At 35.8% G+C, this 57,671-nt stretch carries 52 protein-coding genes (2 of these 52 cut by a window edge); 40 read left to right on the forward strand and 12 right to left on the reverse strand.

Features of this window, described 5'->3' with window-relative positions; translation table 11 throughout:
- From LC457_RS15350 to LC457_RS15360, 3 genes are all read left to right on the forward strand, one after another.
- Positions 1 to 990: the 3' portion of a TonB-dependent receptor gene (locus LC457_RS15350; RefSeq protein ID WP_223600669.1), read on the forward strand. 417 nt of this gene lie to the left of the window's left edge; 990 of the gene's 1,407 nt are visible here — the last part of the coding sequence; its start codon lies off the left edge, out of view; the stop codon is at positions 988 to 990.
- A 135-nt stretch (positions 991 to 1,125) separates the two neighbouring features.
- On the forward strand, positions 1,126 to 2,460 hold the full coding sequence (locus LC457_RS15355) for a TonB-dependent receptor domain-containing protein (RefSeq protein ID WP_223600987.1): 1,335 nt from the start codon (positions 1,126 to 1,128) through the stop codon (positions 2,458 to 2,460).
- 5 nt (positions 2,461 to 2,465) lie between these two features.
- Positions 2,466 to 3,983 carry a TSUP family transporter gene (locus LC457_RS15360; RefSeq protein ID WP_223600670.1) on the forward strand — a complete coding sequence of 506 codons (1,518 nt, stop codon included), beginning with the start codon at positions 2,466 to 2,468 and terminating at the stop codon, positions 3,981 to 3,983.
- 437 nt (positions 3,984 to 4,420) lie between these two features.
- Here the strand turns inward: LC457_RS15360 and LC457_RS15365 are convergent, their stop codons facing one another.
- The 5 genes from LC457_RS15365 to LC457_RS15385 form a co-directional block, all read right to left on the reverse strand.
- Complete coding sequence (locus tag LC457_RS15365) at positions 4,421 to 5,110, reverse strand: type 1 glutamine amidotransferase domain-containing protein (RefSeq protein ID WP_223600671.1); 690 nt, start codon at positions 5,108 to 5,110, stop codon at positions 4,421 to 4,423.
- Positions 5,111 to 5,117: 7 nt separating this feature from the next.
- Complete coding sequence (locus LC457_RS15370; protein WP_223600672.1) at positions 5,118 to 6,026, reverse strand: AraC family transcriptional regulator; 909 nt, start codon at positions 6,024 to 6,026, stop codon at positions 5,118 to 5,120.
- Between the two features lie 134 nt (positions 6,027 to 6,160).
- Positions 6,161 to 7,084, reverse strand: coding sequence for an NAD-dependent epimerase/dehydratase family protein (locus LC457_RS15375; protein ID WP_223600673.1), 924 nt, complete (start codon positions 7,082 to 7,084; stop codon positions 6,161 to 6,163).
- A gap of 245 nt (positions 7,085 to 7,329) precedes the next feature.
- Positions 7,330 to 7,716: a DoxX family membrane protein gene (locus tag LC457_RS15380; protein ID WP_223600674.1), complete on the reverse strand. Its 387-nt coding sequence runs from the start codon at positions 7,714 to 7,716 to the stop codon at positions 7,330 to 7,332.
- Between the two features lie 139 nt (positions 7,717 to 7,855).
- Positions 7,856 to 8,836: a polysaccharide deacetylase family protein gene (locus LC457_RS15385; protein WP_223600675.1), complete on the reverse strand. Its 981-nt coding sequence runs from the start codon at positions 8,834 to 8,836 to the stop codon at positions 7,856 to 7,858.
- 90 nt (positions 8,837 to 8,926) lie between these two features.
- Here LC457_RS15385 and LC457_RS15390 point away from each other — a divergent pair, with 90 nt between their 5' ends.
- The 3 genes from LC457_RS15390 to LC457_RS15400 are packed head-to-tail and all read left to right on the forward strand — an operon-like array spanning position 8,927 to position 10,540.
- Positions 8,927 to 9,781 carry an AraC family transcriptional regulator gene (locus LC457_RS15390; protein WP_223600676.1) on the forward strand — a complete coding sequence of 285 codons (855 nt, stop codon included), beginning with the start codon at positions 8,927 to 8,929 and terminating at the stop codon, positions 9,779 to 9,781.
- Between the two features lie 51 nt (positions 9,782 to 9,832).
- Positions 9,833 to 10,294: an NUDIX domain-containing protein gene (locus tag LC457_RS15395; protein WP_223600677.1), complete on the forward strand. Its 462-nt coding sequence runs from the start codon at positions 9,833 to 9,835 to the stop codon at positions 10,292 to 10,294.
- 18 nt (positions 10,295 to 10,312) lie between these two features.
- Positions 10,313 to 10,540 (forward strand): hypothetical protein, encoded by a 228-nt coding sequence (locus tag LC457_RS15400; protein ID WP_047423096.1) that lies wholly within the window; start codon positions 10,313 to 10,315, stop codon positions 10,538 to 10,540.
- 57 nt (positions 10,541 to 10,597) lie between these two features.
- On the opposite strand, the gene LC457_RS15405 is transcribed toward LC457_RS15400, so the two are convergent.
- Positions 10,598 to 11,089, reverse strand: a complete 492-nt coding sequence (locus LC457_RS15405) for a hypothetical protein (protein ID WP_223600678.1) — start codon at positions 11,087 to 11,089, stop codon at positions 10,598 to 10,600.
- Positions 11,090 to 11,304: 215 nt separating this feature from the next.
- On the opposite strand from LC457_RS15405, the gene LC457_RS15410 reads away from it, so the two are divergent.
- The 3 genes from LC457_RS15410 (at position 11,305) to LC457_RS15420 (ending at position 13,481) form a co-directional block, all read left to right on the forward strand.
- Positions 11,305 to 12,513, forward strand: a complete 1,209-nt coding sequence (locus LC457_RS15410) for a hypothetical protein (RefSeq protein WP_223600679.1) — start codon at positions 11,305 to 11,307, stop codon at positions 12,511 to 12,513.
- Between the two features lie 40 nt (positions 12,514 to 12,553).
- A complete protein-coding gene (locus tag LC457_RS15415) occupies positions 12,554 to 12,898 on the forward strand; it encodes a hypothetical protein (protein WP_223600680.1) in 345 nt (114 codons plus the stop codon).
- Between the two features lie 97 nt (positions 12,899 to 12,995).
- A complete protein-coding gene (locus tag LC457_RS15420; RefSeq protein WP_223600681.1) occupies positions 12,996 to 13,481 on the forward strand; it encodes a hypothetical protein in 486 nt (161 codons plus the stop codon).
- Between the two features lie 72 nt (positions 13,482 to 13,553).
- Here LC457_RS15420 and LC457_RS15425 read toward each other — a convergent pair whose 3' ends face one another.
- Positions 13,554 to 13,943: a Fur family transcriptional regulator gene (locus tag LC457_RS15425; RefSeq protein ID WP_223600682.1), complete on the reverse strand. Its 390-nt coding sequence runs from the start codon at positions 13,941 to 13,943 to the stop codon at positions 13,554 to 13,556.
- Between the two features lie 86 nt (positions 13,944 to 14,029).
- Here LC457_RS15425 and LC457_RS15430 point away from each other — a divergent pair, with 86 nt between their 5' ends.
- From LC457_RS15430 to LC457_RS15440, 3 genes are all read left to right on the forward strand, one after another.
- Entirely contained in the window at positions 14,030 to 14,368 is a 339-nt protein-coding gene (locus tag LC457_RS15430; protein WP_223600683.1) for a MerC domain-containing protein, read from the forward strand.
- A 4-nt stretch (positions 14,369 to 14,372) separates the two neighbouring features.
- Positions 14,373 to 15,575, forward strand: a complete 1,203-nt coding sequence (locus LC457_RS15435; protein ID WP_223600684.1) for a GTP-binding protein — start codon at positions 14,373 to 14,375, stop codon at positions 15,573 to 15,575.
- A gap of 77 nt (positions 15,576 to 15,652) precedes the next feature.
- Complete coding sequence (locus LC457_RS15440) at positions 15,653 to 17,050, forward strand: alkaline phosphatase (RefSeq protein ID WP_223600685.1); 1,398 nt, start codon at positions 15,653 to 15,655, stop codon at positions 17,048 to 17,050.
- An 82-nt stretch (positions 17,051 to 17,132) separates the two neighbouring features.
- Here LC457_RS15440 and LC457_RS15445 read toward each other — a convergent pair whose 3' ends face one another.
- Positions 17,133 to 18,551 carry a PLP-dependent aminotransferase family protein gene (locus LC457_RS15445; RefSeq protein WP_223600686.1) on the reverse strand — a complete coding sequence of 473 codons (1,419 nt, stop codon included), beginning with the start codon at positions 18,549 to 18,551 and terminating at the stop codon, positions 17,133 to 17,135.
- An 85-nt stretch (positions 18,552 to 18,636) separates the two neighbouring features.
- On the opposite strand from LC457_RS15445, the gene LC457_RS15450 reads away from it, so the two are divergent.
- From LC457_RS15450 to LC457_RS23460, 12 genes are all read left to right on the forward strand, one after another.
- A complete protein-coding gene (locus tag LC457_RS15450) occupies positions 18,637 to 19,353 on the forward strand; it encodes an aspartate/glutamate racemase family protein (protein ID WP_223600687.1) in 717 nt (238 codons plus the stop codon).
- A 375-nt stretch (positions 19,354 to 19,728) separates the two neighbouring features.
- Positions 19,729 to 21,360: a T9SS type A sorting domain-containing protein gene (locus LC457_RS15455; RefSeq protein ID WP_223600688.1), complete on the forward strand. Its 1,632-nt coding sequence runs from the start codon at positions 19,729 to 19,731 to the stop codon at positions 21,358 to 21,360.
- 10 nt (positions 21,361 to 21,370) lie between these two features.
- The gene (locus LC457_RS15460) at positions 21,371 to 24,214 is read left to right on the forward strand and encodes a hypothetical protein (protein WP_223600689.1); all 2,844 of its coding nucleotides are present in this window, start codon (positions 21,371 to 21,373) and stop codon (positions 24,212 to 24,214) included.
- A 5-nt stretch (positions 24,215 to 24,219) separates the two neighbouring features.
- Positions 24,220 to 28,434: a DUF6443 domain-containing protein gene (locus LC457_RS15465; RefSeq protein WP_223600690.1), complete on the forward strand. Its 4,215-nt coding sequence runs from the start codon at positions 24,220 to 24,222 to the stop codon at positions 28,432 to 28,434.
- A gap of 3 nt (positions 28,435 to 28,437) precedes the next feature.
- Positions 28,438 to 28,905 carry a CPCC family cysteine-rich protein gene (locus LC457_RS15470; RefSeq protein ID WP_223600691.1) on the forward strand — a complete coding sequence of 156 codons (468 nt, stop codon included), beginning with the start codon at positions 28,438 to 28,440 and terminating at the stop codon, positions 28,903 to 28,905.
- Between the two features lie 129 nt (positions 28,906 to 29,034).
- Positions 29,035 to 29,358: a hypothetical protein gene (locus LC457_RS15475; RefSeq protein WP_223600692.1), complete on the forward strand. Its 324-nt coding sequence runs from the start codon at positions 29,035 to 29,037 to the stop codon at positions 29,356 to 29,358.
- Positions 29,359 to 29,402: 44 nt separating this feature from the next.
- Positions 29,403 to 29,957: a hypothetical protein gene (locus tag LC457_RS15480; RefSeq protein ID WP_223600693.1), complete on the forward strand. Its 555-nt coding sequence runs from the start codon at positions 29,403 to 29,405 to the stop codon at positions 29,955 to 29,957.
- Positions 29,958 to 30,166: 209 nt separating this feature from the next.
- On the forward strand, positions 30,167 to 30,562 hold the full coding sequence (locus tag LC457_RS15485; RefSeq protein ID WP_223600694.1) for a hypothetical protein: 396 nt from the start codon (positions 30,167 to 30,169) through the stop codon (positions 30,560 to 30,562).
- 391 nt (positions 30,563 to 30,953) lie between these two features.
- Positions 30,954 to 34,862 carry a response regulator gene (locus LC457_RS15490; protein WP_223600695.1) on the forward strand — a complete coding sequence of 1,303 codons (3,909 nt, stop codon included), beginning with the start codon at positions 30,954 to 30,956 and terminating at the stop codon, positions 34,860 to 34,862.
- A 13-nt stretch (positions 34,863 to 34,875) separates the two neighbouring features.
- Complete coding sequence (locus LC457_RS15495; RefSeq protein WP_223600696.1) at positions 34,876 to 35,229, forward strand: response regulator transcription factor; 354 nt, start codon at positions 34,876 to 34,878, stop codon at positions 35,227 to 35,229.
- A gap of 9 nt (positions 35,230 to 35,238) precedes the next feature.
- Positions 35,239 to 36,303 (forward strand): HEAT repeat domain-containing protein, encoded by a 1,065-nt coding sequence (locus LC457_RS15500; RefSeq protein WP_223600697.1) that lies wholly within the window; start codon positions 35,239 to 35,241, stop codon positions 36,301 to 36,303.
- Positions 36,297 to 39,734 carry a sulfatase-like hydrolase/transferase gene (locus tag LC457_RS23460; protein ID WP_308116417.1) on the forward strand — a complete coding sequence of 1,146 codons (3,438 nt, stop codon included), beginning with the start codon at positions 36,297 to 36,299 and terminating at the stop codon, positions 39,732 to 39,734. The genes LC457_RS15500 and LC457_RS23460 overlap by 7 nt, the downstream gene beginning before the upstream one ends.
- On the opposite strand, the gene LC457_RS15515 is transcribed toward LC457_RS23460, so the two are convergent.
- Positions 39,731 to 40,963, reverse strand: a complete 1,233-nt coding sequence (locus LC457_RS15515) for a YaiO family outer membrane beta-barrel protein (RefSeq protein WP_223600698.1) — start codon at positions 40,961 to 40,963, stop codon at positions 39,731 to 39,733. The genes LC457_RS23460 and LC457_RS15515 overlap by 4 nt on opposite strands.
- Before the next feature lie 189 nt (positions 40,964 to 41,152).
- On the opposite strand from LC457_RS15515, the gene xth reads away from it, so the two are divergent.
- The gene (gene xth / locus LC457_RS15520) at positions 41,153 to 41,926 is read left to right on the forward strand and encodes an exodeoxyribonuclease III (protein WP_223600699.1); all 774 of its coding nucleotides are present in this window, start codon (positions 41,153 to 41,155) and stop codon (positions 41,924 to 41,926) included.
- Between the two features lie 87 nt (positions 41,927 to 42,013).
- Here the strand turns inward: xth and LC457_RS15525 are convergent, their stop codons facing one another.
- Positions 42,014 to 42,802: a LexA family transcriptional regulator gene (locus LC457_RS15525; protein WP_223600700.1), complete on the reverse strand. Its 789-nt coding sequence runs from the start codon at positions 42,800 to 42,802 to the stop codon at positions 42,014 to 42,016.
- A gap of 449 nt (positions 42,803 to 43,251) precedes the next feature.
- Between LC457_RS15525 and LC457_RS15530 the strand changes: the two genes are divergently transcribed.
- The 8 genes from LC457_RS15530 to LC457_RS15565 all read left to right on the forward strand — a co-directional run bounded on the left by LC457_RS15530 (position 43,252) and on the right by LC457_RS15565 (position 50,310).
- Positions 43,252 to 43,536, forward strand: a complete 285-nt coding sequence (locus tag LC457_RS15530) for a hypothetical protein (protein ID WP_002979306.1) — start codon at positions 43,252 to 43,254, stop codon at positions 43,534 to 43,536.
- A gap of 706 nt (positions 43,537 to 44,242) precedes the next feature.
- The gene (locus LC457_RS15535; protein ID WP_223600701.1) at positions 44,243 to 44,437 is read left to right on the forward strand and encodes a hypothetical protein; all 195 of its coding nucleotides are present in this window, start codon (positions 44,243 to 44,245) and stop codon (positions 44,435 to 44,437) included.
- A gap of 145 nt (positions 44,438 to 44,582) precedes the next feature.
- Complete coding sequence (gwsG, locus tag LC457_RS15540) at positions 44,583 to 45,548, forward strand: grasp-with-spasm system ATP-grasp peptide maturase (protein ID WP_223600702.1); 966 nt, start codon at positions 44,583 to 44,585, stop codon at positions 45,546 to 45,548.
- Positions 45,549 to 45,716: 168 nt separating this feature from the next.
- Positions 45,717 to 46,715 (forward strand): hypothetical protein, encoded by a 999-nt coding sequence (locus LC457_RS15545; RefSeq protein ID WP_223600703.1) that lies wholly within the window; start codon positions 45,717 to 45,719, stop codon positions 46,713 to 46,715.
- A gap of 20 nt (positions 46,716 to 46,735) precedes the next feature.
- The gene (locus LC457_RS15550; protein ID WP_223600704.1) at positions 46,736 to 47,542 is read left to right on the forward strand and encodes a GLPGLI family protein; all 807 of its coding nucleotides are present in this window, start codon (positions 46,736 to 46,738) and stop codon (positions 47,540 to 47,542) included.
- Between the two features lie 376 nt (positions 47,543 to 47,918).
- Positions 47,919 to 48,689 carry a hypothetical protein gene (locus LC457_RS15555; RefSeq protein ID WP_223600705.1) on the forward strand — a complete coding sequence of 257 codons (771 nt, stop codon included), beginning with the start codon at positions 47,919 to 47,921 and terminating at the stop codon, positions 48,687 to 48,689.
- Between the two features lie 2 nt (positions 48,690 to 48,691).
- Positions 48,692 to 49,489 (forward strand): hypothetical protein, encoded by a 798-nt coding sequence (locus LC457_RS15560; RefSeq protein WP_223600706.1) that lies wholly within the window; start codon positions 48,692 to 48,694, stop codon positions 49,487 to 49,489.
- Positions 49,490 to 49,515: 26 nt separating this feature from the next.
- The gene (locus LC457_RS15565; RefSeq protein WP_223600707.1) at positions 49,516 to 50,310 is read left to right on the forward strand and encodes a hypothetical protein; all 795 of its coding nucleotides are present in this window, start codon (positions 49,516 to 49,518) and stop codon (positions 50,308 to 50,310) included.
- A 282-nt stretch (positions 50,311 to 50,592) separates the two neighbouring features.
- Here the strand turns inward: LC457_RS15565 and LC457_RS15570 are convergent, their stop codons facing one another.
- On the reverse strand, positions 50,593 to 51,180 hold the full coding sequence (locus tag LC457_RS15570) for a hypothetical protein (protein ID WP_223600708.1): 588 nt from the start codon (positions 51,178 to 51,180) through the stop codon (positions 50,593 to 50,595).
- Positions 51,181 to 51,326: 146 nt separating this feature from the next.
- Here LC457_RS15570 and LC457_RS15575 point away from each other — a divergent pair, with 146 nt between their 5' ends.
- Positions 51,327 to 51,722: a VOC family protein gene (locus LC457_RS15575; protein ID WP_223600709.1), complete on the forward strand. Its 396-nt coding sequence runs from the start codon at positions 51,327 to 51,329 to the stop codon at positions 51,720 to 51,722.
- A 197-nt stretch (positions 51,723 to 51,919) separates the two neighbouring features.
- Positions 51,920 to 52,789 carry a DMT family transporter gene (locus tag LC457_RS15580; RefSeq protein ID WP_223600710.1) on the forward strand — a complete coding sequence of 290 codons (870 nt, stop codon included), beginning with the start codon at positions 51,920 to 51,922 and terminating at the stop codon, positions 52,787 to 52,789.
- 93 nt (positions 52,790 to 52,882) lie between these two features.
- On the opposite strand, the gene LC457_RS15585 is transcribed toward LC457_RS15580, so the two are convergent.
- A complete protein-coding gene (locus LC457_RS15585; protein ID WP_223600711.1) occupies positions 52,883 to 53,665 on the reverse strand; it encodes a YdcF family protein in 783 nt (260 codons plus the stop codon).
- An 823-nt stretch (positions 53,666 to 54,488) separates the two neighbouring features.
- Between LC457_RS15585 and LC457_RS15590 the strand changes: the two genes are divergently transcribed.
- From LC457_RS15590 to LC457_RS15610, 5 genes are all read left to right on the forward strand, one after another.
- Positions 54,489 to 55,253: an O-methyltransferase gene (locus LC457_RS15590; protein WP_223600712.1), complete on the forward strand. Its 765-nt coding sequence runs from the start codon at positions 54,489 to 54,491 to the stop codon at positions 55,251 to 55,253.
- A 459-nt stretch (positions 55,254 to 55,712) separates the two neighbouring features.
- Positions 55,713 to 56,048: a helix-turn-helix transcriptional regulator gene (locus LC457_RS15595; protein ID WP_223600713.1), complete on the forward strand. Its 336-nt coding sequence runs from the start codon at positions 55,713 to 55,715 to the stop codon at positions 56,046 to 56,048.
- A gap of 211 nt (positions 56,049 to 56,259) precedes the next feature.
- Complete coding sequence (locus LC457_RS15600) at positions 56,260 to 56,730, forward strand: SRPBCC domain-containing protein (protein ID WP_223600714.1); 471 nt, start codon at positions 56,260 to 56,262, stop codon at positions 56,728 to 56,730.
- A 258-nt stretch (positions 56,731 to 56,988) separates the two neighbouring features.
- Positions 56,989 to 57,573, forward strand: a complete 585-nt coding sequence (locus tag LC457_RS15605; RefSeq protein WP_223600715.1) for a YdeI family protein — start codon at positions 56,989 to 56,991, stop codon at positions 57,571 to 57,573.
- A gap of 12 nt (positions 57,574 to 57,585) precedes the next feature.
- Positions 57,586 to 57,671: the start of a DoxX family protein gene (locus LC457_RS15610; RefSeq protein WP_223600716.1), read on the forward strand. It continues 313 nt past the right edge of the window; only the first 86 of its 399 coding nucleotides appear in the window; it begins with the start codon at positions 57,586 to 57,588; its stop codon lies beyond the right edge, outside the window.

Below are 57,671 nucleotides of genomic sequence, written 5' to 3' on the forward strand. Positions count from 1 at the left end.
ATCAAAACGATCAGGGAAAGTCCGGCAGCATCATTTTATGAAACGCTGGAAAACGTAAAAGGGTTACAGCTTTTAACCTCCAGTCTTACCTTAAAAATTCCTAATTCAAGAGGATTTAACTCGCCTAATAATTTTCGTTTTATGCAGTTGGTAGATGGTGTAGATGTACAGTCTGCAACGCTGGGAGTTCCTTTGGGAAACGCAATAGGGCCTACGGAACTGGATATCCAGTCGATGGAAGTAACCCCGGGAGCCGCTTCAGCACTGTACGGAATGAATGCCATTAACGGACTGGCAAGTTTACAGACGAAAGATCCGTTTACTTCTGAAGGAATAAGTGTTTATTTCCGTGGCGGAGTGAATCATGTGGACAATGTCAATCATAAAATAAGTTCTCTGGGAGAAAGTGCCATCCGCTTTGCAAAAGTGTTCAATAAAAACTTTGCAGTAAAGGTGAATGCTTCGTATTTCAGCGGAACAGACTGGATTTCCAACAATCTTAACGATCAGAATTCCGGTTCATCGGTAACAGCCAATCCTAATTTTTCGCTGGCCAATAATCCGGCTGAAGACCTTTGGAATAAATACGGGGATGAAAGAAACAACCGTGTTGCCGTAAAAGTGGATTACAACGGTAAACCTACTACATTCAACGTTTCCAGAACAGGATATCTTGAGAAGGATCTTGTGAGTCCTGATGTGAAGAATATCAAATTCGATGCAGGATTATATTACCGTTTCGGAGACCAGTGGAGAACTTCTTACGTTTATCGATATGGCTTGCTGGATGGAACTTTCCAGAGAGGAAATAAAATCCGCTTGCAGAACGCTACGGTTCAGAACCATAAAGTAGAACTGACAGGAAGAGAATTAACCTTCAGAGCTTATGTATCTATTGAAAATACAGGAGATTCTTATAACCTGAAGCCTTTGGCAGACAATCTGGATCTTACGAATCTTTCCAATACCAAATGGAAAAATATATTTTAGACTGCTCTTCAGAACAATTTAAATGGAGGAGTAAATCTTAATGATGCATTTATTCTCGCCCGTCAGGAAGCCGATAAAAACAGGGCAGTCCCCGGAACCGCAGCCTTTGAACAGTTAAAAAATACCATTATCGGAATCAATAACTGGGATTCAGCCAATGCAGGAGTTGCAGGAGCTCCGGCAACAGGAGGGGCAAAGCTTGAACAGAAATCCAGGTTTTATCAGGGTGAACTTACCTATGACTTCAGCAGATTTGTGAAAATTTTCAGCCTTCTGGCTGGTGTAGATTATCGCCTCTACAGTATTACTCCGGATGGAAATAACTTTGTTGATTTCAACCGTCCTGTGAGTGAAAGAAATATTCCTTTAGCCAACGGTACATTCGGGAAAGATGTTATCTATCAGAAATATGGAGCTTTTGCACAGATTACCAAGCTTTTCTTTGATGATAAATTAAAAATCAATGCCGCATTACGTATCGACAGAAACCCGGAGTTTGAAGCAAAGCTGAATCCAAGAATTAGTGTGGTGTATTCTCCTGTTAAAGAGCATAACTTCAGGGCGTCTTTTCAAAACGGATATCGTTTCCCTTCGTTATTTGAAGCACTTTCTTTCGTGAATAACGGGAATGTAAGAAGAGTAGGAGGTCTTTCAAAAGTAAATGACGGATTAGGCTATCTGGAAAACTCCTATACACTGGCTTCTATTGACCGGTTCACCTCAGCGGTAAACGCAGATATAGATGCAGGAAAAACCCAAAGCCAGGCTGCTCAGGATAATAAACAGCTTCTAACAGTAGCCAACTTACAAAAACTGCAGCCGGAAAAAATCAACTCATTTGAAGTAGGATATAAGTCTGTGTTTTTCAATAATAAACTGGTGCTGGACTGGGATTTCTATTACAATATTTACGAAGGATTCCTGGGGCAGGTAGAAGTGGCCGTTCCAAAAAACAGCCAGGTGGGAAGCAATGCAGCCGTACTTGCAATGCTCGACAGAAGTAAGCAGGACAGATACAGAGTTTATACCAATAGTAACAGCACTTACAAAAGCTATGGGACCTCTTTAGGAATCCGTTATAATATTACCGGAAACTATAATGTGAACACCAATGTTTCCTATAATGATCTTGCTTCCAATAATAATTCAGACCTGTTTATCACAGCTTTCAACACTCCAAAATGGATGGTGAATGTAAGTGTAGGAAACAGAGAGATTGTCAAAAACATAGGGTTTACTCTTGTGGCAAGATGGCAGAGCGGTTTTATGTGGGAAAGTCCTTTAGCATCAGGATCAATTCCGGCTTATTATACGATTGATGCACAGGCAACATGGAAACTCCCTGAAATTCATGCAAATATTAAAATTGGAGCCACCAATTTGCTTAACCGCCGTTATTTCCAGTATGCAGCGGGCCCAGAAATCGGAGGACTATATTATCTCGCTTTTACTTATGACTTAAAACTGTAATCAGGATGAGCAATTCATTATATCCCATATTTTTAAAACTTGAAAACCTGTCACTGCTGATCATCGGCGGTGGCAAGGTTGCCCTTGAAAAACTGGAGTCGGTACTTGGAAACTCTCCGGATACTTCCATCAAACTGGTGGCGAAAGAAATTATTCCTGAAGTCAGAACCCTGCAACATGAATTTTCTAATCTAACCCTGCATGAAAGAGGCTATGATGATTATGATTTTAATGATGCAGATCTTGCGATTATTGCAGTAAATGATATTGAACTGGCAGGAGAAATCAGAGAAAAAGCCCAGCAAAAAAATGTATTGGTGAATATTGCTGACAAGCCTGATCTATGTGACTTTTATTTAGGTTCCATTGTCAAAAAAGGAAGCCTCAAAATTGCTATTTCTACCAACGGAAAATCTCCGACCATTGCCAAGAGATTAAGGGAAACCTTTACCGAAGTCATTCCTGACGAAATGGATCATGTGTTGGATAATATGCAGCATATCCGAAACAAACTGACGGGAGATTTCAATTATAAAGTGAAAGAACTCAACAAAATCACTACAGAATACCTGTCCGATGGAAAAGCTTCTTCAAAACCAGATATGGAAATTGAAAAACTGATTAATATTACCAAAACAGCTCAGAGAAAAGCTAATATTTATCTTGCGATTATTGGTGTTTTGCTTCTTTTCGGATTATTTGGGCTTGTAGTGTATCAGTTTAGTCTTGCAGGTGATATCCAGTATTTTCTGAATAAGGATGGACATATTTTTTACTGGATGTTGTTTGCTGGTTTTATGGCGGAAATTGTCGCCGGATCCATGGGAATGGGCTATGGGGTGATTTGTACCACCATTCTTTTACTGCTGAATGTTCCACCTCCTGTTGTGAGCGCAAGCATCCACTCTGCAGAATCGTTTACCACAGCAGCAGGAAGTTTCAGCCATTACAAACTGGGAAATGTCAATAAGAAAATGGTGTGGGTGTTATTCCCGCTGGCTATTATAGGTTCTGTTATCGGTGCATTGACGCTGTCTCACTATGGGGAACATTATGCTCATATTGTAAAACCTGTTATTGCCTGCTACACATTATACCTTGGGATTAATATCTTAAGAAATGCATTTAAAGATAAAAAATCAGGGCAAACAAAAACCAAACGCAGAACCAATCTCAGAATATTAGGATTGGCAGGAGGTTTTATTGATTCATTTGCAGGAGGCGGATGGGGCCCTTTGGTAACCGGAACGCTGATCAAAGAGGGTAGGATTCCCCGTTATGTCGTGGGAAGCTCTACCGTAGCCAAGTTTCTATTGACTGTAACAAGTGCGATAACATTTATTTTCACTATTGAAATTCATCACTGGAATATTGTTTTGGGACTTTTACTGGGTGGTGTTTTTACAGCTCCGTTTTCTGCGATGCTTACTGCAAAACTTCCAACAAAGAAAATGTTTGTTGTGGTTGGAATTGTGGTTATTCTGATGAGTCTTGTTACAATAACAAAGTCTTTTTTGTCATAAAAAAATTAAACGCAGAGATTTTAATGTTTTACTTTATTTTGAGGCATCAGGGGGGGAAATTAATGATGCAGTGTATTGACATTATCATTACTCATTTTTAGTAAAAATCTGAAACCATTAAAACTTTGCGTTTTTTTATTTTTTTAAACTATATATAAAATGTTTTTGGAAACGCAAAGGCGCAACATGATTAAAAAAGGCTGCTATAAGGCGCAAGTATTTTATCTTCGATAAAATTAAATACAGGGTATCTTAGTCTCTCATCAATTATTTAGATTTAGCAATTGATTCTTTTAAGTGGTGTATAGTTCAAAGCTTCATCAACGACACAGTCGTAATCTTTACTCACTTTATTAAAAAGCTTACATCTTTAAACTTTGCGTTTTGCTTTTGCATATTCTAAAGAATTTTAAATACATTATATCATTTGCCCGTTTTTATTTTTTAAGTTCACGAATGACTACTTTAGCCATTTCCTTGGAGCTAAACGGATTTTGTCCCGTGATCAAATTACCATCCACCATAACCTTGGAAGTCATCGGAATAAAAGCTTTTTTATAATATACACCCCGTTCTTTAAGAGCTGCTTCAAGATTAAAAGGAACTTCATTTTTCCTTCTTGCCAAAGTTTCTTCAAACCAGTCAAATCCAGTAATATTTTTACCTTTGATCATGTATTCTCCATCAGAAAGCTTTACGTTCAATAATCCTCCAACTCCATGACAGATCGCTGCGACCAGTTTATTATTTTCATATTGGTTTCTTAGTATAATCTGTAGAGTTGTATTATCAGGAAAGTCATACATTGTTCCATGCCCTCCAGCCAAATAAATACAGTCGAAAGATTCATCCTTTACTTCATTGAGACTTTTTGTATGTGTTAGTTCATTCATAAACCTTGGATTTTCATAATATTTTTTTGAAATTCCATCAAGGACCAGAGGTTTAAGGCTTTCCGGATCAACAGGAGTATTTCCGCCTTTAGGAGAAGCTATGGTAATCTGCCATCCTTTTTCCCTTGCTACATGATAAATATGGGTAAGCTCACTCAGCCATAAACCGGTTTTAAAGTTACCGCTGGCATATTGATCTACATTCGTTACGATTAGTAATATTTTTTTAATCATGCTACTATTAATTAAAAGATTTTCTGAATTCTAAAGGTGAAACAGTGGTTTGGTTTTTAAATAAACGGTGAAAAGACTGCGGGTGTTCAAATCCTAAATTATAAGCAATCTCAGAAACAGACAGTGTGGTGGTGGATAGCAGTTCTTTTGCCTTTTCTATTACTCTGTTCTGGATATGCTGCTGGGTAGTCTGTCCTGTATGAACTCTTAACATATCACTCAAATAATTGGGACTGATATTCATCTGCGCCGCCACAAACTGTACAGTAGGAATGCCATTAATCAATAAGTTTTCATCTTTAAAATAATCATTGAGAAGATTTTCCAGCTGGCTTAAAAGATCATGGTTCACTTTTTTTCGGGTTAAAAACTGGCGGTTGTAGAATCTGTCGCAGTATTTTAACAGCAAATCTATATTGGAGACCAATAAATCCTGGGTAAAACCATCCATATTAGCTTCTATCTCCCTGCTGATATTGTCCATGATATCCGTTACGGATTTTTCTTCCTTTTCAGAGAGATACAAAGCTTCATTTGCAGTATAGGAGAAGTAGCCATAATCTTTTATTACGGAAGCTAACGGATATCCCTGCAGAAAGTCAGGGTGAATAACCAGCACGCTTCCTCTTACTTCAGAAAGCAGAATATCTTCAAACTGTAATACCTGGTGGGGAGCAATGAAATACATAATTCCATCTTCGAAATCATAATAATGTTGTCCGTATTTACATCTGCCTGCACAATCTTTTTTAATGGAAACTACATAAAAATCCGTAGTCACCGAACTTAAAATAGTTTCAGGATCAATATTCACTTCATTAAAATCAAAGACACTGATCAAAGGGTTGGAAGGCCTTTTCAGATTCAGATATCTGTGTAATGCGGTGATGGATGTTATTTTTTCAGGAGCTTTCATTTTATTTCTTTTTTACCACCCCGTCAAAAATTCTTTGAATTTTCGCCACCCCTCCGAATGAGGGGAATATTTTGCCCTTCGGTTGTGGTATTGGTGTTTCTAAGTTACTTATTTTAACGAAATTATTTTGCTGATTACTGTTCTTTTTTGATCTGCTCAATTCCTTGTCTGTAGGTCGTTACCGCAAATTCCGGGAATCTCTTTCTGAATTTTGAGTCATCAAAAAGGTTGTCATATTGGTATCTCGGAAGCAGTTCCAGTAATTCTTTTGCATTTTTGTTGAATAAAGATCCTATTGTAAAAAACAGTTTCGGAATTACGGAATACCTGAATTCTTTTCCATAGATCTGAGAAGCCAAAGCAATAAATTCTTTATAATTCAGCTTATGATCATCTACCGGTAAATGCCATGTCTGTCCGTAGGCATCGGGTGTATTTCCGATCAAAGCAGTGGCACGACTGGCATCAGGTGTCCAGATCAGGCTTCGCACTTTATCATTTCTTAAAGGAACTTTGAGTTTCTTTTCTTCTTTAATAGCATTAAAAATAAGGCTATTGGTAATACTCTGCGTTTTTCCGGGACCATAAAATTCAGGAGCTCTGCATATAACAGCTTCTATGGTTCCGGCTTTCATTTCTTTTAAAAGCATGTCTGTCATTTGCTTTCTTACCATTCCTTTTCTTCCCACAGGAGCAAATCCGGTTTGCTCTGTTAATACCTCATTATTCTGAGGATACATATAAGTATTATCAAAATAGACCAACTTTGTTCCGTTGATTTTACAGGCTTCAATAACATTTTTCATAATGTTCAGAAACTGTTTTTCCCATAAATCCGTATCCATAGGAAGGCCAAGGGTAAAATAAGCGATTTCACTTCCTTTCACGGCTTCTATTGCTTTTTCTCTATCTGATAAATCTGCTGAGAAAACAGTATCTGTATCATTTACTTTTTTAGCGTTTCTGCTGACAATACGGATGTCTGAAGTATAATTTCTTTTCAGTTCTCTTGCCAGTTCTTCACCAATCTGTCCATTGGCACCTAATATAGTTTGCATTGTTTTCTATTTTTCGGGTTATGTATTGCATTGAAAATAAACAGGATATTTTAGCTGCTTTTATTTATGATACAAAATTCGGGCATAATTATAAAAACAGAGTAACTTAATCCATGGAAGTTGTAACATAATCTCTGAAAACACAAAAAGCCGGAAAAATAAAGATAGCAATCTTCGAATAATACATTTCTTTTATTCCCTTGCTTCGTTTACTTTCCCGGCTTTAATCGCTTTCTTTGCCTTTATTATTTCCTGTCCAAAGCCAGATAATTGTCCTCAATTCTGCTGATCAGAATGTAGAACAATCCGGCATAGATCATCTGAATACCCATTGCTTCCCAGTTTTCAACCGTACTGCTACCAAAAAGCAGCAGAATAATCAGAGATGCTCCGGCCATAGTGGCAATACGGGTTTTAAAGCCAATGGTCAGCAGAAAGCCAATTGTAAATTCGAGAAAGGGGAGAGTGACACTAAAAAGATGAACCATTGGCTGCGGCAGCCAGCTTGTTTCAAAACCTTTCATCATTCCTGATGCAAAGTCCTGTAGTTTCACCAAACGGACTAATCCGTGTCCTAAAAGATTGATTCCCATCGACACACGAAGGAAAAAATAAGCTGTTTTTGTATTCATATAGTAGTATTTTTGGTTAGAAGAGGGAAGCTGGAGGCTGGAAGGTATATATCTGTTATGATTCACTTTTACTGTGTTTATCATTTATTTCAATTATTCTGTAATTTGTTTTTACGCACTTCAATAGCTTCCAGCTTCCTTACTTATTAAACTTTTCTTCACTGTTATCAACAGGAGTATCAGGATCATTCATCACCATTTTAGCAATATCATCTTTTCTCATAAAGACTACACCTTGCTTTTCTTTGGTATATTTTATAAATTCTTCCATAGCATGCATCATTGCGGGAGTTCCACCGATTCTGTCGTGAAAGCTGATGCTCATCATTCTTCTTTTGGAAGCTCCTTCTTCATACAGACGGTCGAATTCAAATTTCAATTGATTTAAAAACTGATCAGGGCTCCAGTGTTTTCCTTCAATATTGACGATATCATTATTCCGTAATGTGTAAGGGATTACGACAAAATTTTTCCCTTTTACTTTGGTAATGAAAGGCTCATCATGGCTCAGGTCATCTATGTGATACAAGAAACCCAGTTCCTGTAAAACTTTAAGCGTATTCGGGCCTCTTCTCAGCCAATTAGCATTATAGCCTACCGCTTTCTTACCTGTAATTTTTTCAACAACATCTACGCCTTGTTTCACAAAATTCAACTCGTCAGCATAATTCTTGTTCCACTGATTGTCCCAGGCAATTCCATGGGCGGCAATTTCATGGCCTCCATTCGCAATCGCTTTAGCCACTTCCGGATACTTTTCTGCGGCTGTTCCCACTACATGAGACGTTACTTTGATGTCGTATTTTTTCCACAGATCCAGCATTCTGTAAATTCCTTCATTTCCTCCGTAGCGATACCAGCTTTCTGCCGGAAGATCAGGTTGCCCTTTAGGAAGGGGAGTTCCGCTGAAAGGACTTTCTGCGCCCTCAGGCTGTCCACCTGTTTCAAACTGCATGGAAACGGAAATTACCAGCTGAGCCCCATTAGGCCAGTATTTTTTTGTTGAAGACTGTGTTTCGTGGTGATCTTTTTTTGCTCTTTTATCTTTGTTATGATCAGAAAAAGACATCAGAACAATTGTTGAAGCAAGCAACAGAACAGATTGTTTTATGTATTTCATTTTGAATGTATTTAATAAGACAAAATTGATCAATAATGAATCATGATCTATTGTAAAAATTAATGGTAAATTTGTAAAAATCCATTTTTCATGAAACGAATCGTTAATTTCAATTCTTTTAATGTTTTCAGCATCGAAAAAGAAAACTGGGACGTTGAGTATCACAATCATAACTTTTATGAACTGATTATCATAGAAAAGGGAAAAGGATTCCACCACCTCAACAATATTACTTTCCCCTACCAAAAAGGAGATGTTTTTCTCCTGCGGCCCAGCGATGGTCATGAATTTTCCATTACCCATAAAACACGGTTTATTTATATAAAATTTACAGAACAATACATCTGGGAAAATCTGCTCTCCAACAAGAAGAATGAGCTGAAAAAAGTGGTCCAGCTTCTGATGGAAGACCATTCTTTTGTATACGAATCGGTGATCCAATGTAAAACGGACAGGGAACATCTGTTACAGCTGGCCCGGATTCTTTTGTACGAGTTCAGTCATAAAAACACTTATAATAAAGAGATAAGCTCAGATATGTTTTCCGCTATTATTACGATTCTGATCCGGAACACGATGAGCAATATCACGGCTAAAAACTGGCTTACTCAAAACTTAAGCAGAATTGAAAGGATCTTGTATTATATCAACATCAATGCTTTAGATCCAGATAAAATGAAAATTGAAAATCTGGCCAAAGAGTTTATGCTTTCTCCCAATTATATCAGCATTTATATCAAAAAGCAGACAGGTTTCTCCATACAACAGCACATCATGCAGCATAGAATAAAAACGGCTGAAAAGCTTTTACTTCAGAGTCATTACAATATCAGTGAAATTTCTGACAAACTGGGGTTTAATGATGCCAGTCATTTCAATAAAATATTCAAAACCTATAAAGAAATGTCTCCTTCTGAGTTTAAAAAGAAAGGTGTATCTTATTGATCATGAGGTTTATATATTTTTCATACCTTTAATAATCAAATCTTTAAGTCTATGAAAATAAGCGCAGGGATTTTACTGTTTAAAAAGGAAAAAGACAGTCTGTATTACTTTCTGGTTCATCCCGGTGGGCCTTTCTGGAAAAATAAAGACCTCGGAGCATGGTCTATTCCAAAAGGAGAGATGCTTCCAGATGAAAATTCATTGGATCGTGCATTAATGGAATTTAAAGAAGAAACAGGAAAAACAGCGGAAGGAAAATTTATTGAATTATCACCTATTAAGCAAAAAGGCGGGAAAATAGTTTATGCATGGGCTTTGGAAGGAGATATCGACACTTCAGATCTTTACAGCAATACCTTTTCATTAGAATGGCCGCCCAAATCCGACAAAATAATAGAAATTCCCGAAGTAGATCAATGGGAATGGTTCCCTTCGGAAGAAGCACAACAACGGATCAATGCTGCACAGAAAGGTTTCATTACAGAACTTGAAAACATAGTAAACAAACAATAACACCTTAAAACAAAGACCATGAAAAAATTAAACAGAAAAACATTGAAAAACATCATTGGAGAAATCGGTATTGAACTTAATCTCCCTCTTCCTGTAGGCGTTTGCCTTGGAAACCTGCTTTCCCTATGCCCGCCTCATTCTCATTGCCGGGCAGATGAAAGATGCTATCCTGATGCTGCGGGCCCCTGCATCAACGGGCTGTGTCCCTCAGGCTATCACTGCCATTCAGGAGAATGTGTAAGATAGTATATCAAAAAGAAAAACGTTTATCAGGTGATAAACGTTTTTTTTTTATCTAAAGTTTTACCTTTTTATTCCGATCGCCCTTAACGCACTGGATGTCAAAAATATATCATCAAATACCGTAAGGGATTCTACATCATTGAATCCTGAAGGAAGCAGGTCATTTTTATTGAAAGAAAGCTCTATGGAAGAATCATAGGCAGCTGTAATACGAACTTTTGAATATCCGTTATAATCTACTTTGAAAGCTTCAAACATACAGTTCTGCTCTGCCTTCTGGTATTCGGCATATTCTTCAAATCCTGCAATATCAGTTCTTTTTCCGTCATTATGGTCAAGAGATTTCCATGCCGTATAATTTTTAGGTTCTTTCAGAATATTTCCCTCACGATCTAAGGGAACAAACATTCCAAGAGTCAAACGCTTCTTTAAAAAATTGGCATAATTATTCATCAGATTCAAAATCTGAAGATCGGCATATCCTTCGTGTGAATAATATTCCAGCACGAAAGTGGTCATCGGAATCAGCTTATGAGAAGCATCAGTCGGCATAAATTAGTCTTTACTTTTTTTGGCCGATAAAAATAGTATTTTTATTTACTTTACCCAATGGAAGGAAGTGAATAGGATGGAATTTATACCCATTCTGAATAACAATAAGTATAGGACAGCCCTTCATTTTTCAGTATTTTTGAAGAAAATAACCCTATAACAATAACCAATCCATCGGTAAAAACTGAGGATTTACACCTTTTACAAATTATTAAATGTTGAAAAAGATACTCTTAGGAGCCGGCATCATTCACTGTTGCTTTTACAATAGTATGGCTCAAAGTCCCGGCCAGCACCCGGTTTATACATCCGAATGGGGACATCTCTTTCGTGATCAGGGAAATAATAAAGATATTCTGGGAATATTTTCTACCGAGGCACCCGTTTACCTTCTCGATTCTACCGGAACACAATACAAAGTACAGGTAAGTAATGGTGATATTGGTTTCATAGATCATCAGCCTTTACAAAAAACCATGCGTGGCAAAAGTTCTGCAGGAGAGCCAGCCCAATATTTTAACAGAGGATCGCAAGGATTCCAATGTCCGCATTTCTATGTACAGGTATCGGAATTACGCGTAAGAAAAGCTCCTACCACAGAAAGCATACCGGTAAGGAGAGCCGCTTTAAATGAAATGGTATGTATTGATTATGTCCCTTTATATCAGGACGGCTGGATCTACATGGGTGATCATTTCCACGAAAATCCCGAATATATCCAAATGAAATATCTGGGTGCTGAACTTACCTATGAAAAAGTACTAAAAGACTATCTGGCAGCCAAGGGCAAAGACAGGGAAAAAGAACTGTCTCAGGTTGGAAGATTACGTGAAATAGCATGGTTCGAGGATAAAAACCTTAAACAAGCTTTACAATATTGGAAAGAATCTAATACCGGCATAGAAAATCCAAAGATAGATATCGACTTTGAACTTCTTCTAGCAGATCAATTCGCAAAAAAACCGGGAACAGAAGCCTATGAAAAAAAACTAAAAGCTTTGAATCTGCATTTTATATGGAAGGAAACCGCCCTTTTTGACGGAAAAATTACGGATGCACAGATGAAACAGCTGGAGATGCAGAAAGTGAAAGATATTCCTAATGTGCCGGAATGCGGCTGGGAGCCTCAATATTTTTACAGAACACCCAATATCATTATTGCTTTTGAAGAATATAAAGGAAAAGTTTCCGGAAGTATCTACAAAATGTCCTTCAGTAATGGTGAAACTATAGTGTTAGGAAATGAACGTATGGATTCCGGTTATGATGAAAAGAATTTTGTAACCCGTTTCGGTGATATGCTGTCTGCACGCTGGATCTCTTCCCCACATGAATACCACATTCAGAATGGTGATACCGGACTTCTTATTTTCACTTTTAAAGATGGGAAGCTTTTCAGCTACGAATGCATGTACTATTGCTAGATATAAATCATAATATGTTCAATTACTAATATTTGCATGAATGATGAATGATCCTATTTTATTAGCTTCTGATACTGTTTTATTTGGCTCCGGAATAGCAGAACTTGTTGCAGACAAACTACAAAAAGGGTGTGTACTTGGATATCGGCACCGTGATTTTTGCGGAATGGCCATGAAAATGGACGAAAAAAATCAATTTATATACGGAGAGCTTTATGATGGGATTGATTTTTCAGTTCCAATGGTTTTTAAAAACAGAGAATTATTTGTTACATGGCTTTCTGAACAATCCACGGCATCACTGGCCCGGCTGGATGATGATGATTTTTATAGAGCAAACCAGGTAATTACAAGACAACGCTTACTAGAATTTATAAAAGGCTAATGATGTGCTAATTCACCATTACAAATCTAGTTCAATTCTCCAACAAGAGTGATTAAATTTTAAAGCTGTATCTTTACCCTACCAAACAAAATATTATATGTCATTTATTACACCGGAAGGAGCCAGGAAGGCTCAGCTATCCCTATCCGAAAGAGCACCCGTTGCTCATGCTATTCTCTCAGGAGCAGAGAATATCTCGAAATACAACAGTGGAGTATGTCATGATGTGGTTGCCTATGCTTTATATATGCGGGGTGCCTCTATAAGTCCTGCTCAGCTGGCAGAATCAGCCGGACAAAAATGGTTAACCCTATTCAATTATCCGGCAGGAGAAAGATGGGACGGATATTCACCCATTCCGGCAGGAAAAGCGATTGGCTTTTACAGGCTTATTGATAAAACCTTCTTTCACTCAGCTGTTACAACAGGAAAAGGAAATGAAATTAGATCTGTTAACGGATTCTCATTAGGTTCTGCATGGTCTGTACCCGTAGATATGAAATGGGTATTAGGCAAAAGAAATTCTGACGGCACTTTCAATTATGATGGTACCAAAATAGAAGTCTATATCTCTTCTTTATAGCAGAGATTTTATTGTGATAAAAAAACGGGCAGATTTGCAAATTAGCGAATCTGCCTGTTTATTATATATCAACTAAGCATCAGCACATTTCGGACAGATCCCGCTGATAATAAAATTATATTCCTGTGCGATAAAATGTTCCGGCAAACTGATTTCCGGGATTGCGTTTTCAATACACGTCACAGAATGACATTCTTTGCAGTTGAAATGAACATGATTATGAAAATGTTGCTCATGAGTACATTTCCCGCTACACTTCGCAAAATTCACCACGCCATCAATATTGACGATCTTATGGATAGCCCCTTCGTTTTCAAGTCTTTCCAAAACTCTATAGATGGTTACTCTATTGCATAGATCACCCAATTTCTTCTGAATATCAGAGTGGGTAAGGGCTATATCTGAGTCATTGATAAGATTTAAAATTTCAGTTTTAGCATGCGTATTTCTGACCTGTTTCATATTTTAATGCAACAAAGTTGCGTTATTTAATTTTTTATGTATACTTTTGCAACAAAGTTACAATAAGAAAATTAATCCATACTATTATGAAGTCAAAAATTCTTGATGCTGTAGGAATCTCCGCTGCTGTTTTGTGTCTGATTCATTGTATAGTCTTTCCGTTATTGCTGATTGTCCCTTTGGGAATATCCCATAATCCTTATATCGATTTAGCCTTCCTTTGCATCGGTACCGTTGTCGTGTTCAGGGTTACCAAAAAAATAACCAACCGATGGCTGAAACTTTTATTCTGGATATCTGTTTCACTCATTTTTATTTCTGTACTCACAGATCTGATATTTGAGATTCATATCCCTCTGATCTATCTTGGAACAGCAGGTTTAATCACTGGTCATATCATCAATTTTAAAAATCATAAACATTAAATACATGACGAAGAAACTTCCTGTAACGGTACTCAGCGGCTTTTTGGGAGCTGGAAAAACCACATTGCTTAATCATATTCTGCACAACAAACAAGGCTTGAAAGTAGCTGTCATTGTAAATGATATGAGTGAAGTTAATATTGATGCCCGCCTTGTTGAAAATCAAAATACCCTTTCCAGAACAGAAGAAAAACTGGTGGAAATGAGTAACGGATGCATCTGCTGCACACTCCGTGAAGACCTGATGGTAGAAGTAGAACGTCTTGCCCACGAAAATCGCTTTGATTACTTATTAATAGAAAGTACAGGAATCAGTGAGCCCATTCCGGTTGCCCAAACCTTTACTTATATTGATGAAGAGAGTGGAATAGACCTTTCCCGCTTCAGCTATGTAGATACAATGGTAACAGTGGTGGACTGCTTCAATTTTATGAAAGATTTCGGTTCCAATGAACTGCTGGTGGATCGTGACCTTACCGATATGGAAGGAGATTACCGGACAATTGTCAACCTTCTTACCGACCAGATTGAGTTTGCGAACGTTATTATTTTAAACAAAACAGATCTTATAGATGCTGAAACACTTGGCTTTTTAAAGGCTGCCATTAAAAAATTAAACCCTGATGCTGTTATCCTGAATTCCGAATTTGGAAAAGTTGAACCTCAGCAGATTTTAAATACCCAACTTTTTGACTTTGATAAAGCACAATCTTCAGCAGGTTGGCAAAAAGAATTACAATCCGAGCATCATACCCCGGAAACTGAAGAATATGGAATAAGCTCAATGGTGTTCAGAGATAAAAAACCGTTTCACCCTTTAAGACTCTGGGAATACCTGAACTATCATTATCCGGAAGGAACAATAAGAGCAAAAGGTCTATTCTGGCTGGCTTCAAGACCAAGTGATGCTTTGAACTTTTCCCAGGCTGGCGGCTCTTTCCGACTTGAAAAGGCAGGAGTATGGTGGGGCAGTATGCCTATGAACCAACGGGTACAGTATTCTTCATTTACAGAAAATCAGGAATTTATAGAAAGCAGATGGGATAAAAATTGGGGCGACAGAATCAATGAGCTTGTATTCATCGGGCAGAATCTGGATAAAGATCAAATGATATCAGATCTTCAGGATTGTCTTATTAATGAACAGGAAAAAGAATTGCTTGAACAAAAAATACCTTTTGAAGATCCTTTTCCAAAGAACATTTAAAATTAACTTTTAATTAATGCAACTTGGTTTCGATAAAAAATTAAATGCAATAACTTACCACATTATTTCAAAACAATATGGACAGAAGAAAATTCCTAAAAGGTTCAGCATTACTTTCAGGTTTATTGACCTTATCACCGTCTGATCTCTGGAGCTTCGGGAAAACGAGTGAAAATCCCCGGGCAGGAAAAGCAAAGAACATCATCTTTATGGTAAGTGATGGGATGAGTCTCGGAACGCTTTCAATGGCAGACCTGTATTCCCGGAATATTTTGGGAAAGGGAAGTAACTGGCTTAATCTGTATCACGACAAAAAAGTAACCCGTGCCTTGATGGATACTGCTTCAGCAAGTTCTATCGTTACAGATTCTGCTGCGGCAAGTTCAGCATTCGGAGGTGGAATACGGGTTAAAAACGGAACCCTGAACATGGGACCCAACGGAGAAAAGCATCTTCCCATATGGCAGCAATATAAAAAAGCAGGAAAGAAAGCAGGCTGTGTAACAACCGTTACCATTACCCATGCTACTCCTGCCGGATTCTGTGTAAATTCTTCAAAAAGAAATGCAGAACCCCAAATCGCTGAAATGTATGCCGAGCTGGAACTGGATGTGCTGCTGGGAGGCGGAGACGAATTTTTCAATCCTGCTAAAAGAGAAGACAAGAAAGATGTCTATTCCCTATACAGCAAAAAAGGGTACCAAATTCTAAAAACACAAAACGACCTGAAAGAAATCAAAAAAGGAGAGAAGTTATTAGGAATATTCAGTACAGGAGCATTGCCGTACAGTATTGACAGAACCCATCTTCAGGAATTTAAAAATACTCCGACTCTTGCTGAAATGGCAAAGACCGCAATTGATCAGATGAAAGATCATTCCGGTGGTTTTGTACTTCAGGTAGAAGCCGGAAAAGTAGACTGGTCTGCCCATGCCAATGATGTAGCGGCACTCATTCACGATCAGCTGGCATTTGATGAAGCAGTAAAAACGGTAATGGATTTTGCCGAAAAAGAAGGAAACACATTAGTCATCATCACTACAGATCATGGAAATGCCAATCCCGGAACTATTTACGGAACTGATGCCACCAAAAACTTTAACAGCATTTCAGACTATAAATACACCAACGAATATATTCTGAACAAGATTCAGAAGGACTATTCGGTAAAAGATATCAAAGACTGGATCTATGAAGGCAACAAAATCATTCTGAATGATGATGAAGCCAAACATCTTCTGAGTTTTTACAACGGATTGGAGAAAGAGGAAGAGGGGCTCTATAATTATAAAAAACTGCCTTTCAAGCTTTATTCGGAAATTCAGAAAAGCAGGAATTCTGTAGGGTGGATCAGTATGGATCATTCCGGAGATTATGTGGAAGTGGCAGCCTATGGTCCCGGAAATGAACTTTTACAGCCTTTTATTAAAAATACAGACCTGCATGATCTAATGCTGAAAGCCTGCTTGATATAGACATTCATATTTTTTCATATTTAATTATTTGGGAGAGTGCAAGGCGGATTGATTGTGTCCGCCTTGTTTTTTTGTGATTTATTTACATGCTTTTTATAATACTGCCTAGTCGTTTCAAGGCATTTTCTACTTTATCATTCCAAACATTATTGCAGCTGATCCGGATATAATTTCTGTAATCCCCATTATTGGAAAACAGCGGCCCCGGAGCAAAATTCACAAACTGATCAATGGCTTTTTTCTGAAGCTCAAATGCATCAATATGGGCAGGCAGCTCTATCCATACTACCAGACCTCCTTCAGGCCGGCTCATCCTGATATCGGATGGAAAATATTTTTCTATCGTCTGAATCGTCAATAGCATCAGTCTGTGCAGTTCAGGTCTAAGCTTTCGCAGATGACGATCATAAGCTCCTGTTTTCAGTAACTGTAATAAAGAGGACTGTACAATGCTTGCCGTAGCAACATTAGTAACAGCTTTTAATTTGACGACCTGCTCTGAAAACCGTCCAGCAGCACACCAGCCGATTCTGTAACCAGGTGCAGCTGATTTGGAAAAAGAGGAGCAAAGCATAACCCAGCCATGTTCATCATAACTTTTTATAGTTGTTGGGCGTTGTGACTGAAAATGTAAATCCCCATAAATATCATCTTCTATGACCGGAACTTGCATTCTTTCAGCAAAAGCGGCTATTGCTGATTTCTTTTCATTATTTAAAGTAATACCATTTGGATTATTAAAATTTGAAAGTAACAGACATGCCGAAATCTTTTGCCTGCTGCAGATTTCTTTCAATTCCTGAATATTGATTCCGGCCAAAGGACAGCCTGAGAATTCAATGACTTTGAGATCAAGACTTTCGATTGTCTGCAAGATACCATGATAGATGGGGGACTGCACAAGTACAGTATCACCTGCTTTTGTTACAGCACGCAGACATAAGCTGACAGCTTCCAATGCACCATTGGTGACAATCACATCATCAGCTGAAAGATTACCCTGCCAAAGGAAAGATCTGCGGGCAATTTCGGTTCTCAACTGACTATTTCCTGCAGGAGGTTCATACTGTAAATGCTGTCCTGTTAAATCTCTGGAAGCCTGCTGCAAACTTCTCCGTAAAGCATTAAAAGGCAGAAGGTCCGGATGTAAAACAGCGTTAAAAAATGAAACATAAGATTTGTTTTCTGAATCCGGAAATGATACTTCCTGTAATACTTTCCCAATCGCTATTTTTTGAGCAAGAGTATTGTTTTCAGCCTGTTTTGGCAGATTTACAGAAGAAACTGAAGTACGGAGGACAACAAATCCTGATCTTTCTTTTCCTGCCACCAAACCTTTATCTTCCAATAGGGTGAAAGCTTTCAGAATAGTCCCAACACTTGTTTTAGACTGTTGCCGTATACTGCGTAATGATGGAAGCTTGGCTCCAACCGGATATGTCCCGTTATTAATAGAAAGCTCAAACTTATCCGCCAATGCTATGTATTGAAAATCCTTCATCTGTTACAATAATATATTCATTTTTTGTATCTGTTACAATACGGCAAAGATATCTACTTTTACTGAACAAAAAAATAAGAAGAATATGAAAAAATTAGGATTGGTAGGAGGCATCAGCTGGGCTTCTACTTTAGACTATTACCGCCTTCTGAATGAAGGAATTAATCAGCAATTAGGCGGATTGAATTTTGCGGAATGTATTATTTATTCTGTCAACTTTAACCATTTTCAGCAATTTAATGCAGATTACGACTGGGATGCTACTTATGAACTTCTGTATAATGCCGCCGAAAATTTAAAAAAGTCTGGAGCTGAAGCTATTGTACTTTGTGCCAACACAGCCCATATTGTTGCCGACAGGATTCAAGAACAGATAGGATTACCGCTCATTCATATTACAACGGCTACAGCTAATGCTGTCCAACGGAAAGGATTAAAAAAAATCGGTTTATTAGGAACAAGCTATACGATGGAGCTGGACTTTTATAAGGATAAACTGAGAGAAGCCAGCCTGGAACCTCTTATTCCTGATAGTAGTGAAGACAGAGATTATATCGAGGATATTTTAAGAAATGAGTTAAGCAGAGGAATTATTAACCCTGAAACTAAAAAAAATTACCTGAAAATCATTCAGGAGCTTATAGATCATGGAGCAGAGGGTATTATTTTAGGATGCACAGAAATTCCACTTCTGATCAAGCAGGAAGATGTTGCCGTTCCGGTATTTGATACCATCCAGATTCATGTAGATGCTGCTGTAGCATTTGCCGTTTCAAATCAAAACATAACAGTTAATTCATAAAACATTCAAATACAATATAAATACAGTTCAATTTAAAAGAAACCAACAATAATCAATAAGTTCAATTTATTTAACGGTTTCAAACATAAGTGCCCTATCATAAGATATGGTACTTTTTCTTTTGATAATGCCCATTACACTTTTTTCGGTCTCTGATATAATAAGAGTGCATTAATTTTAATACGACATGTTCTGTCGCTGTCAGAAGATAATTTTACACCAAAATAAAATGAATTTCAATATAAATAAAAGGGGATTTAATAATAAATAGTATGATTTACAGCATACCACACTAAAGTTATTTTCGTGTCTTAAAAAATGTTAAATTCGCGCAGTTTTAATTAAACTAATTACTAACTCAGAAACAACACGGGAATGAAAAAATTCTATATCGGTGCATTCACTTTATGCACAATCTTGGGTATCTCTGCCCAGGAAGTGGTATGGCAGAAAGACATCAAATCCTCTACCCAGGATTTTCTAAGCCAGGTCACCACAACAATCGATCAGCAGTATCTTATCACGGGAAGTTCTATACAGTCAGGAAGCGGTAAGCTGGAGTCTGGAAACAAACAAAACAATGGCTATGATTTCCATCTGGTAAAACTGAACCAGCAGGGAGAAGAAGCTTGGGAAAAATACTTCTCGGGATCAAATCATGATTATTTATCAGCAACCGTTACCACACAGGATGGCGGATTTCTATTGGCCGGAACATCCTATTCAGGAAAAGGCTTAGATAAAAAAGACGATTCTAAAGGAGGATCAGATATCTGGCTTATCAGAATTAATGAATTTGGTGATGAATTATGGCAGAAAACATTAGGAAGTTCTTCAGATGAAGAAGCAAGAGCTGTTATTCAAACTACAGACTTGGGATTTTTTGTTGCAGGGAATGTTCAAAACTCTTCAAAAGGTTATGGTTCCAAAGATGTCTTAATTACCAGAATCGATAAAAACGGAAAAGAACTTTCGCAATTAATTTTAGGCGGAAAAGGTTTAGATGAAGTGGAGAAAATGATTCCAACGAGAGATGGCGGAGCATTATTGGGAATTTATTCCAGAAGTTCCGAGGTTCGTGTTTCGGGGTCTGAAAAAGGTCCCGGGATGCGAGATGCGGGTTCTGTGTCAAACGTTCAAAACTCGAATCCTGTATCCCGAAACTCGAAACAAACTGAAAACTTCGGTGAAGGAGACTACTGGATTGTCAAATTAGACAAAAGCGGAAAAGTAGAATGGGAAAAGAATTTTGGAGGAAAGGGTGATGATCATATCAGAACACTGGCTTTAACTTCAAACGGATTCATCGTTGGAGGAGAATCCAGATCAGAAAGATCAGGAAATAAAACGGTTGGATTGGAAGAAGGAACTGACCTTTGGCTGATTTCACTAAATGAAAGAGGCGATGAACAGTGGCAGAAATCCTACAATTTCAAAAACCGTGATATTTTGATGGGAATGAGCGTCCTTCATTCTGCAGATGATAAATCTTCCAAAGGGATTTTATTGGGCGGATATACTCAGGCAGAAGGAAGAATCCAAACCGATGATGAGACCTTCTGGATGCTATATCTGGATCATAATGGCAATGAGCAGTGGAGAAAGCATGTGAAAGGAGAATCCAGACAAAAAGAAGAAAGACTTTCAGATTTAAAGCTGAACAGAGACGGCTCTATTATTCTGGCAGGAACAAGTGCAGAAGAATTAGGCAAAGAGAATTGGAAGATTGTAAAGCTGGGAGACAAGCAGGTTGATCAGTTGATGGAAAAATACGATATCAAGATCTATCCAAATCCTGTGTCTGATTATGCTTATGTAGAAATCGGTTTTGATTTTAAAGATGCAGATATTCTGCTGTATGATATGAGTGGAAGACAGCTTCAGAGTATAAAAACAAAGAACAAAGTGACTAAGATTAATACCCAGGCTTTGGTTCAGGGAGCTTATCTGGTGACTATAAAAACGGATACGAATAAAACGGCGAATGCTAAACTGATTAAGAAATAAACACGAGATAATGAAAAGAACGATCGTTTCACTGGCAATCCTTATTGCTGGTATGGGGCAGCTTTATGCCCAGCAGCAACAGGTTAATTTTGGAGATTCTTCCAGACCTGTACCATCTGTTTCTTCCCTTGCCACTTATACAAATACTCCTATATCTAATGCTACAGGAATTCCTGATACATCATTTCCTTTGTTGGGATTACCAACATATAACAATGAAACGAGCTTAAATGTGGGGCTATCTTACAACCCTATGAATGTTTCAGAATCTGAACCTGCAAGTCAGGTAGGAAGAGGGTGGTCTTTATTTGCAGGAGGAGTTATTTCAAGGAGTATAGAGAATGATATTGATGAGATGCTGGATAATAGTAATAGCAACAATTATTATCAAAATGAGTTTGATGATACTTATTACTATAATTTACCGGGAATTTCAGGGAAGTTTAGATTTAAAAGAAATACAACCAACAATACTTTCGAGCTGGTCAACCTTTCTTCAAACAAAATTAAAATCGAATATACCCGTTCCAGCAATACGGCCACTATGATCTTAGAATCATTTACAATAACTGATATCAGAGGAATTAAATATATTTTTAATGATTACAGCAGGAGTAATCAGGAGCGAAATGTGTTTTTATCGGGGGGCAAAGTTTATAAATCGGCTTTCTTTTTAACACAAATAAAAGATGCTAATAATAGCGAGTTGGCAAGTTTCTCTTATCAGAAAGATACAAAATATAAAAATAATGGTGTCATAATATCTTATCAAACCTGCAAATTAAAAACCATCACCTCCCCAGGATTTGGAAAGATAGAATTTGAATATTTATATAATCCGGCGTTGGAAAATTCAATGAATGATCCATATCAGGTTCAGAAAATTATTTTAAAGGATAATTATAATCACATGGTTTCGGGTTATTCGTTCGAGTATTCCTCATTTGATGAAAGAACATTATCTAAACTGGAAAAATTGAATAAAAATAATGTCGTTTCTGAAACAACTGTCTTTGAATATGGTAATGCAAGTACCAGCATTCCTATACCCTACGGAACAGACCCTAATTCAATTTGTCCGGGGTTATCTACAGGAACACCAATAGTAGGGACAAGGGGGATTTTAAAAAGGATAAATACCCCTTCAGGAGGAGTTGTGGAATATAATTTTGAACAAAACATAATATTTAAAGATAGGACAAATCCCGCTTATCTTAATGAGATTCTTAATCCCTACATGATTTCAGATCCTGAGGTTCAGTATCTGAATCCGTTTTGGGGAGCAGAATTTGATACACATGTAAGTAATAATACAAATTATACATTAACTATCACTGGTAATCCAGGAACTTACAAGAGAGTATTTGTAATGTTTATCGCAGGGGAGTTATATACGGATAATCCTATGTGGGATCCAACAATTCCGTATTCTATGGGATACAGTATTAAATCGGGAGGTGTTGTTGTAACAGGCAATCCTTGTCAGTCTCCCTCATCAAACGGTAATTATTATGCCACTGAATATAGTTTACTTCCAGGAACTTACTCCGTTCAGGTAGGAGGTTCCGGAGGTCAGGGAGCCGTTCAGGCTTTTGAAATTGCTCATATTCCTCAGCCTTTTCACAATACAACCAGAGCTGCCGGAGCAAGAATAGCCAATATTAAATATTACAACAGCACTACTGATACAACACCTGTAAAAACAACAAAATTTGAATATAATAGTTTTACAGACAGTAATACATCTTCAGGATACTCAGTATTTCCAGATGGAGACATCAACGCTTCAAATTTTATTATTTATAAAAATGTAAAAATCACTAATGCCGATGATACTAACGGATATACCCAATATTATTATAAAATACCGAATGATTTTCCCAAAGAACCTTATACAGTAAATGGAAGCAGTGTAAAAATCTGGCCGCAATATAATTTAATAAGCAGTGGATTATTAGATAAAAAGGAATTGTATAATGCACAGGCCAAGCTGTTGGCATCTGAACAAACTACTTATACATTTGATAATATTCCTGGCACTGAGGAATATGGATTAGGAAATTGGGCACAGGGTATTGTCTATACCAAACTGGGATGGTTAAAAAAAATTGTCAATACTTCCAAAACATATTTTGACAATAACCAAAGTATAGAAGAGCAGTCTGAAACCAATTTTAATGTTTTCAATTTTGATCTGGCTTCCACTAAAAAAGTGGTGGATGGAAATACGATAGAGCAGTTCTATACCTATCCTGAGACAGGATATGCCAATCTTTCCAATGCCCACATTATGAATGTTCCGGTATTAGTTGAAGAAAAAAATGGTGGGAAAACAGTTTCCAAAGCAGAGACAAAATATGATAATACAGGCAGCACATTCCCAACTTCTGTAGTAGCCACTAACATTAGTGACGGAACTACAAAAACTGCTATGAAATTTGATCTCTATGATGAGAAAGGAAATCTTCTGCAGTTCACATCTTCCGTAGGAATTCCCACAGCTATTGTGTACGGATATGACAAAACACAGCCCATTGCTAAAATAGAGGGAGCAACCTATGCACAAGTGTCACCTTACATTCAGGCTATTGTAGATGCTTCCACTGCAGATGCTCAAAATCCCGATAATGAAGGAACACTTCTTACTGCGCTGGATAATTTCAGAAAAACAGCCGCATTGAAGGACTTTCAGATCACCACCATCACCTATGATCCACTCATAGGAATGACCACCACCACTGCACCTGATGGAATCAGAGCTATTTATAAGTACGATGCTAATAACAGGCTACAAAAAATTGTAGATATGAACGGAGTAACCCTGAAAGAATATCAATACAACTACAAAAACTAAACACAATGAAAAAAATATTAGTACTACTCAATTTGTTTGTGGTTGGTTTTAACTATGCACAGACTAACCTTACTTCGACAGAAAACTATATCTATGAAAAAAACTGTCTAACAGAAGATTGCTCCAAAAAGACAGAATCCGTACAATATTTTGACGGTCTTGGAAGAGCAAAGCAAAATATAGCGGTAAAAGCAACTCCCTCTGGAAAAGATATTGCCATTCCCGTAGAATATGATTCCTATGGAAGACAGGTAAAAAGCTACCTTCCTGTTCCGCAATCAGGGACACAAAACGGAGCTTTATACGCCAACCCGCTTTCCAATGCTTCTTCCCTTTACGGAAGTGAGAAAATCTATGCCGAAAAGGTATTGGAATCTTCCCCCCTGGGAAGACTACAGCAGCAAATACAAGTGGGTAACGACTGGGCAGGACATCCCGTACAGTTTTCGTATGCAGCCAATACCTCAGCCGATGCCGTGAAAAAATATACCGTGGTAACAAATTGGGTAGAGGGACGAACCAATGGTACACCAAGTCTTTCAGGAACTTATCCGGAGAACACTCTATACAAATCTGCTGTTACAGATGAAGATGGTAATATAACTACCCAATTCAAAAATAAGAAAGGACAGACCATCTTAACAAGAAAAAAAGACGGAACCCAGAATTCAGACACTTATTATATATACAACGAATATGGCGGACTGGTTTATACACTTCCTCCGTTAGCTTCTGCTTCTACATTAACACAGACTGTATTGGATAACCTTTGCTATCAGTACAGGTATGATGGCTGGAACAGGCTGGTGGAGAAAAAACTTCCAGGAAAATCCTGGGAATATATGGTGTATAATAAGGCTGATCAACTTATCCTGTCTCAGGACACAATCCTGAAAGGAAAAGGGCAATGGCTTTTTACCAAATATGATCAGTTTGGCAGAGTCATTTACACTGGAATCACCAATAATCCTGCCGGCAGGGCATCCATGCAAAACAGTGCCAATGCCAATGTCAATTTATATGAAACCAGAACTGCTACCGCAACGTTGACCTTAAACGGTATGCCGGTATATTACACTAAGCTTTCTACTCCTAGCAATGTTACCCAGATCTTAAGTGTTAATTACTATGACACTTATCCTTCGTACAGCTTCAATCCGGCTTTTCCTTCTTCCATTATGGGAAAGGTGCCGCTTTCTGATAATTCAGCAGCCAATGCAGTAAGTACGAAAAGTCTTCCTGTTATGAGTCTTGTAAAGAATATTGAAGACGATAACTGGACGAAAAGTTATGTCTACTATGATAACAAAGGAAGAGTAATCGGAACGCATTCAATTAACCACTTAGGAGGATATTCCAAAACAGAATCTGAACTTGATTTTGTGGGTGTTCCTCAAAAAAGCAATGTGTATCATGTAAGAAAGCCGGGCGAACCGGGAGTCATCATTAAGCAGCGTTATGTCTATGATTCAGGAAACAGGCTTTTACAACATTACCATCAGGTAGATGATAAACCTGAAGAATTATTATCAGAAAATACCTATAACGAGCTTTCTCAAATAACGAGCAAAAAAGTAGGTAATAATCTTCAGAGTATAGATTATACCTACAATATCCGTGGTTGGCTGTCTGATGTCAATAAAAACCAGATGGGATTGGCAGATCTGGGAGGAAAACTTTTTTCCTATGCCATTAAGTATAACAAAAAAAATGGGATCGATAATCCGGATACGGCACAGTTTGCAGGAAAAAATGTAACTCCGAAATATAATGGAAATATTACAGAAGTAGATTGGAGGTCGGTAGAAACAGTAGGGGTAAATCCTTCACTTACTCCAAAAAGATACGGCTATGCTTATGATTCAATGAACAGAATGACGGCTGGTTATTATCAAAACCCAGGCAACCCGTACAGCAAAGAAAATACGGAATCATTATCGTATGACCTCAACGGAAACATCAGCAATCTGTACAGAACTTCCGTAGCAGAGTATGGAAGCAATACGGTAACGGTAATTGATAATCTGAATTATACCTACACTGGAAATCAGGCAAAAAACATCAATGATATTTCTCAAAACCCAACAGGGTATGAAGGTGGAGGAAACACCATCACCTATGACCAGAATGGAAATATGCTGACCATGCTGGATAAAGGAATCAATTCTATTCAATATAATTATTTGGATCTGCCCAATAGCCTTCATTTAAACAAAAACGGAAACGAAGATGTTGCCATCATTACAAAATACAGAGCAGATGGAGCAAAGCTATCAAAAGAAAACACAACAACAATTACCGGATTTAACGGCTTTACAACTACAAAAAGAATTACAGATTATTTAGATGGTTTTCAATATGTAAAAACTGAAAATTCTGGTTCAGGCGGCTCGGAAACGTTGATACTTTCTTCCATATCCGCCAGAGCAATGCAGCCAGAGGCCTATAGCATCGTTACAGACCCTACTGTACAGCCTGTAGGAGGAAGCTTTATCACCAGTCTGAAAACTCCGGACTTACAGTATTTACCCACTGCAGAAGGATTTTACGATTATCTGAAAGATCAGTATATTTACCAATACAAAGATCATTTGGGGAATGTAAGGGTTTCTTACGGAAGAAACAGCGCAGGAACTCTTGAGATTACAGATGCTAATGATTATTATCCTTTTGGGATGAATCACCTGAAAACAGGAAATGCATTCTTTGGACGGGGAAGTTATAAAGATAACAAATACAACGGCAAAGAACTTCAGGAAACGGGCATGTACAGCTACGGCTGGAGAGAGTATATGCCGGATATTGCAAGATGGAACGGGATAGATCAGCTGGCAGAAAGCTACCTTTCTACCAGTACTTATGCTTATGTAGCCAATAACCCTATATCAAACTTTGATGTAGATGGAAGATGGTTTAACGAAGATGGTTCTATTGATACTTCAGGAAGAACTCCCGGGTTTACTAGCGGAAGACAGATGTACCAGCAATTTCTGGGACAATATCCTGGGCAAGGAGGAGGCGGAGGAGATGTTGTGGCACTACTGGCACGGGCAGGAAGTCTTGGGGGAACATGGAACAATACAGGGTTTGGTTTCATGGATGATAGTGGTATAAGTCTTGGTTATGATGGAAGATATAAAAGTCTAAATGCTAATTTTCAGGAAGGCGGCATGGGTGATCCGATCAATTACCTTGAAGAGGTTTTTATCACAGGAAAAAAAGGTGGAGGTTTCGGTGAAGACTCTTACAATGGTCTGCTGATGTACAGCAAATTTACAGGGGTTCTGAGTAGATTTACGTATAACCAGAATAGCTCTATACTAGCTGATGCTGTAGAAAACACCAAAGTAGGGAGGTCTGTATCTGCGGCTGAAAATTTCATGTTCCTGGAGTTACCAGCATCACTTGCCGGAGGAGAACTATTAGCTGCAGGATGGAGGGCAGCAGGAATGAGCAGGCTTATCTGTGGTCCGGCAGGGAGGCTTACCAATGGTCTTATTAAGATTTGCTTTACAGAAGGTACATTAGTAACGGTAGAAAAAGGAAGCAAAAAAATTGAGGATATTAAAGTAGGAGATCTTGTATGGAGCTACAATGAGAAGACTGGAAAAAAAGAACTGAAAAAAGTAGTAGAACTATCCCGCAATACTTCTTCTTCATTAGTAAAGGTCTCCTTAAACGGAGCAAAAATTACCTGTACACCTGAACACCCTTTCTATGTAAACGGAAACTGGGTAGAAGCTAAAGACCTTGTAAAAGGAATGGCCCTTACTACTTTAGACGGGAAAAATTCTCCTGTAGAATTTATTAAATTCTTGGATGAAAAAGTAAAAGTCTATAACTTTGAAGTAGAAGACAACCATAATTATTATGTTTCTGAGAAAGGGATCTTAGTACATAATAACTGTGATATTATTTGGAAAGGATTTTCTAAAGGCGAGTTAAATATTCACTTTTTAAAGCATGGAGCAGAGTTTGGAGAAATTACCCAAAGTCAATATTTGAAACTTGCCAAGAGTTTTGCAGGCGAAACCGGTGAGCATATTCAACAACAAACGGTTGGAAAATTTCTAGTTAAATTTAATAGTAATACTCAAGAAATTCTTGTTGGAAGAATAGATTTAAGAGAGATTAGAACATTTTATAGAGCAAATTCAGCTATGACTAAAATAAATCCATTTCAAGATGCTCTTGATTTGGCTGCAACTTTAACAAAATAAAATATGGTAAGATTAGACTTAAATACTGTTATAAACATACTATCATTACAAGAATATTCAAAATTGACATTGGAAGAAAAAGAAGAATTGATTGAATGTGAAGGAATCGAAGAAGTAGAAATTTTTGAATATTTAAAAGAAAAATATACTGGTATAAAGATTTCATATATTGAAGAAAAAATCAAAACTTTATATCAATTTCCATTAATTATTACAGGTACTCCAAAAGAATTGATTGCATGCCCTTGTTGTAATTATAAAACACTTTCAGAAAGGGGAAATTATGAGATTTGCCCTGTTTGTTTTTGGGAAGATGACGGAAGTAATGATGAGTTTAAATATAGTCATGTAAATCATACGACATTAAACGATGCAAAAAAGAATTTTAAAACAAAAGGAGCTATTTTAGATAAATTCTTAAATTCTGTAGATAGTGAAGGAAAATTAAAATATTATAAAACGATTTATTAGCATAAATTAAAAGAGGTTGAACTTTTCAATCTCTTTTAATTTTACATACACAATAATTAATGGAAATTAAAAGATATATTTCTTAAATATTCTAACAGGAAAATCTCTCCTTCAGAATCTATTAAATTCTTGGATGAAAAAGTAAAAGTCTATAACTTTGAAGTAGAAGGCAACCATAATTATTATGTTTCTGAAAAAGGGATTTTGGTGCATAATAATTGTGAATGGACAAGCGCAATTACAAATACGTTAGAAAATGCTTCATCAGGTTTAAAAAACATATCTCAGAACATTTTTTTGCAAGAGGTGAAATTAATATTGGAGGCAGACCATTATCACGGGACTATCGGAACATCAGCTCAGGGAGCAAGACAAATAATATTAGATTTTGGAAGAACAATTAATGAATCAGGAACAACAAGCCAAGTAAGGATTTGGATGAATGAAACATGAACAAGCATTAGAAGTTTGCATCCTTATACTAGATAATAATAAATATGGTAATAAATAAAAACAAAGAACTTTTTGGCTTTCAGCCTTATGAATTTACAAGTTTTTTAGAGGGAAATTCTTTAATAAAAGGCTATAAATATTTAGATCAACTTGTATGCGATTTATTGATATTTGAAAAAGAAGGACACTATTATAAATATGAAGATGAAAATTTAATACTTTATAGTCCAACAGAGATTAATGAAAATGGAATGTTTTTCTTTAAATTAAAAAATAAATTTCTATTAACAGAGAATGAGAATTTTCAATTTTATGCAAACTATGAAATTGATAAAGAAGATCTGGATATTATAATGATCGAAGCTATTGTGAAAGAGAGCAATAATAAATATTACTGGACATATTCAACAATGGATTATTTAATTGAGACTACAAATAAAAGATCTCAAGATATATATTTTGACTATTATCCCAATGAAATTGCTTTCGTTTTAAATAGGTTTTTGCTTTTAAAGAATATTACAAAAAGTGATATAATTAATAAGCTTCAATCTTTAAAAACAGAAGAAAATATAATTTCTGGATTTTATAAAGAATAACCAAGGACTTGCTAATTATGAAGGAAAAAGTCTTTTTGAACTTGTAAAGGCGTTCGAAAGTCAAGCTAAGAGTGCAGGTATGAATAAGTAGTTATAAAAGGTGTTGATATTGTAGAAACAAGATTAATGAACTCAAGAGCAGCAGAAATTATGGGCTACACTTATAAAGAGCTTAGTAAAAATAGTATAGAATTAGTAAAGTTTTTAAAATGATAAAGAATATAAATATTGTCAAATCTAAATTCAATAGAATAAAGCAGAATTTTTTTAAGACAGATTTATTTGAGAATTTAGAAGATAATATACAACAACAAATAAATAATAATATTGTATATCTAAATAACGAAATACCTTTCTTAGGTTATGCTTATAATGATGATTATTGGCTGCTGACAGATATTAGGCTTATTACAAACGATTTCATTATTTTTCTGGATGATATTGAAATAATTAATATCCCTGAAATTTTTGATGAAGGAAAAGGAAACTCAGAATGCGAAAGTTTAGAAATTGTTAAAAAAGACTCTGCTGTTTATACTTTAAAATTAGAGAGATTAACATGGTATGCAATTTTTAACGTCCTTAATTTCATTATAAGACATTGATTTATAATACAGTTACATTTAACTAAAACCTTTCGAGTACCGACTTTTCATAGAAGATGACAAAACTATTATATCAAACGATTAACTAATTACAATACAGTATCCATCCATACACAAAGTACCATATGATCACATATGGTACTTTTTCTTTTCATAATGCCCATTATTTCCTTCAAAATCCAAAATCTACTTCAATTCATTTGAAATAAACAGAGATATACCTTTATTGTCAAATTTACTATAATGGAATAGGAAATAATTTCGTATTTTGGTTTACTTATTAAAATAATAATTTAAAGTATCTAAAAATGTTTAAAATATAAACTTTAAGGTTCTGATTATCATTTTTTAATAATCAAAAAAGAAAAATCTCTAATCATTGAAATAATATATGAAGAAGTATCCAATTCCTGGGAATGAAGAAGCCCGAATGAGGAAACTGGAGTTTTTGGATCTTTTAAACCTTGAAAAAGATCCCCAGTTAGACATTTTTGCAGAAACGGCATGCCTGGTGACCGACTGTCCTGCAGCACTTATTGCCATGATGGAAAGCGAAACTCAGACTATTCAAAGCTGTGTGGGTCTTGATCTTGATTTTGTTGACAGGAAGAGTACTTTATGCCAATATTCTATTGCAAATGGAGATGTTGTTGTTATCAATGATACTTTATTAGACGAAAGATCTTTTGATAATCCACTTATTCTGGCGGGTGGAATCCGGTTTTATGCAGGAATCCCCCTGATTGATGATGAAGGTTTCGTATTAGGAACCATCTGTGTTATCGATTATAAACCTAAAACAATTACAGACGATCAGATTTCTACCCTTAAAAAAATAGGAGAGGCCATCACAAAAGTCCTGATGGGGAAAAGAAAAAATATTCAGGCTGAATACTTTCAACAGACCTTCAGTATTTCCAACAACCTGATCTGTGTTTTGGATAAGGATTTCTCTATAAAAGACGTCAATCCAGCTTTTGAAAGCATATTCCAATTGGAGAAATCTCAGGTTATTGACCAGAATTTCCTCAATATTTTAGGCAGCCACAATTCCCAACTGCAATTACTGACTAAAAATCTTCCCACTACAGATGAAGAAGTAACATTCACTACTTCTACAAACATAGATGATACACAGACTATTATTGTAGAATGGTATCTGAAACTGAATCAGAAGCACTCTGAAATTTTCTGTTTCGGAATCAATATTACCCAGCGCATCGATGAAAAACTCAAACTTGAAAGTTCTGAACGCCGTTTCAGAAGCTTCTTCGAAAATGCAATAGGTCTGATGAGTATGCATGATATGGAAGGGAATATCACTGAGGTAAACGAAAAAGGAAGAGAAACACTGCAATATTCCGCAGAAGAAGTGGAAGGACTCAACCTGAAAGATCTTGTCCCTGAAAAAAACTGGCCGCTACTGGAACAGTACCTGGAAAGAATTAACAAAAACCAGGAAGATTTTGGAACCATGATCCTGAAAACCAAAGGAGGTGAAGAAGTCATCTGGATGTACCACAATCTAGTAGAAATCAACAAAGAAGGAAAACCTTATGTAGTAAGTACTGCACTAAATGTCACCGAAAGAATGACGTTGGAAAAAGATCTTGTTCATACCAAAAAAATGCTGGAACAGACAAGTGCTGTGGCTCAAGTGGGAGGATGGGAAGTGAATCTTAAAAAGAATACCGTATTTTGGTCACAGTCTACCAGAGAAATACACAAAATAGATAAAACATTCCAGCCTGATCTGGAAAATGCACTCGGCTTCTATAGCGAAGACAGCCGCGAAAAACTGAAACTATTATTTGAAAGAGCTGTAAAAGAAGGTATTCCTTACGATGAAGAATTACAACTTGTACGGAATGACGGTGTGACGATCTGGGTAAGGGTAAAAGGAATACCTGAGTTTGAAGACGGAACCTGTATCAGAGTATATGGAATTATTCAGGATATTGATAATTTCAAAAACATCTACCTTGAATTGGCAAAAAAAGAGGCAATGCTTCAGTCATTTGTCGCCTATGTTCCTGCAACGGTTGCTATGTTTGACAAAGAACTCAATTACCTTTCCGTAAGCAGCAGCTGGAAAGATGAATTCCAGATGAATGATATCAGACTGATCGGAGAAAATATGTTTAAAATTTCTCCGGATGTACCGGATGAAAGAATCAGGATTTATCAGGATGCTCTGGCAGGAATTGCCTATAAAAATGAAGATATGGCCATAGAAATTCCTGATAAAGAAGTCATTCAGCATTACAATATAGAAGTTACACCATGGTATCTTTCCACTCATACAATAGGCGGAATCATTGTTTCTGCACAAAATATTACAGGATCGGTAAGAATCAATAAAGAGCTTAAAACCGCCAAGAAAATGGCTGATATAGCCAATAAAGCAAAATCAGAGTTTTTGGCCAATATGAGTCATGAAATCAGAACTCCGCTGAATGGTGTCATCGGGTTCTCTGATCTTCTGCTAAAAACTCCGTTGAATGAAATACAGACCCAATACCTGAATTATATTAATGAATCCGGAGAAAACCTTTTAAACATCATCAATGACATTCTTGATTTCTCTAAAATAGAATCCGGAAAAATGGATCTTTCAATTGAAAAATCCAATGTATATGATATTGTAAGTCAGGTGATCAATGTGATCCTTTATCAATCCCAGAAAAAAAATATAGAATTACTGTTAAATATAGAGCAGGGGCTTCCTGAAACCATCTGGGTGGACGAATCCAGACTCAAGCAGATTCTGATCAACCTCCTTGGAAATGCTGTCAAGTTTACAGCACAGGGGGAAATAGAGCTTAAAGTAGAAAAACTGAAGCTTGACCATAAAGATATCACATTAAGATTTTCAGTTCGGGACACGGGAATCGGTATTCCTAAAGAGAAACAGCAGTTTATTTTTGATGCCTTTACACAGGAAAACAGCTCTATCAGCAAACGTTATGGCGGAACAGGACTTGGACTTACCATTTCAAACAATATTCTGAAATATATGGGAAGCGGCCTGTCACTGGTGAGCGAGGTTGATAAAGGTTCTGTTTTCTATTTTGACATTCAGATTCCTTGTGAAATGACAGAACGCCCTGAAGATGAAGATCTGAAAATAAACAGAGTTCTTATTGTTGATGATAACGAAGCCAACAGAGTAATTCTTCAGCATATGCTTGCCTATAAAAATATAGATTCAAAGCTTGCTGCCAATGGTATGGAAGCCCTTCAGATACTTCTTGCAGGAGAGCGTTTCGATGTTATTCTTATGGATTACCATATGCCGATCATTTCGGGACTGGAAACAATAGAAAAAATCAAGGAAATGTTTAACAAGCAAAATGAACTTTCACCTTTGGTTATCCTTCATACCTCTTCTGAAGAGCATGATGTCATCAATTCTTTCCGCCAGGAAAACAATTCTTACTTCCTGCTGAAGCCTATCAAATCTGAAGAGCTGTATAAAACATTGAAACAGGCCGTAAAATACACAGAAAAGGAAATCAGCCAAATTCCACAGCCGGAAACAGAAGCTTCATTACTGATGCAGGCGCCTAATGTTTTGCTGGTAGATGACAACCCTGTAAATATGGTCCTGAACCACAAAATGATACGTTCATTAATTCCCGATGCAGAACTCACAGAAGCTACAGACGGTCTTCAGGCTTGGGGACAATGTAAAGAAAAAGCATTCAATATCATTTTAATGGATGTTCAGATGCCGGTAATGGATGGTATTGAAGCTACAAAACAAATCCGTTTACTTCCCGGTTATGCCGATGTTCCGATTATTGGAGTAACAGCCGGAAATGTATTGGGTGAAAGAGAAAAATGTATGAATTCCGGGATGAATGATTTTCTGCCTAAACCTTTAAGACAGGCCGATCTTCTGGAAATGCTGAAGAAATACATTATGAATAAAAATCATACGATTTCTGAGGATTCTATAGATCAAACAAAATACCTGGACATTAATCTTTTGAACGAACAAATAGGCGATGATGATGAAGATTTCAGAAAAATATTTTTGGGTCTCGTAATACAACAACTTACCCAAGCTGAAGAAGATATTAAAAAAAGCACAGCAGAAAAAGACAGCACCAATCTGAAATTGATCCTTCACAAGCTCAAAGGAACAGCAGGAACAGCGGGATTGATACAGCTTACAAAAAATACGGCCAGCTGGGAAAATAAAGCAGATCCGGATATGGATTTTGCTTCTATGGAAAAAGAAATTATCCAGGAAATAACAATGGGATTACAATTAATTAACAACTTAATACAATAAAAAAAATAAAACTATGTTGATTCTAATCGCTGAAGACGACGAACTGATTCTAAAAACGATAGAGCACAAATTATTAAAAGAAGGGCACGAAGTGATCCTAACCCGCAATGGTAAAGATGCTATCGAAACCCTAAAAACCAAAGAGGTAGATCTGGCAATTACAGATATTATGATGCCCTTTGCCTCCGGAATTGAAATACTTTCAGCCATCAAAACGATGGATAAGCAGACTCCGGTGATCATGCTTTCCAGTATGGGGCAGGAAGAAGTGGTACTGAATGCTTTTGACCTTGGAGCTGCCGATTTTATAGTAAAACCATTTAGTCCCAATGAATTGATATTAAGAATAAAAAGATTTTCAAAATAAACTACAGCCATGTTTCTCACCACTTCTGTGCATTTTCTATTTCTCGTATTTCTGGGAATGCTTGCTTTAGTACTCTTACTGATCATAGCCGTACTCATTTACAGCTTTTATCAGTATAGAGAATCCCTCCATATTTTCAGATGGTCAGAAATGATTAATAAAAGAATCTCAGAAGTGATTGTATATGGTGAAGAAACCTCTGCAGACCCTAACTTTTCAACAGCATCCGGAAATTCTTTATTCAGAAATTTATTCCTTCAGAAACTGGCAGAGTCCGAGAAGAAATTTTCCGGGGCAGCACAGCATAAACTTAAAGACCTTTTCCATGAATATGGCCTTCAGGAAGAAGCATTAAAAAAACTGAATCAGAAAAAGATACATTTAATTGCAGGAGGCATACAGGAGCTTACAGCAATGAATGTAGAAGAATTACTTCCAAAAATTTCTACATTTTTAACGCATCCTTCAGCACAGGTTTACCAGGAAGCACAATATGCAATGGTTCATTTCAAAGGATTTGAAGGGCTTCATTTCCTGAACAGCATATCAACAAAAATATCAGAATGGCAACAGCTTCGTCTGCTTATTTCAGTCACCAGTATTCCTGAGAATTCCAGTAATAGTATTAAAAGCTGGGTTGAAAGCTCAAATGACTCAGTGATCATTTTTACCCTTAAACTGTTAAGAAAATTTCAGGTATTACCGCTTTATCCTACAGTTATCGATTTGCTGGATCATCCTTCCATTGAAGTTCGGGTACAGGCAGTACAGACATTGTTATCCCTTGAAAATTCTTCAACCATTGTCCATCTCATAGAAGTGTATCCTCAGCAGCCTCTTGAAGTGCAGAAAGAAATCCTTAAAGTAATGAAGAAGTCAAAAGACCGATGCTCAGTAGATTTTCTGAAAGATCAATTGTTAAATACTACTGATTCAGGAATAAAAGTCTATGCAGCAGAAGCCCTATGCTCACTGGAAAAACAGGATTACCTGATGGAAGTATCTAAAAATGAGACTTCATCAGAAGAATTAATCCAAATCATCAAATACGCATTACAGGAAAAAGTATGTTAGAATTCTCACACATTATCTATGAAGTTGTTATCTGGGTGTTTCTGATTTACGGAACAGCAATAACCCTTATCTATGGCTGGATAGGAATCTATGCGCTTGGAGCTGTACTTCGTTATAAAAAAGAAAATACATTTACAGATTACAGTGTTATTGCAGCAAACCCTAATGCTCCTGTATTCAGTGTTATTGCTCCGGCTTATAATGAAGGAATGACCATTGTAGAAAATGTTCGTTCTCTGTTATCCCTTTACTATCATAATCTGGAAATTATCATTGTAAATGACGGAAGTAAGGATGACTCTATCCAAAAGCTTATTGAAGCTTATGAATTGGAATCCATGGCTTATTTCATTCAGGGAAAAATAGAAACCAATACCGTAAGAGGTGTTTATAAAAGTAAAAATCCAGCCTTCAAAAAGCTGATCGTTGTCGATAAAGAAAATGGTGGTAAAGCAGATGCTCTGAATGTGGGAGTGAATATTTCTTCCGGTGAATATCTGGTTTGCATTGACGTAGACTGTATTCTGGAGCAGGATGCGATTCTAAAACTCGCAAAACCAATGCTGGAACAGACCGATAAAAAGTTCATCGCCTGTGGTGGAGTCATTCGTCTGGCCAATAACTGTGTGATAGAAAACGGCAAAATAGTAAGTGTCAACATGCCGAAAACCCTTTTGGGCAGAACCCAGGCATTAGAATACATCAGAGCTTTTGTACTCGGACGTATGGCTTGGTCCAGAGCATCAGGATTGATTCTCATCTCCGGCGCTTTCGGAGTTTTTGACAGAAAAATAGTACTCGCTTGCGGCGGCTATGATAAAAACACAGTGGGAGAGGATATGGAGCTGGTGGTAAGAATGAGAAAGTACATGGAAGAAAAAAATGAACCTTATGAAGTACTTACCATTCCGGATCCTTTATGCTGGACAGAAGTTCCCGAATCTAAAGATATTCTCAGAAAACAACGTAACAGATGGATGCGTGGAACGATGGAAACCCTGTGGAAGCACAGAAAAATGATGTTCAATCCGAAATACGGAAAATTAGGAATGATAAGCCTTCCTTATTGGTTCTTTTTTGAATTTTTGGGTCCGCTAGTTGAGTTTTCAGGATATATCATCTTTATTATCTTTTTACTGTTGGGAATTATCAACTGGCCGTTTTTTACGGTTCTGTTTGCCCTCGTGATCTCAATGGGATTTCTTTATTCTATCTATTCAATATTAGTAGATCTTGTAAGCCATCAGGTTTATACCAAAAGAAAAGATTTCCTGGCGCTTATTGTAACGGCTTTTTCCGAACCTTTTTACTTCCATCCTATTGTGGTAAAAGCAGGAGTAAGCGGGTTTATAGATTATTTCAAAAAATCCCACGGATGGGGCGAAATGACAAGACAAGGCTTCAATCAAAGCACGCAGCATTTACCTTTTAAAGAAAGAATGCTTGCCATTCTGCAGTCTGGCCTTAAAAGATGGGGAATACTCGCATTGGTTTTTTTTGCTTTATTTTTAGTGGGAGTAACTGCAGAATGGTTATGGTACCGGTATACTTTTCCTAAATTTGATACCCCAGCGATTGTCGGGAATCTTTTCACAGAGAATATTTTATTTGCCTTAAGACTCACATTTTGTGTTGGAATTGCTTATCTGATTATTAATTTTATCAGAGAAGGCTGGGCAAAGACTCTGACGACTGTGGCTTTGCTTATTGTAACCGTTACTCAGTATATTTTATTCCTGTATTTCTCAGAAACCCGCAACATATTAGGCGCAGACCTTTTATACTACAGCAAAGAAGAGATGAAGCAGATTTTACAGGCAAGCGGAATGCTTAATTTTAAGAACTTTGCCCTGCTGGGTATTTTAATCACAGTCTCTTTTGTCCCTATATGGATAGCCAGTAAAACAGCCTTAAAATCCATCTATCCGGGACTTATATTACTTGTTTTCGGATTAGCAGCCTTTTTCATTCCATCCAACATATTAGGATCCAAAACCTTGAGCTCTGAGAATGAATTTAACCAAAATGCAGCAAAAAGTAAATGGGCTTATTTTTTTAAATCCAATGAAGACAATTTCATCAGCGATCATCCTGAACTGAATGAATTACTGAGTGAAAATGAAGATTTCACCGCCAATGCCGAAATGCTCAATAAAAATTTCCCTTTCTGGAGGAAAGAAAATACCCCGGATTTTTTAGGATATTATTTTAACAGATCTGAGAAAGTTCCCAACCTTGTTTTCCTTATCATGGAAGGTTTCGGACATGCTTATACTTCACCAAAAGGATATATCGGGAACTTCACCCCTTACTTGGATTCTTTGTCCGGCAAAGCATTGTATTGGGAAAGCGCTTTAAGCTCAGCGGGAAGAACATTTGGAGCATTGCCATCAATCACAGGATCGCTTCCTTTTGGAAAGAACGGATTCCTTGAAATAGAAAAAACTCCTGAAAATTTCAATCTTTATAATATCCTGAAAGCCAATGGATTTGAAACAGGTTTTTATTATGGAGGCCATACATCCTTTGACCGTTACCGTGAATTCCTTGAATACAGCGGGGTAGATCATATCATAGATGAACCCTCATTCAGCAGTCCTTACCGTAAGCTTCCCGCCAATAACGGAGAAAGCTGGGGATATGAAGATCAGGCAGTTTTTGGTAAAATGCAGCAACAGCAAAAGCCGCAGGACAGACCTTATTTCAATATGATTCTTACCCTTTCAACGCATAATCCTTTTTTAATCAACAATAAAGGTTATTATGAAAAGCTTTACAATCAAAAGCTGAATTCTGGTATTTTAACTTCCGAACAGAAAAAATGGGCCACAGCGCATAAAGACCAGCTGATTTCGGTTCTTAATGCCGATGATGCCATCAAAGGATTCTTTGAAAGTTACAGCAAACGTCCGGATTTCAAGAATACCATTTTTGTGATCACAGGAGATCACAGTATGCCTGAAATCACATTAGAGTCTAAAATTGACAGATTCCATGTACCTTTAATGATCTATTCACCTTTGTTGAAAGAATCAAAACGTTTCTATAAAACTGTAAGCCATTTTGATATTGCTCCCTCTATTTTGGCTTATTACAGAAATAATTATAAGCTCAGTACACCTTCAACAGTAACATGGGTAGGAAGAGGGTTTTCTCCGGATTCCGAAATCAGCAAAACCGGAATTCCAATGATGCAGAGTAAAAACCAGCTTATTGATTTTGTTTCTGAAAAGTATTATATTCATGACGGACAGCTTTTCACCCTGAAAGACATGGAAGAAGATGCCTCCAATGATAACGCAGCCCTGAATAAGATCAACGGCAGATTCAATCAGTACAAAAGCATGAATTCACAGTTTTATTCTACTAAAAAACTGATGCCAGATTCGGTAATGATCAACTTTAGGAAAAAAGTAAAATCAAAGTTTTAAAACTTTCTGGTATAGCCTAATGTAATATCAAATTGATTCCCTTTTTCACCCGGACGGTATTCCTGGTTATAATACATGGTTCCCACTGAAAACAGATTGGAATGATAGGAGAAATTGTATTCACCACCTATTTTAAACGTTTTAAGCTTAAAAGTTTCATTTTCCAGAAGATTGTTTCGGTTTTCTTCCGGGCTGATCCCGGTTCCGATCTGAAAAGCAAAATAATCCTGAGCCCCTTTTGTATAATACCTTACAGTTCCCGTATAAGAATGTGAAATATTCTTGCTGTCTGGAGTGATATAAGTACGCAGATTAAACCAGAAATTTTTATAATATTTCCCTACGGCAGCGGTATACATCCAGATACTGCTGCTGAAATAAAGCTGACGGTAACCTATTTCGGCTTCAAAACTATGGGGAAGGTTTGCATTCAGGGAAACTCCGGTTCGGTACTTCGGAAACAAACCGACATCATCAGAATATCCTCCGCCAACATACAGGTAGAACATCTTGGAAAGCCTTGGATAAGCCTCCAATTCAATTTGTGTGCCGCCCTGGGCAAATTTATTGGCATAATTTCCACGAAGAATCACAGAACCGATAGGAGTAATCCTCTTGTAACTTACCCCCACAATATGCCAGTCATCATCAAACTGTTTGTCAAAATGAGAATAATTATAAACAATTCCTACTGCATTTTTAGAATTAAGCTCATTGATTCTTACCGCAAGAGCCCTTGCTTCAGTATTCTTAGGATTGATGGTCAAAAGAGTAGTTACAGCTTTATCTGCTTCCTCATAATTATCCATCCCAAAATACACTTTTGTTTTCAGCAATAATAATGTTTCAGATTTAGGATGATAGGAGAGTCCTCTATCTAAGATTTCAATAGCTTTTGTATTCTGATCATTCCAGTATTCCAATGAAGCATAAGCCAGAAAATAATCTTCATCCTGAACCTCTTTTTTTTCAAGCTCTTCAAATATGGCTCTTGCAGACACCAGGTCTTTGTTCCAGGTATACAGCCTTCCCAGGAAAACTGAAATATCTGTATAATTAGGCGCTTTTTCCAATGCCTCTTTAGCCAGAGCAATAGATGCAGGATAATCTTTCTGTTCAAAAGCAGCATTTCGTGCTTTAACGAATAATTCATCAGCGGATAAATTCTGCTGACTATACATTGTAATGGGAAAAAGTAATGCAAATAAAAAGGTTGAATATCTTTTCATTGAAAGTTTAATTATTAATGAACTTCTGGTATCACAAATATATTGAACTTTTACATCACAACCCAGAGATTATTCGTCAGAACTTATATTTTTTAGATTATTTTTCAATTAAATAACCCATAAAAAGCAATTATGATGGAATAATTATTGCCGTAATTAAAAAAACTGATTTATTCAAAAAATTCTATCATGAAAATAGCCACTTATAATGTTAATGGAGTCAACGGACGCCTGCCCGTCTTACTGAAATGGCTTAAAGAAGCCTCGCCGGATATTGTCTGCCTTCAGGAATTAAAAGCACCTCAGGAACGTTTTCCGGTAGAAGAAATTAACAAAGCAGGCTATGAGGCGATCTGGAATGGACAAAAAAGCTGGAACGGAGTTGCCATACTGGCGAAAAACAAAGAAATTACGGAGGTACAAAGATCTTTACCCGGAGATTCCGAAGACATTCAAAGCCGTTATATTGAAGCAATCATTGATAAAATGGTAATCTGCTGTCTTTATCTCCCGAATGGCAATCCTTATCCCGGACCAAAATTCGATTATAAATTATCCTGGATCAAACGTTTTAAAAGAAGAACCAGCCAACTTATTACAATGGAGCTTCCTGCCATACTTATTGGTGACTTTAATATCATTCCCGAACCTATTGACGTGTACAAACCTGAACGCTGGGAAAATGATGCCCTGTACAGAACAGAGGTAAGAAAAGCCTACAAAGATCTTCAGAAGAAAGGATGGCTTGATGCGATACGCAGTCTTTATCCCGAAGAAAAAATATACACCTTCTGGGACTACTTATACAAAGCTTACGACAGGAATGCAGGCATGAGGCTGGACCATATTTTACTGAGTCCTTATCTGCAGAACCGGCTGCAGTCCGGTAGAGTAGACAGTCATGTACGCGGCTGGGAAAAAAGCAGCGATCATGCTCCGGTGTGGATTGAGCTCGCAGACTAATTGTAACTCAAGAATAACAAGATCATATATAGTATACTCCCGGTTTATAAAATCAGGAGTATAGTATATAATATGGTTGATTGAAAACTAAGACTGTTTACGGCGACGACCGGAAACCTTTTTATCAAGATCCCTGATGTCCTGTCTCAGCTCACGGAACATTTCTTTAAAATTATAGCTTTCATAGTCACCCGGCTCAAAATCTTCCGGAAAAATTCCTGAAGCATACTGCCAGATTTCTACAACTTCTTCAAACGGAATCTCATAAGGCTCATAAAAAGAATTGTCAGCACTTACACAGATTGCATTTTCTTTTCTTTCCTTAAAACGTTTATAGGTAATCCCATCATTCAACGTAACAAAAACATAGGTTTTTCCCTGTTTCAAATCATTGATTCCTTCTACATATTTTCCTACAATATAGGAACCGCTTCTGAATGGAGGCATAGAATCCCCATCTGCAGGGAATGCTCTGTATTTTCCGTTCGTAAGGAAGGGAAGAGCAATACGCTGAAGACTTTCAATATAATCTACATCACTGTAACCTTCCAGATATCCCATAGAAGCTTTTTGAGGGATAATCTCTATGGTATCATTTCCATGTGTGTCTACCGCAACCGGAAGCACAATTCTGTTGTCCGGCAATTTCAGCATATCATCCATAGGATACTTCTGAATATCTACCGACAGCATAAGATCAATACTTACATGAAAATATTTGGAGATTTTTACAAGCAGTTCGATAGGAGGTTCAGATATTCCGTTCTCATATTTTGAATAACGGACTCTGGAAATCATCAGTTCATCAGCTACATTTTGTTGGGAGAGCTTTCTCTTGGCTCTTAAGAAGCGTATATTATTTGAAAAAATTGACATTGATAAAAGTATGTAAGCAAAAATACAAAATTTGTATGCGTTACCAACCACCAAACCTTGTTTTACTCTAAGATATAAGGAAATTTAGCAGCTCATCTCTCCATTTTTACTAAAGCGAAGAAATTTTCACACTTGAAACTTTCAATTTCTGCAGGCTAAAAGCAGATTTCTGAACAAATATACAAAGCTTTACATAGGTTAAATAATCATCATTAATAAACAGAATTTAGTACAGAAATAATAACTCTAAATTTCACAAATTGAGTTATTATTTTTAACATTTAGTAAATCAATCACATATAAGTGAAAATCATATTTTTACTAAAACACACATATATTAATGAAATATTAAATAATAAAAACATATAATTAATTTATTGAAAATAATTTGCAATTGTAATATTATTATTCATATATTCGTGATGTAATAATCATATAAAATTATAGTTATGAAAAACTTAAAAAAATTAGACAGAAACGAATTAAAAGCTATTTCAGGTAACGGATTACTAGATCCAATCGGCGGACTTCTAGGTGGACTAGGAGGTGTTGTAGGTGGAGTAGTAGGCGGAGTAGGTACTATCGTTGGTGGCGTAGTTACTGGCGTAGGATCTACAGTAGGTGGTGTAGTTGGCGGTGTAAGCACTGTTGTAACTAACGCTTTATGCCAGACACAATGTGTTGTTAATGGTGTAATCCACATCAAATTACTTGAGTGCGGATCAACTTGCTAGTCAGCAAGCATTACATGTAAAAAATTATGAGGCTGTCTTATTAGACAGTCTCTTTTTTATTTTAAAAATTAAATAACTGGCCCATTAATTTTAATCATTTTGTATTGCATGATCCTATCATACTGAGTCTTAAAGAACCTTTCTATTTATAACTTTTAAGATTTCAGCGGTTAAAATAACATCACGAGAGCTTCCTTCATGGAAGACAACTTTCTAACTTTTCTATTTTCAATTGATATCAAAAGCATCAATCCAGATTATATCACATCTGCCTTATATTAGTTTTTAAGCTGGTTTTTATTATTTGTGATTCCATATTTGCTGATAACTATCTGAAATTTTCCAATATGTGCAGTTATACTTTTAAAATTTTAAGTATTTGCTATAGAAAAAACAACAAAATGAAAAAAAAATTACTGTTCCATAAATTTTTTTTTTCTAATTTTCAGCTTCCATTGCTATAAAATTAATCTGTAAAAATGAACATCATCACATGATAAAATTCATGTGCTAACTATCTATAATAGAACACTATTTAGTGTCTAAAATTATTTATTTTATGTGATGAAAAATAATCACATATTATTGAATTACGGCATAAAACCCTTTGTATAAAGGATTTAACATAATAAAAAAATCACTATTTATTAGAGTTAACATTATTTTTTTTCTATACTTTTGAAATCTAATCTTTAACATTTTAACCATGAAAAAAGAAAATCAAAATTCTAAAAAATCACTAGAATCCTTAAAAGGTAAAAAATTAGGTGATTTAAAAACTGTTTATGCAGGATTACAAAATCAACAAAATCAATTAGTGCTGGACGCTGAAATGGGCAACTGTATTACCCTTATTTATAATGGAGGTACAGCTGATGATTCATCTTGGGATCGTAAGTAATTACAAGCTAAAAATGGTCACCTCAATTGTATTGAGGTGACTTTTTTTGTCTTTTTTTGTAATTCCATAGAGAAAGAAGCCTTTAGAATAGGCAAATTTCATTCTCTATCACTTACTTCAAATAATTTTTTCAAATTATTATAGCATGATTTTAATTTTGTCTACCCCCAAAGATGATGATACAAATTGGGTAATGGAACACTTGTCAATTCTTGGCGAAAAGTATATAAGAATTAACGACCTGGATTTATTTACCGGAAAAACCAAAATGTATGTTGAATTACAGCCACACCCTAAATTGATTGTAGAAAATCATTTTTTTGGAAAAGTGGATATGTCAGAAATCAAATGTGTTTGGTTTAGGAAATTCGGATTTTTTAACAGGTATAAAGAAAATATAAAGACTGAAAAAAATATAGAATTATTAAATTATTTAGAATCAGAATATATCTCTACATTAAATATATTTTTTGAATTTTTAAAAGATAAAAAATGGCTTAATCATTATCAGAAACTGGAATCCATGACTAAAATAGGAACTTTAATGGCCGCTCATGAGATAGGCATTAAAATTCCTAAAACGTATATAACGAACAATTCGGATAACTTAAACTATGACCAGCCGTATATTACTAAATCTATAAATGAAGGATCAGTCATCGGTATTGATGATAAAGCTTTCTTTTTTTTCACCACTCAATTAAGCGAGAAAAGAATTAAAAGCTATAAAAACTTCTTTCCGAGTTTATTTCAGGAAATGATCAATAAAGAATATGAACTTAGGATCTTCCACCTGAACGGAAAGAATTACAGTATGGCTATATTTTCTCAAAATGATGCCCAGACAAAAACAGATTACAGACAAGTCAACTATGAGAGTCCTAACAGATATGTATCTTATACTCTCCCGGATTCTGTGGATAAAAAAATATCTGCTCTGATGAAAAAAATAGGATTGAATACGGGTTCTGTAGACATGATAAAAGCTGATGACGGCGAATATTATTTTTTGGAAGTAAATCCTTCCGGGCAGTTCAGAATGACTTCTTTACCATGTAATTACAATCTTCATTATGAAGTCGCTCATTGTCTAAAAACTATGAACACATGAAAAAAAGTTTAATACAAGAATTAAAGCATAATAAGGAATTGTTTCCTGTTGTTTTTTCACATATTTTTCCTTTTCCAGATACTAAAAAGGCAAGAAGGAATAATCTGAGTAGACAAGTCACAACATCCATTCATCAATCGGAAATACACTGTTTAAGAATATACAAAGATGGGATCAATTTATATACAGAGCAATAAAGACAAATATGTCAACTTCTTTTCCTGTTGTATATTGGTAAGAGGTTTTGAAAGAAGTACAATATATGATATCCAAAGAGAAACTATAGAATTCATACCTAATACCTTAATAGATTTTGTTGAAGATATAAAAGGGAGAAAAGTTAGCGATGTTTTGGAAGAATATAAATTCAATAAGATAGCCAAAGAATATCTGATTTTTTTAGAAAAAAAGGAATTTATTTTTTATTCCAGCAACCCATCTTTTCCTGAGTTATCTGATATCAGTATCAATGAGGATACCTCAGAAATTCTTTTTGCAACAGTTGTTTTATCACAGCATATTTATGATAATATGGATACGTTTGCGAAAAATATTCAGCAATTGGGAATCAGAAGACTGCACCTTCATATAGATAATGAAAGCTGTATGGAACAGCTACTGGAGATATTGTCAGCCCTGAAATATTCTAGGGTTATTAATTTATCACTTTCTTTTCCCAACCAAAAAATAAATAACAGAGTGTATGATAATAAACGGATTACTTCTATTACGTTATTTAATTCTCCAAGAAAACGATCTGTAAAAAGTAATGATATTATTAAAAATTATATCACCTGTGATGATTCTAAATTATTTTTAACCCAATTTAATCTGTATGATATTGCCATAAGTATTAATGCGTATAATGTGGCAAAAAATTATAATTTAGCATTGTTCAAGACTATATTTATTGATGGAGACGGAAATATAAAACATAATTTTTCAGATAAAAACAGCTACGGAAATATCTTGGATAATTTTGAAGAAATAAAAACCAGTACTGTAAAAAAATTATCGAAATTATGGAATGTTAAAAGAGATGATATTGAGCCTTGTAATGTCTGTGAATTCAGATATTGCTGCACAACAACCTATATTCCGGAGAAAGCTAACACCGGATATAAAGTAAACTGCAATTATAATCCCTACACCGCAGAATTCAATTAAATGATAAATCCATCTTTATTATGAATTATAAAATTTTAATAAACCTAGTCCTCATTTTTCTATCCTCTAATTTTTTTGCCCAGAATTTCCGGATTGATTATCAACTTTCTTATAAAGAAGACTCTTTAAGCTCGGAAACAACGAATAAAAGCATGCTGCTTTTCGTTCAGGGAGGAAAGTCTAAATTTCTGACTGAAAAACAATATCAGGTAGATTCACTTAGAAGTACAGGATTTAAAGGATCTGCGATAGGAGATAACAGCTTTTTAGTTATTAACGATGAAGAAAACTTAAGTTTTAAATATTATTTCTTTTTCAGAGATACATATAAAATAAAAGAATTGGTAAATCTAAACTGGGAACTTAAACCTGAGACCAAAAAAATAAGTACCTACCTATGTAGAAAAGCAATTTTAAAATATAAAGGAAGAACCTGGGAAGCATGGTATACTCAAGATGTACCCATTCAGGCTGGACCTTATATTTTTAGAAATTTACCCGGATTGATTATCGAGATGGCAGATTCTACCGGCTCTTATAAGTTTAATCTTTATTCTATAAAGAAAAAATCTGATACTTTAGATTTTGAGGATATGTACAAAGGAGCACTTACTGTTCCGCAAAAGCAGTTACAGAAAGTATCTTTAGATTATTATAATGACCCTTTAAGAGAAATGAAATCAAGTAATGTGCAAGCAAAATTTATAGATGAAAAAGGAAAAGAGGTGAAGCCTGATTTCAGAGAAATGACCAAAACAATCCAGTCTCGTCTGAAAAAATACAATAATCCGATAGAGCTGACGGATGCTATAAAATATCCGAACTAATGCAGATTGAAATTAAACAAGTTTATAATATTATAATTTAAATAGTTCAGCCACTCTTTTCAGAGTGGTTTTTTTATGCCTCAAAATGAGCGATTACTAAAATTAAATGATACACAATTCAAGAAATATTCAGCTAAATATTATTCATTTATGACAATATATTTTACTTCATGCTCAACAACAATTCATGACACAAAAAGCATTATAAAATGACATGTTTTGACAGCATTCGACAAGTTGTGACAATCAATTTATAATGTATAATTATTTGTTTAGCAATAGCTTTGCAACATTAAATCACAGAAATATTTTTTTATACCAGATTTAGGATAAATAAAGAAATAAACTGATTAGGATTAAACAGAAAACACAAATGATGAAAAAATATTTAACTATTGCATGCTCTGCAATTGCACCCTTTTTTTGGGGACAAGTTGGAATCGGAACCAGCTCTATAAATCCCAACATTATACTACAAGTAGAAAGTATTCCTTATTCCGGCAGTACATCAAACGGAGGAATTTTATTTCCAAGAATTGCACTTATTGCAGCCAACGTTTTTGCTCCGGTAACCGGAACCCCAGTAACCGGATTGATGGTTTATAATACATCTACAAGCGGAACAGGAATCAATGCAGTTACTCCAGGACTTTATTTTTGGGATAATACGAAATCTCTCTGGTACAGAATGGCCCAGAAAGATGCTGATGATACTGCGCTATTTTCTAACCAGGACATTAATACAGATTTAAATGATGGTGTAAACTATGCCGATCTTTTCGCCAATATAAGATTCAATAATGACATCACTCTTTATGAAAAAGTAAACAATACCACGTTGAAAATTAATGAAGTAGGATATTATAAAGTTATACTAAACCTGGATCTTACCAACAGAGACGGAACTAATGACAATTTTGGAATTAAAGTATTGGTAAATAATGCTACTAATATTGTTACTGACCAGTTTTATATTCCTGGGAGAGGTACCGAAAATGCTTCAGTAGGTAAATCAGTGGTCTATTATATTCCTATTAATACCGTAGGAAGTACATTAAGGTTTCAGGCATATGAAATAGACCCAGGGACTGAGGTTTACTTTAAGAATCCAAATACATCAACTATTTCTATACAAAGACTAAGATAATTATGAAAGCAATCTATATAGGCATTTTTAGTGCATTATTATGTCCAATTTCAGGCTATAGTCAGGTTGGGATAAATACTCCAACAACTAATGACGGTGTAACTCTTCAGTTGGAGTCAACAAACAAAGGAGTATTATTTCCAAGAATTGCATTAGTTTCACGTACATCAACAAGCCCTTTAGCGGCAAGTATTCCTACCGGAACTATGGTTTTTAATACAGCAACTACAGGAGTTTTTCCCAATACCATTACACAAGGGTTGCACTGGTGGAGCGCTGAAGAGCAGCAGTGGACCAGCCTTAATACCAATATTGAAAATGCAATTGTAAAGTACACCAATTCCGAAGTGAGTACCAATTATAATACGACTACATGGCAAAACGCCAAGTTATTTGGAAACAAAATTTTTAATGAAAGTACGACCATATATGCAGTCAATACCTCAAACCAGACCATAACGATAGGAAAATCAGGATTATATTCTATTTCTGCAGTGTTATCTTTTAATAAACTTGATGGTGGAGATGATGGAAGGATTGCGTTAAGTGCCAGAGTATACCTCAATAATGTAGCGGTAGGGACCGAACAAGCTATTAACTCTGATTACACTGCAGGAGTTGATAATGGTTATGGCTTTTTCTCACATTCATTCACAGAATATCTTGAACTTAATGATGGAGATGTCATTAGTATAAGACTTAAAAAAACTACCGGAACCTATTCAGGAAGTGACGGTTCTGCTGCAGTTCCGTTCAACCTTAATGGTCAATCCAGCATAGCAATTTCGCGCATACGCTAAAAATAATCTCACAATCAAAAAACACAATGAAAAAAATATTTAACATAATTCTATTGCTTTCCGGCAGTAGCCTTTCATTCGGGCAGGTGGGTATAGGTACTGCCAATCCTGTTTCTTCATCAATTTTAGATGTAACATCTTCTAATAAAGGAGTTTTAATTCCAAGGGTTGCCTTGCTGGCAACTAATAATACCTCTCCATTATCGGCAAATATTCCTGATGGAACAATGGTTTTTAATACAGGAAAGTCGGGGACAGGTACAACTGCTGTTATTCCTGGGGTTTATATCTGGATCAATAATAGATGGATTATTCCGGCTGCAGTAGGTACAACAATCAATACAAAGGCTGCAAAATTCAATAATCTTTCATCAAGTACTACGAATTTTAATCCAAATCTTGTAAGTACTCCTGTAAACATTGATATTTTCAGCTCTACAGCATTTAATGATGACCCTGTAGTTATTGAGAAGCTGAATAATTATCAGGTTCGTCTGAATGCTTCAGGGTTATATTTGGTGAGTGCCAATCTTGCATTAAGACAAAATCCTGCAGCTGAAGATTCTGAAGTTCAAGACTATATCCATTTCAATTTGGACGGAGTTCTTGCTTCTTCAAATATCTCTACTGTGGTTCCTCAGAATAACCCCTCAGATATTAATACCAGCGGAAGATTTGCATTTGGATCAATATCTTATATCTATGCCACAGCCGGACAAGTTTTAACATTACAATCTACCAGAGCTGCTAATGGTACTAACGGAACTGTAAACTTTGATGGAGTGAGCCTTTCCAGCGTGACGATTATTAAGCTTCAGTAAGCTATGATTCTTTAATTTCATTCCATGCAATTTTAATATATTTTTTAGTGGAGGATATCTTTGAATATTCTCCATTTTAATTTATAAGCTGTTATCAAGCCTAAAATAGATAATAAAAGCTACAAAACTTTTAATTAAAGAGACTCATTTAACGGATGAAGGAATAGCAAAGGTTTTCAGATTTGAAAAACCTAAAATATATACAATTTAACATAATATAAATTATAGGATTTTTATTATTTGTTTGAAAGAGAGTATTAAACGCTTCAGAATCTCATATTCTTATGATTTCTCTTTCAAATATTCTTTAACCGTTTCTAGGAACTCTTCCTTGGTTATAAACCGATCCAGAAAATCTTCCAGGCTTCCTTCGTTTTCAATCTCCTGAAAATAAACTTCATGATCTGTACTGTACACTATAGGATTTTCCTGGTCCGGATCAGTTGTACAGACAAAAAAATGATCAGGATAACCGTAAAAATAAAATAGGCAAATAAATTCCATTTCAGAGCCTTCTACAATTTCTTTTATTTCATGTTCGTCTATAAGACCGTCCAATTCTTCGTAATCCTCTGTATCTTTCTTAAACGGCGTGAAAAACCAATCTCTGGGAAAATATTGTCCATACGGCAATTCATGGTCAGAAAAATAATGTTCTAATAAATTCTTGTAAAAGTCTTTCTGATCATTCTGAAATACGGTTTTATATTTTTCATAATATTCATCTATTCCGTAAACATCCCAATCCCTGTCATAAAGATGATGTCCAAATCTAATACTCTGCCAGTTCTCGGCAAAATTTTTGTCAATACTTACGGCATCTGTATTTCCTCCTAACTCTTTTATTTTATTTACAATACTCTCAGTCATATTGCTGTAATTTATTTTTGGCTATATATTATGTTAAATTGAAGTCGTAAAAAATTCACTCTAAGATCTTAAAATTACAAAATCTTGCCACATGACAGCTTTTATCATTATGAAACTCAATACCTTTATCCTAACCAAAAAATAATATGAAACCTAAAATGATCTGGGCCAACCTGGCCGTAGCCGACCTTGAACGCACACATAAATTTTACACAAAGCTGGGATTCAAACCCAATAACCCGCACTCTTCTAATGAATTGGTAAGTTTTTTTGCAGGTGAAAATGAGTTTATTATACATTTTTTCTTAAAAAATATCATAGAAAGAAACCTAAAAACAATGAAATTTGGAGATCCTCAAACTTCTAATGAGATCATCTTTACCCTTTCCGCAGCAAGTAAAGAACAGGTAGATGAATGGGCACTAGAGGTTAAAAATGCCGGTGGAACTATTGTTTCAGAACCTGAGAGTTTTGGAGAAAACTATTATGGATTTATATTTGCAGACCCTGATGGGCACAAGTTTAATGTATTTTTTATGTAGACTTTACCTTATTTTCTCTATATTTGACATTCAACAGATACATATGAACCGCTCGAACTGTCTGCCTCCTCCGGCACCTTAATATTTTCAAATTAATTTGAAGTGTACTTGTGTTGTTAACTAATTAACAACAAGATTGTTTATGCTTCTAATTCCTACAAAAAATATTAATTCAAATCTTTTACAGTTCATTCTCAATGAAAAAATCATATTTATTATTGCATCTGGCCGTAGTACTTGCCGGATTTACAGGAGTATTCGGAAAATTAATATCGCTTAACGAAGGGCTTTTAACCTGGTACAGAGTTCTGTTTTCCTGTATTATTTTATTTTTTATCCTGAAAATATTTAAAATTCCAAATATCACTTCAGGAAAAGAAAAACTGAAAATAGCTCAGGCAGGACTTCTTATTACTTTACATTGGGTACTTTTCTATGCAAGTATCAAATATTCCAATATATCAATTGGAGTTGTATGCTATTGTCTCACCAGCTTTTTTACAGCTTTACTGAAGCCAGTCATTGACAAAGAAAAATTCCGGTTATCAGAATTGGGACTCAGCGCTTTGACACTTCTCGGAATCAGTCTCATTTTCCATTTCGATGCATCTTATCAACTAGGAATTATTCTAGGGGTATTCTCTTCTGCAGTTGCTGCGCTTTATACTATTTATAATGAACGTCTGGTTCAGCGTTTTGACAGTATTGTTATCAACTATTATCAGATGCTTGCCGGTACTGTATGTCTTGGAGCAATTTTGCCCATATACCTCCTCTATTTCAAAGCAGATAGCATAGTTCCTGACTTAAAAGACACGGCTTATTTGGGGTTATTAGCACTTTTTTGTACTGTAGGACTTTATGTGATATTTGCAGAAGTTTTAAAGAAAATTCCAGCCTTTACGGTGAACTTAACTTTCAATCTGGAGCCGGTATATGCTATTATTATTGCCTTTTTATTTTTTGATGAAAGCAAAGAAGTTAATCTTTCGTTTTATATCGGATTGGCATTTATTATTGCGTCTGTAGTTTTGCAGACATTAATTTCACTGAAGAAAACAAAATAATAAATGTATAGTTTAAATCATTTTATTTAAACAAAACCGGACACTCAAATTAACTTTAAGTGTCCGGTTTTATATGTAATAAGCTGTAAAATATTATTTATTCACCCCCAAATTGTTATATAACTGCACCTGCCATATTCCCACGACCTCCTTAAGCATGACAAAAGTAAATGCTGCGTTATAGCTGTTGGGAAAAGCCGTTATTTCAGTATCAATAAAATCTGATGCCTGCGGAATAGGTTTTAAGCCAAATATCTGAAACAGAGAAACAGATCTTTTCATATGAAAACCCGAAGTAACCAGATACACGCTTCCAGAAGCCAGCTTCTTTATAATCGGACTTGAGAATTTTGCATTTTGATACGTATTCATGCTTTTATCTTCCTTAATAATATCAGAATCTGATACTCCCATTTTTTTAAAGTTTTCACTGAATAATTCTGCTTCACTTGTGTGGCCACTTCCCTTTCCGGAAATTACTATTTTACAAGGTGTATTATTTTTCTTAAATTCATGATACAACTGATAAGCTGTAACGATTCTGGAATAAGACATCGTATGCAGTTTTTCGGTATTGTTAATGTCTACAACTCCACCACCCAGGACAACAATAACCGGATTCTGAGCAGTTATATTCTTCACCTCCGAATTATGGGTATAGCTATTCTGTAAATATCCTGAGATAAGTTTTCCCAGAAAACCATTTCCAATAAAGATGATGATTAAAACTACCAATATACCAATTCCTATTCTCAGATTTTTGCGTTTATTTTTTCTTTTCAGCAGAGCGATTATAACTATCGCGAGAAATAATAAGAAATAAGGTTCTGTAAAAAGCTGTAAAACACGAAATAAAAGGTCTAGTAAAAATTTCATCTGATAATATTGATTAATGTATAGAAAACACAGGACTGCAAAGGTAGTTATTTTCAAGAGGACTACTTTTCTCAGTGGTCAAACAGCCATATCCTATTAAGAAAATACTATAAATGATGTTCTTTTTTCTACTAATCATAACAGAATTTTTGCGTTTTCATACAGCCATGCAATGCATTGGAAGTAACAAATAATTAAAATTATTGAGATATTTCGTTTAATTTATCTTTCTGTTTATACAATTATTTTATACATTTGCAGTCATTGAACAACACACTTTTTAGTGTGCTAATAAAAATGACAAATACCTACCCAAGTGAAAAAGCAGAAAAGCATCACCGTTTTTATGACCGTAATCCATATATTTTTGGACCGACATTTTTGTAAAGAAAAAAACAAAAACTCTTCCTTAAGTATAAAGAAACTATTTTAACTTTAGACAGAAAAAAAACCTTTAAGACTAAGAATCAGATTCAAAGTGGATCTGTACAGTATTCTATAAAAATATCGTTGGGAAGGAAATAAATACAAATTTTTCCTTTGACAGATGATAACTTTCTCTTACAATACCATTCTCATAACAACATATATTTCGGCCGCCTTTGGCGGCCGAAACTATTTCTACTCCACAATCTCATAAAATTATGAGACCAATTTTATCTACCTAAAATAAAGCACCTCATCACTTAAAACCTATGCCAAATTACCGGATTATAGTATTAAAAAATCTTGAACAGATTTAACATAAAAATTAATATTGTCTCAATGCAATATAGATTTAAAAAAAATACATTTGTCTTGTAACTTTAACATAATCAATGAAATGTCAACAGTTCTCAAAACATTTGTAGCGTATCTCAAAAGGCCTGCTCTTTATCCTGAACTGGGCAGAAAAATCATTAAAAATACGGTAAGTAGAAGAAGTCCATTCAAAGGAAAAGCAAAAACAAATTCCTGGGCTGCATCCATAGCAGTTTCTCAAAAAACAGCAGTTTCCAGGCTTTTCTCAATGGATACTGATCATTTCAGAAATACCTATGCTGATATTCTGGAAATAGCAATTACAAAAGAAGCACAATGCCCTATTACAATGGGCGGTCCTGGCGCACTGGAGCTAATTTATTATGCCTGTGAATATACAAAAGCTCAAAATGTACTTGAAACCGGAGTAGCTTACGGGTGGTCTTCTTTAGCCATATTGCTTTCACTTCAAAAGAGAAACGGAACACTGTACAGCTCAGATATGCCTTATCTTGCTCAGGACGGTGATGAGTATGTAGGATATGTTGTTCCTGAAGACCTTAAAAAATATTGGCAGCTATTCCGTTTTGCAGATAGAGAATCTTTACCGAAAATTTTCAAACAGGTGTCTTCTTTTGATGTTTTCCACTATGATTCTGATAAAAGTTACCATGGAAGAATGTGGGCTTATCATCAAATTTATAAAAGATTGAAATCCGGTGCAGTTTTTATCAGTGATGATATTGGCGACAATTCTGCCTATCAGGATTTCTGTGCTAAAAAAAATATTAACACTACTGTTGTAGAATATAGCGGAAAATACATCGGCGTTTTTATAAAACAATAATTGCCCACTCATCACGCAAATATCACAGATTAATAATACACTTCAAAAATCCGCTTAATCACCAAATATGCGGAAAACGATTCACACCGCTTCATCAGGCAAATTCACTTGCCCACTCTTTGCTCCTTAAAATGAAGCACCTCATCAGATAAAACTTTGCGTTAAATAAAAATCAAAATCAAGGATGAGTCTAATATTAAACCATTAAGAATATATTATGTTGTTAAGAATATTAAGAAAATATCTAAAGACATTTATTAAGCACACTGCTTTATTCAAATTTATTTGAACCTTAATGTTCCTTAAAAACAAAAGCATTATTAAAAGAAAAATGGAGAGTATTAAGTTCTCCATTTTTCTTTTAATAATCATGTTTATAATTAATTGGTATAAAATTTCTTCAAAAAAACTTGCGTAGCTAAATAACTACACATATATTTGTAGTCAAATAACTATACGATGAATTTAAGAAGAGATGTTTTTCAGGCAATAGCAGATCCTACGAGAAGATCTATATTGATGTTGGTGGCGGCACAGTCGATGACAGCGGGAGCCATTGCTTCTAATTTTGATACGGCGAGACCTACCGTTTCAAAGCATCTCCAGATCCTTACAGAATGCGAACTGCTAAGATCTGAACAAAACGGCCGCGAAATAATCTATCACCTAAATCCCAATAAAATGAAAGAAATAGCCGATTTTATAGAACCCTTCCGCAAAATGTGGGACGAGAAATTCAATAAGCTGGAAAGTGTAATGAAAGCGTACCAAAGCAATAGTGATAAGAGAAAATAGATAATAGACTAAGAGATGAGAGACGATGGACGTCAAAGTTTAAATTATAAATATTAATAGTCAATTTTGCTTTACAAATGAATCGTCAATTACCTTTGAAAGGATAACAACGTTGAACATTAAACTTTAAACCTTGAACGTTTGTATTCTCAAACTCTAGAACTCTCCCACTCTAATACTCAGAAAACCCTCAACACCAAAAACTTAAAATATGGAACTTAAAACAAAAATCCACGCAGAAGACGGAAAACAGGAAATTTTCATCACCAGAGAATTTAATCTTCCGGTAGAACTCCTTTTCAAAGCGTATACAGAAGCTGAACTCTTTGAACAATGGATGGGCACCAAAGTGACAAAATTTGAAAACAAACAACACGGAAGCTATCGTTTTGAAACCTCCAATCCACAAGGTGACGTAGTTTTCAGTGCCAATGGAACCATTCACGAAGTAACAGATAATGAGAAAATTATAAGAACTTTTCAGATGGAAAACACTCCTTTTCCTGTTCAGATAGAGTTTTTAGAATTTGAAAAAATAACGGATACCACCAGCAAAATCACAATCCAGACGATCTATAAATCCGTAGATTTCAGAGACCAGATGCTGAAATTGCCGTTCGCCCAGGGAATTAATATGGCGCATAATCGTTTGCAGGAAATGTTTAAGAGAGAAAATAGATAATAGACGAAGAGATGAGAGACAATGAACGACAAAGCTCAAATTGTGAATATTAATAGTAAATTTTGCTTTGCAAGTGACTCGTCAAAAAGAGAAAAGAGATAATAGACGAAGAGATGAGAGACAATGAACCACAAAGCTCAAAATTTCCCTTGAAAGGATAACAACCCTGAACATTAAACTTTAAACCTTGAACGTTTATATTCTCAAACTCTAGAACTCTCCCACTCAAATACTCTCAAACCCTCAAACCCAAAACACATGAATCCAAAAGTCAATTTCTTCTTTGATAAAAGCCAGCAATGGCACAAAGAATTTGAAAAATTAAGAACAATTGCCCTAAGCACAGAGCTTGTAGAAGATTTAAAATGGGGATGCCCATGTTATACCTATGAAGGAAAAAATATTTTCCTGATCCACGGTTTTAAAGAATACTGTGCAATCCTCTTCTTTAAAGGAGCTTTGATGAAAGACCCGGACCAGATTCTGATCCAGCAGTCTAAAAATGTACAGGCTGCAAGACAGGTGCGCTTTACAGACGTAGAGCAAATCAATGATTTGGAAGATGTTCTTCGCAGCTATATGTTTGAAGCCGTTGAGATTGAAGAATCAGGTGCTAAAGTTGAGATGAAGAAAACTAAAGAGTTTGAAATGGCTGAAGAGTTTCAGAACAAACTGGATCAGGATCCGGCATTGCAGGAAGCTTTTAAGGCATTGACTCCCGGAAGACAAAGAGCATACCTACTCCACTTTTCCTCTGCCAAACAGTCCAAAACCCGGGAAGCCCGCATTGAAAAATGCATTCCACAAATCATGGACGGAATAGGATTAAACGATTTACTATAAAAAAAATAAATCATGAACACACCACAACAATCACAAAAAAGAACAAAGATCATCTATTGGGTATTTACGCTTTGGATGGCTCTGGGAATGGTTTCCAC

The organism is Chryseobacterium sp. GVT01B (assembly GCF_019970045.1).
In the GTDB taxonomy this organism is placed as follows: Bacteria; Bacteroidota; Bacteroidia; order Flavobacteriales; family Weeksellaceae; genus Chryseobacterium.

What these genes read in the sequence shown, in the direction of transcription:
- LC457_RS15360 (WP_223600670.1), top strand. Translation starts at nt 2,466, where the DNA reads ATGAGCAATTCATTATATCCCATATTTTTAAAACTTGAAAACCTGTCA.
- LC457_RS15365 (WP_223600671.1), bottom strand. Translation starts at nt 5,110, where the DNA reads ATGATTAAAAAAATATTACTAATCGTAACGAATGTAGATCAATATGCC.
- LC457_RS15370 (WP_223600672.1), bottom strand. Translation starts at nt 6,026, where the DNA reads ATGAAAGCTCCTGAAAAAATAACATCCATCACCGCATTACACAGATAT.
- LC457_RS15375 (WP_223600673.1), bottom strand. Translation starts at nt 7,084, where the DNA reads ATGCAAACTATATTAGGTGCCAATGGACAGATTGGTGAAGAACTGGCA.
- LC457_RS15380 (WP_223600674.1), bottom strand. Translation starts at nt 7,716, where the DNA reads ATGAATACAAAAACAGCTTATTTTTTCCTTCGTGTGTCGATGGGAATC.
- LC457_RS15385 (WP_223600675.1), bottom strand. Translation starts at nt 8,836, where the DNA reads ATGAAATACATAAAACAATCTGTTCTGTTGCTTGCTTCAACAATTGTT.
- LC457_RS15390 (WP_223600676.1), top strand. Translation starts at nt 8,927, where the DNA reads ATGAAACGAATCGTTAATTTCAATTCTTTTAATGTTTTCAGCATCGAA.
- LC457_RS15395 (WP_223600677.1), top strand. Translation starts at nt 9,833, where the DNA reads ATGAAAATAAGCGCAGGGATTTTACTGTTTAAAAAGGAAAAAGACAGT.
- LC457_RS15400 (WP_047423096.1), top strand. Translation starts at nt 10,313, where the DNA reads ATGAAAAAATTAAACAGAAAAACATTGAAAAACATCATTGGAGAAATC.
- LC457_RS15405 (WP_223600678.1), bottom strand. Translation starts at nt 11,089, where the DNA reads ATGCCGACTGATGCTTCTCATAAGCTGATTCCGATGACCACTTTCGTG.
- LC457_RS15410 (WP_223600679.1), top strand. Translation starts at nt 11,305, where the DNA reads ATGTTGAAAAAGATACTCTTAGGAGCCGGCATCATTCACTGTTGCTTT.
- LC457_RS15415 (WP_223600680.1), top strand. Translation starts at nt 12,554, where the DNA reads ATGATGAATGATCCTATTTTATTAGCTTCTGATACTGTTTTATTTGGC.
- LC457_RS15420 (WP_223600681.1), top strand. Translation starts at nt 12,996, where the DNA reads ATGTCATTTATTACACCGGAAGGAGCCAGGAAGGCTCAGCTATCCCTA.
- LC457_RS15425 (WP_223600682.1), bottom strand. Translation starts at nt 13,943, where the DNA reads ATGAAACAGGTCAGAAATACGCATGCTAAAACTGAAATTTTAAATCTT.
- LC457_RS15430 (WP_223600683.1), top strand. Translation starts at nt 14,030, where the DNA reads ATGAAGTCAAAAATTCTTGATGCTGTAGGAATCTCCGCTGCTGTTTTG.
- LC457_RS15435 (WP_223600684.1), top strand. Translation starts at nt 14,373, where the DNA reads ATGACGAAGAAACTTCCTGTAACGGTACTCAGCGGCTTTTTGGGAGCT.
- LC457_RS15440 (WP_223600685.1), top strand. Translation starts at nt 15,653, where the DNA reads ATGGACAGAAGAAAATTCCTAAAAGGTTCAGCATTACTTTCAGGTTTA.
- LC457_RS15445 (WP_223600686.1), bottom strand. Translation starts at nt 18,551, where the DNA reads ATGAAGGATTTTCAATACATAGCATTGGCGGATAAGTTTGAGCTTTCT.
- LC457_RS15450 (WP_223600687.1), top strand. Translation starts at nt 18,637, where the DNA reads ATGAAAAAATTAGGATTGGTAGGAGGCATCAGCTGGGCTTCTACTTTA.
- LC457_RS15455 (WP_223600688.1), top strand. Translation starts at nt 19,729, where the DNA reads ATGAAAAAATTCTATATCGGTGCATTCACTTTATGCACAATCTTGGGT.
- LC457_RS15460 (WP_223600689.1), top strand. Translation starts at nt 21,371, where the DNA reads ATGAAAAGAACGATCGTTTCACTGGCAATCCTTATTGCTGGTATGGGG.
- LC457_RS15465 (WP_223600690.1), top strand. Translation starts at nt 24,220, where the DNA reads ATGAAAAAAATATTAGTACTACTCAATTTGTTTGTGGTTGGTTTTAAC.
- LC457_RS15470 (WP_223600691.1), top strand. Translation starts at nt 28,438, where the DNA reads ATGGTAAGATTAGACTTAAATACTGTTATAAACATACTATCATTACAA.
- LC457_RS15480 (WP_223600693.1), top strand. Translation starts at nt 29,403, where the DNA reads ATGGTAATAAATAAAAACAAAGAACTTTTTGGCTTTCAGCCTTATGAA.
- LC457_RS15485 (WP_223600694.1), top strand. Translation starts at nt 30,167, where the DNA reads ATGATAAAGAATATAAATATTGTCAAATCTAAATTCAATAGAATAAAG.
- LC457_RS15490 (WP_223600695.1), top strand. Translation starts at nt 30,954, where the DNA reads ATGAAGAAGTATCCAATTCCTGGGAATGAAGAAGCCCGAATGAGGAAA.
- LC457_RS15495 (WP_223600696.1), top strand. Translation starts at nt 34,876, where the DNA reads ATGTTGATTCTAATCGCTGAAGACGACGAACTGATTCTAAAAACGATA.
- LC457_RS15500 (WP_223600697.1), top strand. Translation starts at nt 35,239, where the DNA reads ATGTTTCTCACCACTTCTGTGCATTTTCTATTTCTCGTATTTCTGGGA.
- LC457_RS23460 (WP_308116417.1), top strand. Translation starts at nt 36,297, where the DNA reads ATGTTAGAATTCTCACACATTATCTATGAAGTTGTTATCTGGGTGTTT.
- LC457_RS15515 (WP_223600698.1), bottom strand. Translation starts at nt 40,963, where the DNA reads ATGAAAAGATATTCAACCTTTTTATTTGCATTACTTTTTCCCATTACA.
- xth (WP_223600699.1), top strand. Translation starts at nt 41,153, where the DNA reads ATGAAAATAGCCACTTATAATGTTAATGGAGTCAACGGACGCCTGCCC.
- LC457_RS15525 (WP_223600700.1), bottom strand. Translation starts at nt 42,802, where the DNA reads ATGTCAATTTTTTCAAATAATATACGCTTCTTAAGAGCCAAGAGAAAG.
- LC457_RS15530 (WP_002979306.1), top strand. Translation starts at nt 43,252, where the DNA reads ATGAAAAACTTAAAAAAATTAGACAGAAACGAATTAAAAGCTATTTCA.
- LC457_RS15535 (WP_223600701.1), top strand. Translation starts at nt 44,243, where the DNA reads ATGAAAAAAGAAAATCAAAATTCTAAAAAATCACTAGAATCCTTAAAA.
- gwsG (WP_223600702.1), top strand. Translation starts at nt 44,583, where the DNA reads ATGATTTTAATTTTGTCTACCCCCAAAGATGATGATACAAATTGGGTA.
- LC457_RS15545 (WP_223600703.1), top strand. Translation starts at nt 45,717, where the DNA reads ATGGGATCAATTTATATACAGAGCAATAAAGACAAATATGTCAACTTC.
- LC457_RS15550 (WP_223600704.1), top strand. Translation starts at nt 46,736, where the DNA reads ATGAATTATAAAATTTTAATAAACCTAGTCCTCATTTTTCTATCCTCT.
- LC457_RS15555 (WP_223600705.1), top strand. Translation starts at nt 47,919, where the DNA reads ATGAAAAAATATTTAACTATTGCATGCTCTGCAATTGCACCCTTTTTT.
- LC457_RS15560 (WP_223600706.1), top strand. Translation starts at nt 48,692, where the DNA reads ATGAAAGCAATCTATATAGGCATTTTTAGTGCATTATTATGTCCAATT.
- LC457_RS15565 (WP_223600707.1), top strand. Translation starts at nt 49,516, where the DNA reads ATGAAAAAAATATTTAACATAATTCTATTGCTTTCCGGCAGTAGCCTT.
- LC457_RS15570 (WP_223600708.1), bottom strand. Translation starts at nt 51,180, where the DNA reads ATGACTGAGAGTATTGTAAATAAAATAAAAGAGTTAGGAGGAAATACA.
- LC457_RS15575 (WP_223600709.1), top strand. Translation starts at nt 51,327, where the DNA reads ATGAAACCTAAAATGATCTGGGCCAACCTGGCCGTAGCCGACCTTGAA.
- LC457_RS15580 (WP_223600710.1), top strand. Translation starts at nt 51,920, where the DNA reads ATGAAAAAATCATATTTATTATTGCATCTGGCCGTAGTACTTGCCGGA.
- LC457_RS15585 (WP_223600711.1), bottom strand. Translation starts at nt 53,665, where the DNA reads ATGAAATTTTTACTAGACCTTTTATTTCGTGTTTTACAGCTTTTTACA.
- LC457_RS15590 (WP_223600712.1), top strand. Translation starts at nt 54,489, where the DNA reads ATGTCAACAGTTCTCAAAACATTTGTAGCGTATCTCAAAAGGCCTGCT.
- LC457_RS15595 (WP_223600713.1), top strand. Translation starts at nt 55,713, where the DNA reads ATGAATTTAAGAAGAGATGTTTTTCAGGCAATAGCAGATCCTACGAGA.
- LC457_RS15600 (WP_223600714.1), top strand. Translation starts at nt 56,260, where the DNA reads ATGGAACTTAAAACAAAAATCCACGCAGAAGACGGAAAACAGGAAATT.
- LC457_RS15605 (WP_223600715.1), top strand. Translation starts at nt 56,989, where the DNA reads ATGAATCCAAAAGTCAATTTCTTCTTTGATAAAAGCCAGCAATGGCAC.